Annotated in this window: 50 protein-coding genes, 1 tRNA gene, 2 other RNA genes and 6 pseudogenes (1 of these 59 running past the window's edge); 36 read left to right on the top strand and 23 right to left on the bottom strand. The window is 57.2% G+C overall.

Features of this window, described 5'->3' with window-relative positions; all coding sequences use genetic code 11:
- From CAI21_RS25640 to ribA, 5 genes are all read left to right on the top strand, one after another.
- Nucleotides 1-986 (top strand): cellulase family glycosylhydrolase (locus tag CAI21_RS25640; protein ID WP_309544957.1); only part of this gene is annotated, 986 nt, incomplete at its 5' end.
- Complete coding sequence (locus CAI21_RS25645) at nucleotides 878-1,426, top strand: glycoside hydrolase family 5 protein (RefSeq protein ID WP_309544700.1); 549 nt, start codon at nucleotides 878-880, stop codon at nucleotides 1,424-1,426. The genes CAI21_RS25640 and CAI21_RS25645, both read left to right, overlap by 109 nt.
- A gap of 277 nt (nucleotides 1,427-1,703) precedes the next feature.
- Entirely contained in the window at nucleotides 1,704-2,618 is a 915-nt protein-coding gene (locus CAI21_RS12855; protein WP_116302660.1) for a LysR family transcriptional regulator, read from the top strand.
- A gap of 328 nt (nucleotides 2,619-2,946) precedes the next feature.
- Nucleotides 2,947-4,149: a Bcr/CflA family multidrug efflux MFS transporter gene (locus CAI21_RS12860; protein WP_116302661.1), complete on the top strand. Its 1,203-nt coding sequence runs from the start codon at nucleotides 2,947-2,949 to the stop codon at nucleotides 4,147-4,149.
- A 284-nt stretch (nucleotides 4,150-4,433) separates the two neighbouring features.
- On the top strand, nucleotides 4,434-5,021 hold the full coding sequence (ribA, locus tag CAI21_RS12865; protein WP_116302662.1) for a GTP cyclohydrolase II: 588 nt from the start codon (nucleotides 4,434-4,436) through the stop codon (nucleotides 5,019-5,021).
- A gap of 44 nt (nucleotides 5,022-5,065) precedes the next feature.
- Here the strand turns inward: ribA and CAI21_RS12870 are convergent, their stop codons facing one another.
- The gene (locus CAI21_RS12870; RefSeq protein WP_116302663.1) at nucleotides 5,066-5,467 is read right to left on the bottom strand and encodes a hypothetical protein; all 402 of its coding nucleotides are present in this window, start codon (nucleotides 5,465-5,467) and stop codon (nucleotides 5,066-5,068) included.
- Between the two features lie 120 nt (nucleotides 5,468-5,587).
- Between CAI21_RS12870 and CAI21_RS12875 the strand changes: the two genes are divergently transcribed.
- The 8 genes and pseudogenes from CAI21_RS12875 (at nucleotide 5,588) to CAI21_RS12910 (ending at nucleotide 10,433) form a co-directional block, all read left to right on the top strand.
- Nucleotides 5,588-5,998, top strand: coding sequence for a secondary thiamine-phosphate synthase enzyme YjbQ (locus CAI21_RS12875; protein WP_116302664.1), 411 nt, complete (start codon nucleotides 5,588-5,590; stop codon nucleotides 5,996-5,998).
- Nucleotides 5,999-6,181: 183 nt separating this feature from the next.
- Nucleotides 6,182-6,511, top strand: a complete 330-nt coding sequence (locus CAI21_RS12880) for a DUF1820 family protein (protein WP_116302665.1) — start codon at nucleotides 6,182-6,184, stop codon at nucleotides 6,509-6,511.
- Between the two features lie 71 nt (nucleotides 6,512-6,582).
- A tRNA-Ser gene (locus CAI21_RS12885) sits at nucleotides 6,583-6,673 on the top strand.
- A gap of 187 nt (nucleotides 6,674-6,860) precedes the next feature.
- An RNA gene (gene ffs / locus CAI21_RS12890) (signal recognition particle sRNA small type) lies at nucleotides 6,861-6,957 on the top strand.
- A 180-nt stretch (nucleotides 6,958-7,137) separates the two neighbouring features.
- Nucleotides 7,138-8,804, top strand: a pseudogene (dnaX, locus tag CAI21_RS12895) (DNA polymerase III subunit gamma/tau).
- A gap of 164 nt (nucleotides 8,805-8,968) precedes the next feature.
- Nucleotides 8,969-9,291 (top strand): annotated as a pseudogene (locus tag CAI21_RS12900) (YbaB/EbfC family nucleoid-associated protein).
- Nucleotides 9,292-9,422: 131 nt separating this feature from the next.
- Nucleotides 9,423-10,022 (top strand): recombination mediator RecR, encoded by a 600-nt coding sequence (gene recR, locus CAI21_RS12905; RefSeq protein ID WP_116302666.1) that lies wholly within the window; start codon nucleotides 9,423-9,425, stop codon nucleotides 10,020-10,022.
- Between the two features lie 66 nt (nucleotides 10,023-10,088).
- Complete coding sequence (locus CAI21_RS12910) at nucleotides 10,089-10,433, top strand: histidine triad nucleotide-binding protein (RefSeq protein ID WP_116302667.1); 345 nt, start codon at nucleotides 10,089-10,091, stop codon at nucleotides 10,431-10,433.
- Between the two features lie 37 nt (nucleotides 10,434-10,470).
- Here CAI21_RS12910 and rsgA read toward each other — a convergent pair whose 3' ends face one another.
- A complete protein-coding gene (rsgA, locus tag CAI21_RS12915; RefSeq protein ID WP_181919413.1) occupies nucleotides 10,471-11,367 on the bottom strand; it encodes a small ribosomal subunit biogenesis GTPase RsgA in 897 nt (298 codons plus the stop codon).
- Nucleotides 11,368-11,533: 166 nt separating this feature from the next.
- Here rsgA and orn point away from each other — a divergent pair, with 166 nt between their 5' ends.
- Nucleotides 11,534-12,106: an oligoribonuclease gene (gene orn / locus CAI21_RS12920; protein ID WP_116302669.1), complete on the top strand. Its 573-nt coding sequence runs from the start codon at nucleotides 11,534-11,536 to the stop codon at nucleotides 12,104-12,106.
- A 140-nt stretch (nucleotides 12,107-12,246) separates the two neighbouring features.
- Here orn and CAI21_RS12925 read toward each other — a convergent pair whose 3' ends face one another.
- Both CAI21_RS12925 and ppsA read right to left on the bottom strand, forming a co-directional pair.
- Nucleotides 12,247-13,068, bottom strand: coding sequence for a sulfurtransferase (locus CAI21_RS12925; RefSeq protein ID WP_116302670.1), 822 nt, complete (start codon nucleotides 13,066-13,068; stop codon nucleotides 12,247-12,249).
- A 175-nt stretch (nucleotides 13,069-13,243) separates the two neighbouring features.
- A pseudogene (ppsA, locus tag CAI21_RS12930) lies at nucleotides 13,244-15,622 on the bottom strand (phosphoenolpyruvate synthase).
- Nucleotides 15,623-15,898: 276 nt separating this feature from the next.
- On the opposite strand from ppsA, the gene ppsR reads away from it, so the two are divergent.
- From ppsR to iscR, 3 genes are all read left to right on the top strand, one after another.
- Nucleotides 15,899-16,720 (top strand): posphoenolpyruvate synthetase regulatory kinase/phosphorylase PpsR, encoded by an 822-nt coding sequence (gene ppsR / locus CAI21_RS12935; protein WP_116302671.1) that lies wholly within the window; start codon nucleotides 15,899-15,901, stop codon nucleotides 16,718-16,720.
- Nucleotides 16,721-16,800: 80 nt separating this feature from the next.
- Nucleotides 16,801-17,268, top strand: a complete 468-nt coding sequence (locus CAI21_RS12940) for a DUF1249 domain-containing protein (RefSeq protein WP_116302672.1) — start codon at nucleotides 16,801-16,803, stop codon at nucleotides 17,266-17,268.
- 173 nt (nucleotides 17,269-17,441) lie between these two features.
- A complete protein-coding gene (gene iscR, locus CAI21_RS12945; RefSeq protein WP_116302673.1) occupies nucleotides 17,442-17,915 on the top strand; it encodes a Fe-S cluster assembly transcriptional regulator IscR in 474 nt (157 codons plus the stop codon).
- Between the two features lie 46 nt (nucleotides 17,916-17,961).
- Here the strand turns inward: iscR and CAI21_RS12950 are convergent, their stop codons facing one another.
- From CAI21_RS12950 to CAI21_RS12980, 7 genes are all read right to left on the bottom strand, one after another.
- A complete protein-coding gene (locus CAI21_RS12950; RefSeq protein ID WP_116302674.1) occupies nucleotides 17,962-18,696 on the bottom strand; it encodes a glycerophosphodiester phosphodiesterase family protein in 735 nt (244 codons plus the stop codon).
- 226 nt (nucleotides 18,697-18,922) lie between these two features.
- Entirely contained in the window at nucleotides 18,923-20,893 is a 1,971-nt protein-coding gene (locus tag CAI21_RS12955; protein WP_181919414.1) for a transglutaminase TgpA family protein, read from the bottom strand.
- A complete protein-coding gene (locus CAI21_RS12960) occupies nucleotides 20,881-21,837 on the bottom strand; it encodes a DUF58 domain-containing protein (protein WP_116302676.1) in 957 nt (318 codons plus the stop codon). Before CAI21_RS12960 ends, CAI21_RS12955 begins: the two co-directional genes overlap by 13 nt.
- Complete coding sequence (locus CAI21_RS12965) at nucleotides 21,837-22,754, bottom strand: AAA family ATPase (RefSeq protein WP_116302677.1); 918 nt, start codon at nucleotides 22,752-22,754, stop codon at nucleotides 21,837-21,839. Before CAI21_RS12965 ends, CAI21_RS12960 begins: the two co-directional genes overlap by 1 nt.
- A gap of 293 nt (nucleotides 22,755-23,047) precedes the next feature.
- The gene (hmpA, locus tag CAI21_RS12970; protein WP_220348190.1) at nucleotides 23,048-24,103 is read right to left on the bottom strand and encodes an NO-inducible flavohemoprotein; all 1,056 of its coding nucleotides are present in this window, start codon (nucleotides 24,101-24,103) and stop codon (nucleotides 23,048-23,050) included.
- A gap of 124 nt (nucleotides 24,104-24,227) precedes the next feature.
- A complete protein-coding gene (locus CAI21_RS12975) occupies nucleotides 24,228-24,899 on the bottom strand; it encodes an SOS response-associated peptidase (RefSeq protein ID WP_116302678.1) in 672 nt (223 codons plus the stop codon).
- Nucleotides 24,900-25,024: 125 nt separating this feature from the next.
- Nucleotides 25,025-25,768: an NUDIX hydrolase gene (locus tag CAI21_RS12980; RefSeq protein WP_181919415.1), complete on the bottom strand. Its 744-nt coding sequence runs from the start codon at nucleotides 25,766-25,768 to the stop codon at nucleotides 25,025-25,027.
- Between the two features lie 102 nt (nucleotides 25,769-25,870).
- On the opposite strand from CAI21_RS12980, the gene CAI21_RS12985 reads away from it, so the two are divergent.
- Both CAI21_RS12985 and pncB read left to right on the top strand, forming a co-directional pair.
- Nucleotides 25,871-26,527 carry an isochorismatase family protein gene (locus CAI21_RS12985; RefSeq protein ID WP_116302680.1) on the top strand — a complete coding sequence of 219 codons (657 nt, stop codon included), beginning with the start codon at nucleotides 25,871-25,873 and terminating at the stop codon, nucleotides 26,525-26,527.
- Nucleotides 26,528-26,531: 4 nt separating this feature from the next.
- The gene (gene pncB / locus CAI21_RS12990; RefSeq protein ID WP_116302681.1) at nucleotides 26,532-27,695 is read left to right on the top strand and encodes a nicotinate phosphoribosyltransferase; all 1,164 of its coding nucleotides are present in this window, start codon (nucleotides 26,532-26,534) and stop codon (nucleotides 27,693-27,695) included.
- Between the two features lie 79 nt (nucleotides 27,696-27,774).
- On the opposite strand, the gene ssrA is transcribed toward pncB, so the two are convergent.
- The 3 genes and pseudogenes from ssrA to CAI21_RS13005 all read right to left on the bottom strand — a co-directional run bounded on the left by ssrA (nucleotide 27,775) and on the right by CAI21_RS13005 (nucleotide 29,829).
- Nucleotides 27,775-28,138: a transfer-messenger RNA gene (gene ssrA, locus CAI21_RS12995) on the bottom strand.
- 64 nt (nucleotides 28,139-28,202) lie between these two features.
- Nucleotides 28,203-28,689 (bottom strand): annotated as a pseudogene (gene smpB / locus CAI21_RS13000) (SsrA-binding protein SmpB).
- A 465-nt stretch (nucleotides 28,690-29,154) separates the two neighbouring features.
- Complete coding sequence (locus CAI21_RS13005) at nucleotides 29,155-29,829, bottom strand: hypothetical protein (protein ID WP_116348079.1); 675 nt, start codon at nucleotides 29,827-29,829, stop codon at nucleotides 29,155-29,157.
- A 299-nt stretch (nucleotides 29,830-30,128) separates the two neighbouring features.
- Between CAI21_RS13005 and CAI21_RS13010 the strand changes: the two genes are divergently transcribed.
- The 3 genes from CAI21_RS13010 (at nucleotide 30,129) to CAI21_RS13020 (ending at nucleotide 32,446) form a co-directional block, all read left to right on the top strand.
- Nucleotides 30,129-31,505, top strand: coding sequence for a sodium-dependent transporter (locus tag CAI21_RS13010; protein ID WP_116302683.1), 1,377 nt, complete (start codon nucleotides 30,129-30,131; stop codon nucleotides 31,503-31,505).
- Nucleotides 31,506-31,707: 202 nt separating this feature from the next.
- Nucleotides 31,708-32,142, top strand: a complete 435-nt coding sequence (locus tag CAI21_RS13015; protein ID WP_116302766.1) for a type II toxin-antitoxin system RatA family toxin — start codon at nucleotides 31,708-31,710, stop codon at nucleotides 32,140-32,142.
- Nucleotides 32,132-32,446, top strand: coding sequence for an RnfH family protein (locus CAI21_RS13020; RefSeq protein WP_309544701.1), 315 nt, complete (start codon nucleotides 32,132-32,134; stop codon nucleotides 32,444-32,446). Before CAI21_RS13015 ends, CAI21_RS13020 begins: the two co-directional genes overlap by 11 nt.
- A gap of 20 nt (nucleotides 32,447-32,466) precedes the next feature.
- On the opposite strand, the gene CAI21_RS13025 is transcribed toward CAI21_RS13020, so the two are convergent.
- Nucleotides 32,467-32,850 (bottom strand): outer membrane protein assembly factor BamE, encoded by a 384-nt coding sequence (locus CAI21_RS13025; protein ID WP_147305109.1) that lies wholly within the window; start codon nucleotides 32,848-32,850, stop codon nucleotides 32,467-32,469.
- Nucleotides 32,851-32,876: 26 nt separating this feature from the next.
- Between CAI21_RS13025 and fur the strand changes: the two genes are divergently transcribed.
- Nucleotides 32,877-33,308: a ferric iron uptake transcriptional regulator gene (gene fur, locus CAI21_RS13030; protein WP_181919416.1), complete on the top strand. Its 432-nt coding sequence runs from the start codon at nucleotides 32,877-32,879 to the stop codon at nucleotides 33,306-33,308.
- Between the two features lie 55 nt (nucleotides 33,309-33,363).
- Here fur and recN read toward each other — a convergent pair whose 3' ends face one another.
- Together recN and CAI21_RS13040 are read right to left on the bottom strand one after the other, a co-directional pair.
- On the bottom strand, nucleotides 33,364-35,058 hold the full coding sequence (gene recN, locus CAI21_RS13035; RefSeq protein WP_116302687.1) for a DNA repair protein RecN: 1,695 nt from the start codon (nucleotides 35,056-35,058) through the stop codon (nucleotides 33,364-33,366).
- Nucleotides 35,059-35,097: 39 nt separating this feature from the next.
- Nucleotides 35,098-35,976 carry an NAD(+) kinase gene (locus CAI21_RS13040; protein ID WP_116302688.1) on the bottom strand — a complete coding sequence of 293 codons (879 nt, stop codon included), beginning with the start codon at nucleotides 35,974-35,976 and terminating at the stop codon, nucleotides 35,098-35,100.
- A gap of 225 nt (nucleotides 35,977-36,201) precedes the next feature.
- On the opposite strand from CAI21_RS13040, the gene hrcA reads away from it, so the two are divergent.
- The 5 genes from hrcA to dapB all read left to right on the top strand — a co-directional run bounded on the left by hrcA (nucleotide 36,202) and on the right by dapB (nucleotide 42,192).
- On the top strand, nucleotides 36,202-37,269 hold the full coding sequence (gene hrcA, locus CAI21_RS13045) for a heat-inducible transcriptional repressor HrcA (RefSeq protein WP_116302689.1): 1,068 nt from the start codon (nucleotides 36,202-36,204) through the stop codon (nucleotides 37,267-37,269).
- A gap of 70 nt (nucleotides 37,270-37,339) precedes the next feature.
- Nucleotides 37,340-37,936 (top strand): nucleotide exchange factor GrpE, encoded by a 597-nt coding sequence (gene grpE / locus CAI21_RS13050; RefSeq protein ID WP_116302690.1) that lies wholly within the window; start codon nucleotides 37,340-37,342, stop codon nucleotides 37,934-37,936.
- 88 nt (nucleotides 37,937-38,024) lie between these two features.
- Complete coding sequence (dnaK, locus tag CAI21_RS13055) at nucleotides 38,025-39,956, top strand: molecular chaperone DnaK (RefSeq protein ID WP_116302691.1); 1,932 nt, start codon at nucleotides 38,025-38,027, stop codon at nucleotides 39,954-39,956.
- Nucleotides 39,957-40,189: 233 nt separating this feature from the next.
- On the top strand, nucleotides 40,190-41,326 hold the full coding sequence (gene dnaJ / locus CAI21_RS13060; RefSeq protein ID WP_116302692.1) for a molecular chaperone DnaJ: 1,137 nt from the start codon (nucleotides 40,190-40,192) through the stop codon (nucleotides 41,324-41,326).
- Between the two features lie 41 nt (nucleotides 41,327-41,367).
- On the top strand, nucleotides 41,368-42,192 hold the full coding sequence (dapB, locus tag CAI21_RS13065) for a 4-hydroxy-tetrahydrodipicolinate reductase (RefSeq protein WP_116302767.1): 825 nt from the start codon (nucleotides 41,368-41,370) through the stop codon (nucleotides 42,190-42,192).
- Between the two features lie 104 nt (nucleotides 42,193-42,296).
- On the opposite strand, the gene dapE is transcribed toward dapB, so the two are convergent.
- The 6 genes from dapE to map all read right to left on the bottom strand — a co-directional run bounded on the left by dapE (nucleotide 42,297) and on the right by map (nucleotide 49,437).
- A complete protein-coding gene (dapE, locus tag CAI21_RS13070) occupies nucleotides 42,297-43,433 on the bottom strand; it encodes a succinyl-diaminopimelate desuccinylase (protein ID WP_116302693.1) in 1,137 nt (378 codons plus the stop codon).
- 60 nt (nucleotides 43,434-43,493) lie between these two features.
- On the bottom strand, nucleotides 43,494-43,838 hold the full coding sequence (locus tag CAI21_RS13075; RefSeq protein ID WP_116302694.1) for an ArsC family reductase: 345 nt from the start codon (nucleotides 43,836-43,838) through the stop codon (nucleotides 43,494-43,496).
- A gap of 17 nt (nucleotides 43,839-43,855) precedes the next feature.
- On the bottom strand, nucleotides 43,856-44,674 hold the full coding sequence (gene dapD, locus CAI21_RS13080; protein WP_116302695.1) for a 2,3,4,5-tetrahydropyridine-2,6-dicarboxylate N-succinyltransferase: 819 nt from the start codon (nucleotides 44,672-44,674) through the stop codon (nucleotides 43,856-43,858).
- A 10-nt stretch (nucleotides 44,675-44,684) separates the two neighbouring features.
- A complete protein-coding gene (gene dapC / locus CAI21_RS13085; RefSeq protein ID WP_116302696.1) occupies nucleotides 44,685-45,896 on the bottom strand; it encodes a succinyldiaminopimelate transaminase in 1,212 nt (403 codons plus the stop codon).
- 72 nt (nucleotides 45,897-45,968) lie between these two features.
- The gene (gene glnD / locus CAI21_RS13090; protein WP_116302697.1) at nucleotides 45,969-48,665 is read right to left on the bottom strand and encodes a [protein-PII] uridylyltransferase; all 2,697 of its coding nucleotides are present in this window, start codon (nucleotides 48,663-48,665) and stop codon (nucleotides 45,969-45,971) included.
- 4 nt (nucleotides 48,666-48,669) lie between these two features.
- On the bottom strand, nucleotides 48,670-49,437 hold the full coding sequence (gene map / locus CAI21_RS13095) for a type I methionyl aminopeptidase (protein WP_116302698.1): 768 nt from the start codon (nucleotides 49,435-49,437) through the stop codon (nucleotides 48,670-48,672).
- Nucleotides 49,438-49,721: 284 nt separating this feature from the next.
- Between map and rpsB the strand changes: the two genes are divergently transcribed.
- From rpsB to rseP, 8 genes and pseudogenes are all read left to right on the top strand, one after another.
- Entirely contained in the window at nucleotides 49,722-50,504 is a 783-nt protein-coding gene (gene rpsB, locus CAI21_RS13100; RefSeq protein ID WP_116302699.1) for a 30S ribosomal protein S2, read from the top strand.
- A gap of 62 nt (nucleotides 50,505-50,566) precedes the next feature.
- The gene (tsf, locus tag CAI21_RS13105) at nucleotides 50,567-51,454 is read left to right on the top strand and encodes a translation elongation factor Ts (RefSeq protein ID WP_116302700.1); all 888 of its coding nucleotides are present in this window, start codon (nucleotides 50,567-50,569) and stop codon (nucleotides 51,452-51,454) included.
- 43 nt (nucleotides 51,455-51,497) lie between these two features.
- A complete protein-coding gene (pyrH, locus tag CAI21_RS13110; protein ID WP_116302701.1) occupies nucleotides 51,498-52,217 on the top strand; it encodes a UMP kinase in 720 nt (239 codons plus the stop codon).
- 3 nt (nucleotides 52,218-52,220) lie between these two features.
- Entirely contained in the window at nucleotides 52,221-52,778 is a 558-nt protein-coding gene (gene frr, locus CAI21_RS13115) for a ribosome recycling factor (protein WP_116302702.1), read from the top strand.
- A gap of 299 nt (nucleotides 52,779-53,077) precedes the next feature.
- Nucleotides 53,078-53,824: an isoprenyl transferase gene (locus CAI21_RS13120; protein ID WP_116302703.1), complete on the top strand. Its 747-nt coding sequence runs from the start codon at nucleotides 53,078-53,080 to the stop codon at nucleotides 53,822-53,824.
- A gap of 4 nt (nucleotides 53,825-53,828) precedes the next feature.
- Nucleotides 53,829-54,649: pseudogene (locus CAI21_RS24930) on the top strand (phosphatidate cytidylyltransferase).
- A pseudogene (gene ispC, locus CAI21_RS13130) lies at nucleotides 54,631-55,835 on the top strand (1-deoxy-D-xylulose-5-phosphate reductoisomerase). The pseudogenes CAI21_RS24930 and ispC overlap by 19 nt, the downstream one beginning before the upstream one ends.
- Nucleotides 55,836-55,841: 6 nt before the next feature.
- A protein-coding gene (gene rseP / locus CAI21_RS13135; protein ID WP_309544702.1) for an RIP metalloprotease RseP crosses the window boundary here: on the top strand, nucleotides 55,842-56,372 show its 5' portion. The gene runs 492 nt beyond the window's last position; 531 of the gene's 1,023 nt are visible here — the first part of the coding sequence; the start codon lies at nucleotides 55,842-55,844; its stop codon lies off the right edge, out of view.

The following is a 56,372-nucleotide window of genomic DNA, read 5'->3' on the forward strand; positions in this document are numbered from 1 at the left end:
ATAACGGTAACGGCGGCGATAACGGTAACGGCGGCGATAACGGCAACGGCGGCGATAACGGCAACGGCGGCGATACCGGCAACGGCGGCGATACCGGCAACGGCGGCGATACCGCCGTTACCTCCGTTTACGCTAGTGACTTTTCCGTAAAGACGACCGGAGGGCCTGCTGCCGATAACGGTTGGAATATCTGGACCGATGGTTATATCGAAGAGACGTTCAGCTTCAATGGCCAAAGCACGCTCGAAATTGTAGCTTCTGGAGATTATGCCGCAGGCGCTTGGCCGAATATGCGGGTCTATGTCGGCGGCGAGTTAGTCGTCGACCAGAGTGTCGACGGGGCTACTTGGCAGTCGTTTGAGTTCGATCTGGGCGAGCGCAGCGGCGATAAGCCGGTGCGGATCGAGTTTACGAACGATTATTTCGCTGATGGCGAAGATCGTAACCTGCTCGTTCGTGCGGTAACAGTCACCAGTGGCTTACCTTTGGGCGGAGGGGGCGTGCGCCCTCCTGCTAGCGGTAACACGCCGGTTGGGCGTTGGGGGCAGCTCAGCGTTAACGGCCCCGACTTGGTCAACGAGCGGGGCGAGGTGGTGCAACTGCGTGGAATGAGTTCCCACGGCTTGCAGTGGTACGGCCATTATATGAATGAAGACAGCATTCGCTGGCTTCGCGACGATTGGGAAATCGATGTTATTCGGGCGGCGATGTATACCGTCCACGGCGGTTATATCGACGACCCCTCGGTAAAGCAGAAAGTCATCGAAACCATAGAAGCGGCGATCGATCTTGGCCTCTATGTGATTATCGATTGGCATATTCTCAACGATGGCGATCCAAATCAGCACAAAGATGCAGCCATTGATTTTTCGACGATATGGCGCGCCGGTATGGGGATTATCCCAATATCATTTATGAGATTGCGAACGAGCCGAATGGCCCGGTCAATTGGAATCAGCATATCCGCCCATACGCGGTTGACGTGATCGATACCATTCGCGCTCACGATCCGAATAACCTTATCATTGTCGGTACCGCCACCTGGAGTCAGGATATTCACGATGCCGCCGATAATCCGCTGAGCGATCCTAACGTCGCTTATGCCTTGCATTTCTACGCCGGTACCCACGGCGAGGAATTGCGTAGTCGGATTGATTACGCGCGGTCTCGGAATGCGGCAATTTTCGTTTCCGAATGGGGTGTTTCTCAGGCGACCGGAGACGGTGGCGTTTTTGAGCAGGAAACACGGGTTTGGATCGATTTTCTGAATGATCGCCGCATCAGTTGGGTGAACTGGAACCTGTCGGATAAGGTTGAATCTTCCGCCGCCTTGGCACCGGGTGCGAGTGCCCGCGGCGGTTGGACGCAGGCTCAGTTGAGCGAATCGGGCCGATTAGTTCGCGAGTTGATAAAAGAGCGACCGTAAGCTCACGCACAGCAACGTGCGGAGCGGAAAGAAGGGGCCGCTTGTCGGTCCCTTCGCGTTTTGCGCAGAATCGTTCTACTCGATGCCGACCCGTTAACGGGCTTCAGCGATGGCGTCTTTTTTGTGTTTTAATTCCTTTCGGCTGCCGAGAGTATTAGCATTAAGAATGCTGACTGCTGCTGCGGATTCGTCATGCCTCGATTGATTTTTGGCGCCGATACGAATAGGCAGACCGAGCCTCCGTACGCGCTTCGGGTAGGGTGGGCATTTAAAGTAGATGAACAAGTACGATTACTTGGGGTTGGATGGTAAGTCGCTGAAAATACTTGTGACTGTGCTTGAGGAAAGCTCGGTTTCGGCGGCGGCGAAACGGCTTGATATGAGCCAGCCGGCTGTTAGTCATGCCTTAGATCGGCTCCGGGACGTGTTGGGCGATCCCTTGTTCGTCAAATCCGGGCGCGGTATTCGCCCAACGGTTCACGCCCGAGCGTTAGGAGAGCAGGCAAGGCGTATACTCGCCGAGATGAAAGCGCTCACCACACCGGCCGAGTTTAAGCCAGGCGATAAGCCGGTTAGCTTTACCATCGCCGCTAACGACTATCAGCGGGATTTACTCTTGCCGTGTTTGCTGGAGCGGTTGCGGCGCCAGGCATCGAATGTGCACGTGGCTGTGGTACCTTCCGGCATTCCTTCCGCCGAACAATTGCGGGACGACGGCTGCGATCTGGTCATCACGCCGCACCCGCCGCAGGCAAGCGACATCGTCCAGAAGCGAATATTGACCGACGACTTTATGTGTTTCTATGACCCGGCGGTGCGCACAGCCCCTAAGACCTTGAGCGAATACCTCGCTGCCGATCATGTCTCGGTTCGTTTCGGCAACGGAGAGCGAGTGATCCTTGACGACGAACTGGAGCAATCCGGCATTCGTCGAAGAGTAACGCTTACCGTTCCTAACTTTTCCGGCGCGCCTCCCTTTATCCGGGGGAGCGATTTGATCGCAACCATGCCCAGTTTGTTACGCCTCGGTTCGATGCAGGGTTTAGGAGCCCACCGGCCACCCTTTACCTTGCCGGAGATGCCGCTGTATATGCTTTGGCATCAACGCCATCATGCCGATCCGGTCCAGCGTTGGCTGCGAGGGGCGTTGGAAGCGAGTGTGGCCGAGGTTATGGCTTCGATTCCAGACTGATTCAAAGTCTGCATAAGTGCTATGCCATGTATCTGCTTTATCGAATGGAAGTAATCGATAAACTCTTCTTCGGACCACTCCTCAGTTGTCTTGCCTCTTATCGTTCAGGGGTTAGCGGAAGCCGCGCTGGGCGGTAAGCAGATGTCTTTAATGGTATTGGGACAATACCGAACCCTTTCTTCGGCTGGATGAAGTGCGCAAGCGAGGGCATATCGCCGTTGCCGATTTGGTGGCTTGTGCGTGTGCGCCCTTGGCTTCCTAACGCTGCATTTCCCGGCAGGTTGCCGCTCGGCGTACTAATTCACGCCCTCGTTATCGACGAGGTTTCATGCGAAAACCGAACACACTGTCTACGACCCTCCTACTAACCTCTGTGGTCGCGCTCGGGCCGCTGGCTGTCGATATGTATCTGCCAGCCTTGCCCGCCATTGGCGAGGCGTTAACGGCGACACCTGACGAAGTGCAGCTGACGTTAAGTTTGTACATGGCCGGGTTCGCTATAGCTCAGCTATTCGTCGGACCGTTATCCGACCGCTTCGGTCGCAAGCCCATCTTAGTCGGCGGTTTGATGCTTTTTGCCGTGGCCAGCCTGCTTTGTATTACGGCAACTACGGTTGAGGCATTGTGGTTAGGGCGTTTTCTGCAAGCTTTTGGAGGGTCGGCCGGCCCCGTGTTAGGGCGAGCGGCCGTGCGAGACCTGTACCCGCCGCGCGATGCGGCACGAACTATGTCGTATATGGGGTCGGTGACGGCATTAGCGCCTGCTGTGGCGCCCTTGCTGGGCGGCGCTTTACTCTTGTTTTACGGTTGGCAATCTTCGTTTGTGGCGGTGGCCATCTATGCGGTCGGGGTTATGTGCTTGCTCGCGTTGAAGTTGCCGGAAACGCTACCGCTTGAGCGGAGGCAATCCATACGGCCTAGCAATATCTTACGAAATTTTGCCGTCCTTGCCCGGCACCGCCAGTTTGTCGGCTATACGCTGACCAACAGCATGTCTTTCGGAGGCATGTTTGCCTTTATCTCGGGTTCTTCCTTTGTATTGATTGGGACGCTGGGGGTGGCTGAGCAGGCTTACGGCCTTTACTTTGCCGTAACGGTGCTGGGAATGGTGGCGGGTGCCTTCTTCGGCGGGCGTTTTAGCCGTCGTCTTGGCATGAGTCGATTAACCTTATTGGGCGCGTTCCTCGTTGCCGGCGGCGGCAGCAGCATGGGCGCGTTGGCGTTGCTGGATGTGCATACGGTTGCGGCGGTGATCGGGCCGCATACGGTGTATATGGCGGGAGCCGGTATAATGATCGGGCAGACGATGGCCGGTGCCACCGCGCCGTTTCCGCATATGGCGGGTTCCGCTTCGTCGCTTTTCGGTTTCATTCAGATGACATTAGCGGCATTGATTGGCGCTGCCGTTGGTCAATTCCACGATGGGACGCCCACCCCAATGGCGATAATAATCGCTACAACCGGTGCGCTAAGCCTAGCCAGTTATTGGTTTATTGTGCGCCGGCCGGGTCCGAGAGCGGTACGGATTTGAGAAAGGCCAAAGCTGTTCGTTAGCCGAACGACTTGGCGAGTGGCGCACAGGCGGAGGTGCACTTTTTAGCGTGTTTTGTGTCGCATAGGCCGCCTTTGGGATTTGTTCCCCGGCGCCTTTAGTCGTAGGATTGGCCGCCTGAGCTTTGGAAATATCGCCAAGTTCTGTTCTTTGCCGACGCTGCGCGTGTCGTAAGATGTCGATTGCGGCACTCTATGCGGAGTCGCTAAAGGCTTGAGGATTGGTATTTCCCTTAGTCGTGGATTCAAAGGTTTCCTGCCCGAATGAATATAACGCTTGCTGCTAAAACCCGCCTGCCCACGCCGTATGGGCTATTTCACCTGTATGGCTTCGTCGAGGAAGGCGGGCAGGAGCATTTAGCCATGGTGATGGGGGATATCGCTGGCGACGCGCCTGTTTTAGCCAGAGTGCACTCCGAGTGTTTGACCGGCGATGCTTTATTTAGCATGCGTTGCGATTGCGGTCCGCAGCTTGAGGCAGCGATGCATAAAATTGGCGAAGCGGGGCAGGGGGTTATCGTATATTTACGACAGGAAGGGCGTGGCATCGGCCTTATCAATAAATTGCGCGCCTACGCAGAGCAGGATGAAGGTGCGGATACGGTCGAGGCAAACGAAAAGCTCGGCTTTCCTGCCGATGCCCGCGATTACTCCGTGGCCGTAGCCATTCTCGCAGCGCTTGGAGTCAAGCGTGTTCGCTTGATGACCAATAATCCGCGCAAGCTACAAGCTTTGGAGGCGTGCGGTGTCGAGATTAGCGAGCGCGTAGCGCATCGCGTCGGCGCCTCGGCCGAGAATGAAAAATATCTCGCTACCAAGGCGAGTCGGCTTGGGCATCTTATTACCGACTGATTATCGCCTTATCGCCCTTTAAACTTGAGGCGCGGAGGCTTGCATCAGGTCGCTGAAGCGTTTGCCAGTAAGTGGTCGCGGAGAAAGGCGACAAATGCCTCCTGTTGCTCTTCGTCCACGGTGTCGTTGTTGGTGAACGCAGAAACCCAATGTCGGCTCCAGTCAGAGTTGCCGGCGCATAAATCCGTAAAGCTGCCCCACCAAAGAATACCGTAAGCGGGGAGGGTGAGGGCGTTTAGGGCTTGTCGCAGCTCTTCATTCGGGCCAAATACGTCGAGTTGAGTATAAATTGGACGGCTGGATTCTTTTAAATCCGTCAGCTCGTTAAGCTTGATGCCCCAGCGCTGCGGTTCCATACGCCAAAGATAAGCCGATAATTCGACGTGATCGCGAAACCACTGCAGAACCGGCCGCGTACCTGCACCATCTTCAGTCGCGCAGCCCAAAGGATAGCGTCGGGGGTCGCGTTGCGCAAGGCCGTGCGATAGCGTCGAATGAATTGCCTTCCCAGCCGTACATGATGTTTCCTTAAGGGTTGCCGAGCTTATGAGTTGGGAGTGCGATAGATGTATCAGGCACAGTTTACTGTATCAACGCAAGGGCGTGGCACGCACGAAATCACCGATGCAGTCGGTACTCAAGTCGCTGCGTCGGGTGTGGATGTCGGGCTATGTAATGTTTTTATCCATCATACCAGTGCGTCCTTAATGATTTGCGAGAACGCCGACCCGTCGGTGCGTCGCGACCTTAATCGTTTCATGGCGCGTTTGGTACCCGACGGCGATCCTATGTTCGAACACGACGCCGAAGGGCCGGATGACATGCCCGCGCATGTAAGAAGCGTATTAACTCAGAGTGCATTAACCGTTCCAGTGACTGCGGGGCGCTTGGGTTTAGGCACTTGGCAAGGGATCTATGTATGGGAGCATCGGGCCTGCGGTGCGCGGCGAAGCATTACCGTCACCGTAGTCGGGTGACCTGGAACCGGCGAAAAAGGCGTGCGAGGATGTTATTGAGTAGGGCGGATATCTGCCATATGGTATGCTCTGCCGCCATTTAGGATACTCTGAATGTATCGTTATCGTTAGCGCCTATGTTTTCTGGCTAACGCAAAGTTGATGTTTTCTTGAGGCTCCGTCAACACGGGATGAGATGCAGCGATGGCCTTGAAGCAGATCTACAAGGTGATTTTCTTTAATCAGGGGCAGGTTTACGAAATCTACGCGCGGCAGGTATCGCAGGGTGGCCTGTTCGGCTTCATCGAAGTGGAGGAATTAACCTTCGGCGAGCGGTCGCAGGTATTAGTCGATCCTTCCGAAGAGCGGCTCAAGAGCGAATTTGCCGGGGTGAAGCGGAGTTACATTCCGATGCACTCGGTTATTCGCATCGACGAGGTGGAGAAGGAAGGCGCGAGCAAAATCAGCGAGCCCAGCGGCAACGTAACCCCTTTTCCGATGCCGATGTACAACCCGAGCAAAGGTGGCGATTGAACTGAACAGCGTTTTCGTATAATCTTGCGCACCTTGTCGCGGCAACGCCAAGAAGTAGCTGCGCAGATTCTGGAGAGGTGTCCGAGCGGTCGAAGGAGCACGCCTGGAAAGTGTGTGTACGTCACAAGCGTACCGAGGGTTCGAATCCCTCCCTCTCCGCCATACAAATTAAAAGGGGCTGTCCGACAGGGCAGCCCCTTTTAATTTGTATGGCAGCTGGGGTTGAACCCTCGGAATAGACAAGTAGGGTTCGACGACGGCGAGAATCAGAAAGGACTAGTATTCTGGCGCCGAATTCGCTACCGTAACACCTCGCTGGCGTTCAGCTAGACCGTTTCAATGGTGGCTGCGCCGGTCCCCCCGCGGCGATAAGCTGTGAACCCCGTCAGGCCCGGAAGGGAGCAGCGGCAGCAGTGGACTCGGGCGCCGGGGTGTGGCTGGCGTCGGCCGCCTCCCTAATAGAGCAGAGGTCGAACAGGTTCGCGTTGAACGTGTACCCGCGCGTTGCCCTGCGCTCGGCAAAAAATTCGGCGGCCCGCCTAGCTCCTTTCCGCATTTTCTTAAACATCGCTTTGCCGCGATGGTACAATCGCTCGATTCCCGTTAGCGTCGATCATTGAGGATTCATGAGCTACCAGGTACTAGCCCGGAAATGGCGGCCCCGCAGTTTCGCTGAGATGGCCGGTCAGGAGCATGTCTTGCGTGCCCTGGTGAACGGGCTCGATAGCGGGCGCCTGCATCATGCTTATCTGTTTACCGGTACCCGCGGCGTCGGTAAAACCACGTTGGCAAGGATTTTGGCGAAATGCCTTAATTGCGAGGAAGGCATTAGCTCGCAGCCCTGCGGACAGTGCAGCGCCTGTCGAGAGATCAGCGAGGGGCGTTTTGTCGATCTAATCGAGGTTGACGCTGCTTCCCGTACCAAAGTAGAAGATACGCGGGATTTGTTGGATAACGTCCAGTATGCGCCGACTCGGGGCCGTTATAAGGTCTATCTGATCGACGAAATACACATGTTGTCCGGGCACAGCTTTAACGCGTTGCTCAAGACGCTGGAAGAGCCGCCGCCGCATGTGAAATTCCTCTTAGCGACTACCGACCCGCAAAAATCCCAGTTACGATTTTATCGCGCTGCTTGCAATTTAATCTTAAGCGCTTGCCGGCTGTTTTGATTGCCGAACACTTGCAGCACGTCCTTGACCAGGAAGGGCTGAGTTACGAGCAGCCGGCTTTGGCGACGGTAGCTCAGGCTGCTGACGGCAGTATGCGCGATGCCTTGAGTCTGCTTGACCAGGCCATTGCGTTTGGTAGCGGCGAAGTGCGAGAGCAGGAAACGCGCAGCATGCTTGGCAGCATCGGGCGCGACTTTCTGTTTGATTTGCTCGACTGCCTGGCGGCCGAGGATGGCGAAGCCATGCTCAAGGTGGTTGGAGAAATGGGCGCTCAGGCTCCGGATTATAGCGAAGCCTTGGCGGAGCTGCTGACATTGCTGCACACATTGGCTTTGGCGCAGACCATTCCCTCCAGCGTAACCGAGGATGTGCCGCAGCGGGAGCGGTTGCTTGCCTTGGCGGAGCGTTTGGCGCCGGAAGACGTGCAGCTGTTTTATCAGATTGCGTTAATCGGCCGCCGCGATTTGCCGTTAGCGCCCGACCCTCGCATCGGCTTCGAAATGGTACTGTTGCGGATGTTGGCGTTTCGCCCCCAGTCGGCGGCGCCTTCGGCACCGCGCGTTAAGGCGAGCCCACAAGCGCAGGCGCCAGAGCCGAGTAGATCGCCGGAGAAACAAGCGAAGGCGCCGATGCCCGCTGCCACACCGCCCCCAGCCGATGCTCAGCAGCCGGTAAGCGCTCGCGAGGCTCCAGCACCGGTTAGCCAGCCGGTAGCGCAGCCTGCTGCCGCTGCGAGTGCCGACGGTGCGGCTTGGTTCGATACTATCGATACCTTGGCGTTGAAAGGGCCGGCGCGTGCTTTAGCGATGCAGTGCGAATGGGTCGGGTATAGTGGCGGCAAGCTGCGCTTGCGGCTCGATCCAAATCATCAGCATTTGCGTAATCCGGCACTTGAGCAACGGTTAGCCAAGGCGTTGGGCGAGCATTATGGCGAGGACTTACAGTTAGAGATCGAAATGCGAGCACCCGAAGGGGCTATACCCGCTCAGCTGGCGGAGGAGCGAGCCGCTAACCGGCGTCAGGCGGCCGTGGAAACGATCAATCAAGACCCCAATGTCGCCGCTATGCGGGATACGTTTGGCGCCGAGGTGATTAACGGCTCGATTGAGCCTATCGATTAATAGGCGTTGTTGTCGTCGATAGGTTGTCGGTGTCAGTTGTTCCTATCGCTAAGACTATTTCGAAACCGTTTGGTTAGTTTATGGTAGCTTTCGAATAAAGGAAACTCTGAAGCTTTACCGAATTCAGAGCTTCTGCTAGTGCGCACCGTACGGAGGATCCGAAGATGAAGGGTGGTTTGGGCAATTTGATGAAACAGGCGCAGAAGCTGCAAGCGGATATGCAGCGCGCACAGGAAGAAGTCGCCAACATGGAGGTGACCGGCGAGGCTGGCGGTGGCATGGTGAGCGTCGTCATGACCGGGCGGCATGAGCTGCGGCGGGTGAGCATCGATCCGACCTTGTTCGAAGACGACAAGGAAATGGTGGAAGACTTGGTCGCCGCTGCGGTGAACGACGCGGTCCGTAAGGTCGAAGAGCAGGCAAAAGAGCGGATGTCGGATATGACGTCGGCCTAGGGTTGCCGCCCGGCATGAAATTGCCGTTCTAAGAACCTTTAGTGGCCGATCAGCTTTCGATGTGCCGGCGCTCCCTTTGGACGCGTAAGTCCGCTGGGTCGGCGCATCTATGCGTGAAGGCGTACTAGTATTCCGGCAGCACCGTGTAAGGCATAGAGACAGCATGGCTTTTTCACCGTTAATACAGAATCTGATCGATGCTTTACGGTGCTTGCCCGGCGTTGGGCCAAAATCGGCGCAGCGGATGGCGTTTCATCTGCTGCAGCGCGATCGTCCGGGGGCGGCTCGTCTCGCCGATGCCTTGGTGAAAGCCGTGGATAACGTGGGCGAGTGTGCGGAGTGCAGGTTGTTAACCGAGCAGCCGATCTGCGACATTTGTGCCAGCCCGAGACGCGATCGCAGCTTGATGTGCATTGTGGAAAGCCCGGCGGACGTGTTTGCCCTTGAGCAGGCGACCGATTACAGCGGCGTTTATTTTGTGCTTATGGGGCGCCTTTCTCCGCTTGACGGTATCGGCCCCAAAGAGCTCGGGCTGGAGCGGCTAGAAGCTCGTTTTGCGGCAGGCGAGGTGAAGGAGATTATTCTCGCGACCAACCCTACCGTGGAAGGGGAGGCGACAGCGCAATACATTGCAGAAATGGCACATGAGCATAATGTGGTCACGAGCCGGATCGCTCACGGCGTGCCGATAGGCGGCGAGTTGGAGTACGTTGACAGCGGCACCCTGTCGCACGCATTTGCCGGGCGTCGAGAGTATCGTTAAGAAGGCATAGCTAGACCCGCACTCGGCTCGGCCGGCCCAGCGTTAACAAGAAAGGATGATAGCGCTATGACGGATTGTTTATTCTGCAAGATAGTGGCCGGCGACATCGAGCCCGACACGGTATTGGAAACCGATAACGTTTTGGCGTTTCGGGACATTAATCCGCAAGCTCCCACCCATGTTTTGGTCATCCCCAAGCGGCATATCGAAAGCATCAATGCTCTGACGGCGGAAGACGCCGCGTTGGTGGGCGAGCTGTATTTAGCCGCGCGTGCCGTTGCGGAGAAAGAAGGTATCGCAGAGAGCGGCTACCGTACGGTAATGAATTGCGGCGAAGGCGCAGGCCAGACTGTCTTTCATATCCATCTGCACGTGCTTGGCGGTAGGGCTTTAAGTTGGCCGCCAGGTTAGGTTGTCTCGCGGCCGACGCTCCCTAACGAGCGGCCGTTCAGTAAGCTTTTTCTTCAGCCGCTATGATAGTGCGAAAGCTCTCAAGCCTTTCGTGATTAATGGCACCTGCTTGTGCGGCAGCCGCAATTGCGCATCCAGGCTCATTGATATGTCGGCAATTGTTGAATTTGCACTGGCCGTGAAAGGCGCGAAACTCGATGAAGCCGTGTTCGATTTGCTCTGGATTGAGGTGGCCTAGGCGCAATGTACGAATCCCCGGCGAGTCAATCAAATGGCCACCGTCAGGCAGGTGGTACAAGGTGGTTTCGGTTGTCGTGTGGCGGCCTTGTCCGCTGGCGTGGGAAAGGGCGCCTACACGTACCTGCTGATCCGGTAATAGCGTGTTGACCAGCGACGACTTGCCGACTCCCGATTGCCCCACGAGCACGCTAGTAGCGTCGCGCAAGCCCTCCCGTAAAGGGTTTATGCTGGCCTCGCTAGTGGTGCTACCGAAGTCGACGGGATAGCCGAGTTCACGGTAGCTCGCTAACGAGTCTTCTAAATCTCTACGGGCCTCGACGCTAAGCAGGTCTATCTTGTTGACCCACAAGGCTGCCTTGATTTCCAGGCTTTCCGCCAATACCAGATAGCGATCGATCAGTTCGCGGGTGAACTCCGGTTCGACAGCGACCACGATGACCATGAGGTCGACATTAGCGGCTAGCGGGCGAAGTTTGGCCCGATAGTCGGGGCGGGCAACGACGTTTTGGCGCGGTTCGATACGCTCGATCACGCCGTCGGACTCGCTGCTGGCTCTCCACGCGACGTAATCGCCGCAAACCGGTCGGCCTACGCGGCGGCGAAGTTTGCAGCGCTGCAAGAGGCCGTCGGCGGTTTCGACAATCGCTTCCTGGCCATAACTGATGACGACTCGTCCCGGTTGGGTATCTTTCATGGGCTCGCGTTCGGTGACTATCGTTGGCCGCATCGGCGGCGGTCGGCAGGCAGGATAGCCTTTGTTAGAATCCCCGACAACATTAGGCTGTGTTGTCTTTCCGGTTGCGGCCTTGGCTTAAGTCGCAACCGAAAGGTTAATTTAGTACGAGGAAAAAGGCGAACCAATGGGCCCATCGGCAGATAACCTTATATGGATAGATTTAGAAATGACCGGTCTCGATACCGATAACGATCGCATTATCGAGATCGCGACAATTGTCACCGATTCGAATTTGGAGATTCTTGCGGAAGGTCCGGTGCTGGCTATCTATCAGCCGGAAGAGGTCCTAGCTGGCATGGACGAATGGAACACGAACCAACATGGGAAATCCGGGCTGACGCAACGCGTTCGGGAGAGCGAGATTAGCGAAGCCGAGGCAGAGGCTCAGACGCTGGCATTTCTCAGGCAGTATGTGCCTGCCAAGGCCTCTCCGATGTGCGGCAACAGTATCTGCCAAGATCGCCGTTTCTTACACCGCTGCATGCCTGAGTTGGAGCGTTATTTCCATTACCGCCACCTGGACGTTAGCACGATCAAAGAGTTGGCAAAACGCTGGGCGCCGGATGTGATGAAGGGGTTCAACAAAAAAGGGGCTCATTTAGCCTTGGATGACATCAAAGAGTCGATCGAAGAGCTGCGCCATTACCGCGAGCACTTCTTGAAGCTACCTGCTAGCACGTCTTCAAGCTTAGGTTAGCTCCTTTGAGAGCGCGCGGCTTGCTCGCCCTTTGGCAAGAAGCCGCTTGGTAGTCGCTCTCCGAGCGGGTTGGCGAGAGGTCCAGGGCATTGGTCCCCTGGCCGCTCGTCGATCCGCTGGCAACGTAAGTCTTTGCGGCCTTATACCTCTACCGGGGTGTTCGGATCATTTCCCCACTCCGACCATGATCCCGCGTAGCCACGTACTCGCTCAAAACCTAAATGTTTCAGCAGCACGTACGTGTGGGCTGAACGGTGATGCGTTTGGCAATGGACGACGATCTCTTTCTCAGGCGTGATGCCGCGTACTTTCAGCATCTCTCTGAGCTCCGGATCGGGTTTAAAACGTAGGTGGCGGCCCTGGTCCATGGTTTGAACCCATTCCAAATTAACAGCGCCGGGAATATGGCCCACACGTGCTGCGCGCTTATCTTCGCCTGCGAACTCAGCCGGGGAGCGGGCGTCGAGAATTTTTACGTGTGGGTCGTTTAGGTGCGTTAATACATAGCTTTTATCGGCTAGCACCTCGGGTTTTTCTATGCGCGCGCGGTAGTCGGTGGTGTAGGGCTCAATAATTCCGGCCTCCGCGTGATGGCCGTCGTTGACCCAGGCATGCAGGCCGCCGTTAAGTAACGAGATACGCTCATGCCCCAGCGCATCTAATGTCCATAGGAGTCGGCTGGCACGGCCGTTGCCTTCCTGGTCATAAGCAACCACATGCAATTCGGGCTTAAGGCCGATTTCGGAGAAAACGCGGCTTAGCTGAGCCTCGTCGGGCAAGAGACCCATCGCAGGCGGTTCTGCATGTACGATGCGGGAATACGGAAGGTTAACCGCGCCGGGGACATGGCGGTCCGCGTAAGCATTGGGGTCGCTAAGGTCGACGATCAATAACTGCTCGTTGAGCAGGTGCCTATGTAGTTGATCGGGTTCGATAACCAGTGGTAGTTCCGGGGTGGTCATAAGCGGTAACCTCCTGAGCAAAGAGGGTAACAGTAAGGTCTGCGCAAGCCCGTGAATGTAACGGCGGGCAGAGCCATATTCTCTTGTCTTTATCCTGCGTCGTCGGCTCGTTCAGGGCAAGGACCAAAAGTAAGAAGGCGCCTCAAGGGCGCCTTCTGTAGTCGGTTGCTATGTTCTAGCTATCCTGTTGCGGAATGCTTTGTCCGGCAAGGTATAGCCAGGTTTCGACAACGGTATCAGGGTTTAAGGAAACGCTCTCGATGCCTTCGTCCATCAGCCAGCGTGCCAGATCCGGATGGTCCGACGGGCCTTGGCCGCAGATACCGACATACTTGCCGGCGCGACGGGCCGCCTGTATCGCCATGTGCAGCATCGCTTTCACGGCATCGTTACGCTCGTCGAACAAGTGCGCGATAAGGCCCGAGTCGCGGTCCAGGCCCAGCGTGAGCTGCGTGAGGTCGTTCGAGCCGATCGAGAAGCCGTCGAAGTGCTCCAGGAACTGGTCGGCCAGTACCGCATTCGACGGTAGCTCGCACATCATGATGACCTTCAGGTCATTCTCGCCCTTTCTGAGGCCGTTTTCGGCCAGCAGCTCGATAACCTGCTTGCCTTCTTCAACGGTACGAACGAACGGAATCATGATCCAAACGTTGGTCAACCCCATATCGTTGCGTACACGTTTGAGCGCTTCGCACTCCATCTTGAAGCACTCGCGGAAGTCTTCGGAGATATAGCGCGATGCACCGCGGAAGCCGATCATCGGGTTCTCTTCGTGCGGTTCGTACTTCTCGCCGCCGATGAGGTTGGCGTACTCGTTCGACTTGAAGTCGGACATGCGTACGATAACCGGCTTATCGGAGAAGGCGGCAGCCAAGGTGCCGATACCTTCGGATAGCTTGTCGACGTAAAAGTCGCGTGGGCTGGCATAGCCGGCGATCTGCGTGCGGATGGTTTCCTGCAGGTCCGGCGTCTGCTGATCGAATTCAAGCAGCGCTTTCGGGTGAATGCCGATCATGCGGTTGATGATGAATTCGAGTCGTGCCAGACCGACACCTGCATTGGGCAGGCTGGCGAAATCGAAGGCGCGGTCCGGGTTGCCGACGTTCATCATGATCTTGAACGGTAGCTCCGGCATGTTCTCCAGCGATAGTTCGCGAACTTCGAACTCCTGCTGGCCGGCGTAGATGTAGCCGGTGTCGCCCTCGGCGCAGGAGACGGTGACGTCCTGACCATCCTTAATGCGGTCGGTCGCGTCGCCGCGCGACGACGGCAGGAATGCCCAGCTCGCGGGCGATGATCGCCGCGTGACAGGTACGACCGCCGCGGTTGGTGACAATCGCCGCCGCACGCTTCATGATCGGCTCCCAGTCGGGGTCGGTCATGTCGGTGACGAGTACATCGCCCGGTTCGACTTTGTTCATTTCCTTTAGGTCGGAAATAACGCGTGCTTTACCGGCGCCGATCCGCTGACCGATGGAGCGACCGGTCGCAACGACTTCGCCTCGGTTCTTCAGGTGATAACGCTGTAGCACCTGGCCGCCGTCGCGGCTTTTACCGTTTCCGGGCGAGCTTGCAGGATGTATAGCTTGCCGTCGTTGCCGTCTCTGCCCCACTCGATGTCCATCGGGCGACCGTAGTGCTTTTCGATGATCAGCGCCTGTCGGGCGAGATCTTCCACTTCAGCGTCGGTCAGCGAGAACTGGTTGCGCTCGGCCAGGTCGACGTCGACGGTTTTGACCGTTTTGCCGTGGCCGCGCTCGCCGCTGTAGACCATCTTGATGGCTTTGCTACCGAGGTTGCGACGTAGCACCGCCGGCCGACCGGCTTCCAGCGTGGATTTGTGGACGTAGAATTCGTCGGGATTCACCGCGCCTTGTACCACGGTTTCGCCCAGCCCGTAGGAGGCGGTGATAAACACCACATCGCGGAACCCGGATTCGGTGTCCATGGTGAACATAACGCCAGCGGCGCCGATATCGGAGCGCACCATCTTCTGGATGCCGGCGGATAGGGCGACCTGGCCGTGGTCGAAGCCGTGGTGTACCCGGTAAGCGATTGCCCGATCGTTGTACAGGGAGGCGAACACGTCTTTAATCGCGATCAGAACGTGATCGAGGCCCTGGACATTAAGGAATGTCTCTTGCTGACCGGCAAAGGAGGCGTCGGGTAAGTCTTCGGCCGTGGCCGAGGAGCGTACCGCGAAGGAGCCGTTGCCGTCGGCATCGAGCTTGTTGAACGCGTCGACGATGGCCTGTTCCAGCGTGGGCGGGAAAGGCGTGTCGACGATCATCTTACGAATTTTCGCGCCGACTTCGACCAGCCGGTCGACATCGTCGACGTCCAGACCTTCCAGCGCCTCATTGATGCGCTCGCGCAGGCCGCTTTCATCTAGAAAATCCCAGTAAGCGGCGGCAGTGGTGGCGAAGCCCCCAGGCACGCTTACACCGGCAGCGGATAGATGACTGATCATCTCACCGAGCGAGGCGTTTTTGCCCCCGACTCGTTCGACGTCGTTCATCCCGAGGGACTCAAACCAAACTACATACTCTTGCAATGTCGTCTCTCCCCATGGCTTGCGCGAGAGCTGTATGTCTTCCAAGACACGTCCGACAGACGTAGAAACTTTTGCGCGGCAAAGGTTACCGTGCTGAACCCGTATGGGCCAGACCCTAAATGTACTATTTCGGTAAATTCGGTACCGACGGTGCCTGTTAATGGCCTTCTCATTCCGCTAGCATGACGTGGCGCCACCGCGGAAGGCGGGCGTATTCTATCAGCTGTAGCGAGTGGAGTGCTTGTTTTTTGTACAAGCGAGCCGCCAATCATACCGATGACTAAAAAACGTACCGTATTTTTCATCTCCGATCGTACCGGCATTACGGCCGAAACGCTCGGTCATAGCCTGCTCACGCAGTTCGACGTGGAGCTAGACTTGGTGACGTTGCCTTTTATCGATAACGCCGAGCGGGCTCATGCCGCTATTGCGCAAATCGAACAGGCGAATGTCGTCAGTGGCGAACGTTCGCTGATCTTCAGCACGGTGATCGATTCGGAAGTACGATCTATTCTACGTACCGCCGATGCCGTGCTGTTCGATTTCTTCGAAACGTTCATCGCCCCGCTCGAACGAGAACTTGAGCTAAGCTCCACTCATACCGTGGGTCGTTCCCATGGTGTGGTGGATAATAGCATGTATGACATCCGTATTGATGCAATGAACTATGCGCTGAATCACGATGACGGCGTAACCACGCATCACTATACCCAAGCGGATGTCATTTTGGTCGGCGTCTCTCGTAGCGGAAAGACTCCGGCCTGTATATATCTTGCCTTGCAGTACGGTATCTATGCCGCAAATTATCCCCTGACCGAGGAGGATCTGGACGAGGGTCGCTTCCCCGAGGCTCTGAGCCAATACCGGGATAAGCTATATGGCCTTAGCATTCGCCCCGATCGGCTGGAACAAATTCGTGGTCAACGGCGTCCTAACAGTCGCTATGCCTCGCCTCGGCAATGTCAGTACGAGGTGGCGCGCGCGGAAGCATTATTCCGCAAGCAACGGATTCCGTATATCAACACCACGACCATGTCGATCGAGGAGATCGCGACCACCATCCTCCACGAGCGGAAATTGAAGCGGCGACTTTATTAGACTTCGTACGCGTTTTCCAGTGGGCGGCTGTGGCAGTCTTGCTACTGTCGATGCAAAGGGCGCGTGGTAAGATTCGAATTATGATATTGAGTTGCGACCACATAACGAGTTTGGCACCAGCACGCAGCTTCGCGAGCTTGATGGAGTTGTACGAGAACAACTACATCTACATGCGACGGCTAGTGCCCGACGTTGTCGCCGTCGGCGACGAGCAGGTATCGCGGGGCGAAGTCGACCTCTATCTGCGGATAGAGGAGTTAAGTCCGTATACCAGTACGGTCGCGCTGACGCATTATTTCGATGACAACAGCGGCCGCCGCGCGCATCCGGATCTTTTGGTGCGGATTTATCACGATGCGCAGTTAGCCGAGGTTTTGCCGGACTCGGCACTGCATTCGTTTCGTTGGACAGGCAAGGGAGCGCCGCCCGACCGTCGCAGCCTTGCCTGGCGTTGGGAAGTCAATCGTTTTCTCAACCGCTGGTTGCGCTATTGCTTAGGGGAAGGGCACCGTTTTCCGGAGCCGGGAGAGAACGATCTGGCCGTCTAGGTTGCCCCCCGCACTGGCGGGCGAGGGCTCATCGAGCCGCAGCAATTGCGGCGTGAGAATAAACGAGCTAAAACGGTAATAACCGATCTCGCCAGCTTCTTCCTTGACCGATGTCAGTTCCGCTTGTATATCTATTTCCTACTTGTACGGTAGGGAAATAGGTTCGGCGTCTCATGAAACTCTCGACGAAAGGCCGTTATGCGGTCACTGCAATGATGGATCTTGCGTTGCACGAGCAGGACGGGCCGGTTACGTTGGCGGATATATCGCGTTGCCAACGGATTTCGCTTTCCTACCTTGAACAACTGTTTGCTCGTCTGCGGAAGAATAAATTAGTGAAAGGCGTGCGTGGTCCAGGCGGCGGCTATCGACTAGCAAAACCGGCGGGAGAGATCACCATTGCCGATGTCATCGTGGCGGTGGATGAGAATGTCGATGCAACCCGTTGCGGCGGGCAACGCAACTGTCAGAGCGGTGAGCCATGCCTCACGCACGATCTTTGGACCGACCTTAGCCAGCAAATCTACAGCTTCCTCGACGGTATTACCTTAGCGCAACTTGCCGAGCGTCCGTCTGTGCAGGAAATCGCCCGCAAACACGACATTCGCGGCGAGCGGGCGAGCGCCCGAGATAATTCTGTCGCTTAATGCCGCATACCGATCGCGCGATCGCCTACGGTGCGGGAAGCGGTCTTCATTGGAGTTGCTCCACTAGCAGGCGCGCTTCTTTAGTTTCGATATAGTTAACGCCGCGCGCGACAAGATCTTTCGCCGTGGCGATATCGTTGACTTCGTAAACAGCCCATTGCCAGGAGCCAGCCCACAGCGCGGACGGTGTCGGCGGCAGCAGCACTTCGTCGCAGAATAGGTAGTCTGGTTCTAGCGTGTGGGCGCGTTCCGCCTCCGCTGTACTCCACTCCGATAATACCCAGCCGACAGGGCCGCGTCGCAGCGACCTAGCTTCCTGAATGACCGCAGGGTCCATGCTGATAATAACCGCCCGCTCCCCGAGCGGTTCGCATGCACGGGCAACATCTTGTACCGCCGCCGGTATACGATGAGTAGGTAGGCTATCGCGCTTGATTTCAACGAAAACCGTCAGCTCGCCGGTGTTTTTCAAAAGCTCTATAGCGTCGACTAAGCGCGGGATACGAATGTCGCGGTGCCGCGTGCCGAACCGTTCCGGGTCGCAGGCGCTTAATTGCGCCAGTCGAGCATAGTCGAATTCGGCGATGGCGCCTCGTTCTCCGGTAAGGCGCCAGAGGTCGGCATCGTGAAAGACAACCGGAATGTGATCACGGCTAAACTGAACGTCGAACTCGACGGCGGCCACACCGACGTCGACGGCCGCTTGTAGCGCCGGCAGCGTATTCTCCGGGTAATCGGCCGTGTAACCACGGTGGGCAATAATAAGCGGCTTTTTGCTCATAGAAGACCTCGTCCCGTTGCCCGACTGGCAGGTAACGGGGAAACGGCAACAATAAAGATGCGCTGATTTAGGCCCCGGATATTGCTGTGGCTTGCACGGTGCGTTCTAGCCACGAACGCGCCGTGCGGCAGAGGCCGTAGAGGATAAATCAGCGTCTCCTTAGCAATAGAGCCTTACGGTATTTCTTGCAAGCAGTTTTTGTTTGCGGGCGGCCTGCCAACTCGCCTTAACGTGGCGGAACGGTGGCAACGGCTTCTCGGAGCCTTTGCAGCCATTGCTCGCGGGGTGTCGGTTCGTAGCGTAGGCGAGTGTAGAGTGTGGCGATGAGCTCGGCTTTAGCGGCAAGCTCGGGGCATTCGTCGGCAACTCGTCGGGCGAAGCCGGTGGCCGTCTCGTGCGGTTGGCGGACGATGCCTTGGCGAGCGAGTTTGCGACAGAAGCGCTGAAATAAGGCACTTGCTTCGTCCGGAGGTGCCCGTCTGGTTTCCCAGAGCAAGAACAAGCTTAGCAGGCAAAGTAGGGTGGCGACGGCGACGATTAGGGCGGTTGCCATCCGTTTGCTATCGACCAAGCCTAAACGTGCAAGCACTTGTTGCTGTAGTTCTGGGCCGTAGCCGAGGACCCAATAATCCCAGCGTTGGTTTACGGCATCCCAATATAAGCGGAGCTGACGCCCCCAGCTGTTGTCGCCGCGTGCCATGCGGGGGACGGGCTCAGTGTCGGCGACGGCGCCGCCAAGACCGAGCTCAATCCGTTGCGGAGCGACAAGACCCGTTGGGTCGGCGCGTAGCCAACCCCGCTCGGGGAGCCAGACCTCGGCCCAAGCATGAGCATCCGATTGGCGAACGATCATATAGTCGCCCACGTTGTTGAATTCGCCGCCCATGTAGCCGGTAACGACGCGAGCAGGTACGCCGGCAGCGCGAAGCAGCACCACAAAAGCGCTGGCATAGTGCTCGCAGAAGCCTCTTTGGGTCTCGAACAGGAACTCGTCGACAGCATCGCGTTGCATACGCGGTGGATTCATGGTGTAGGTGAAGGGGCGAGTAGAGAAAAAGCGTACCGCCGCTTCCAGAATCTCTTCCTCGGACTTATCCGCTGCAACCCATTCCTGTGCCTGCGCTTGGGCTTTAGGGTGACGATCTGGCGGTAGTTGCAAATAGCGTTGGCGCTGGTCGGGAGGCAGAGCCGCCGGGAGCGTATTGGAGGCGCGCGAGCTAAGGCTGTAACGGCGGCTATCGTATACGGGGCTGGCGGTAACCAGCTCCAACTCCCGATTCAGTCGGCTTCGGCTTGGCGCCGTGATCGGCCGATCTAAGCTGATAAGCCAGTTATGCGTATGTGGTTGCAATACGATTGTGTAGTCGATCGCGGTGTCGGTGCCGATGTCGTAGATCGGCAGCGGTGTCTCGGCCGCCGAGTCCCGGCGCCAGGTGTAGCCATCGTAGGCAGTCAGCACCGGCCCGCGCCAATAAAGTTGGTCGCGACGAGGTAGCGCACCGTCGAACTCGACTCGGAAAGCAACCGCGTCCGACCGGGTCAACTCGCTGATAGCGCCGGGCGTCATCGTTTCGCTCAAACCGGTAATGCCGCTATGAGCATCGTCGGGAAGCGCCCATAGCGGCCCGGGTAATCGCGGAAACAAAATAAAGAGTACCACCATAATGGGAAGCGCCTGCGCTAATAAACCGGCTGCCAGACGAAATTGCGGTTGCGCCGTCGCGGTCGCCGGGGCTTGTTGAACGGCTATCAAAATGGCCGTCATCGCCCAAACGGCGGCTAGCAAGTACAGTGCGCTGGGAATCGACTGAGAGTGGAAGAACTGCGTCAGGATTAGGAAGTAACCGAGGTAGAGAACGACCAGCAAGTCGCGCCGGCGGCGCAGCTCCAGCAGCTTTAGCGCAGTCATGACCACCAACAGCGCGGTGCCGGCTTGAAGCCCGATAAAGGTGCCGTGGTGGATAACGATGCCGGTGCCGATGCCGACGGTGAGCGCCCCGCGAAGCCATCCAGCCGGTAAGCGGCGCCCGGATCGATTAAGGTAGTAGCCCCAGAGGCCCAGACCTAGCGCAGCTGCGGTAATCCAAGCGGGAAGGCGCAGCGCATGGGGGAGCAGGATAGCCGCTAAGGTTAGCAAAAGAGCTAGCAGCAACGGTTGCGGTAGCGCCATTGCCTGATTGCGAGTCATGCGGGGCATAAGGCAAGCGTTCTCAGACATTGATGGCAGTGGGGGGCGCCTTGACCGGGCGCGACTTCCGTATGAGGCAAGCGCAGGCCATAGCGCAACCCCTGTTCCTCGGCGTCGAGTATCCAGCGACACAGCTGCGATAAGCGTTGTTCGTTATCCATGCCTTCGAGACGGTGCCAATCGAACCAAAGCCCGTTTTGGGCTGCGCTTTGGTAGAGCTTGGTTTGCGGCGGCAGCCCACGGGCGATGGAGTGCCAGTTGACTCTGTTCAGAGGGTCCCCAGCCTGATAGCGGCGAACGCCATGGAAGTCGTCCTGATCCTCCCCGGCGGTTTTGTGCAGACTATCGCTGGTGCCGCTAAAGCGTAGCGGCAGGCCGGTGTCGGCAGGGCGAGGGTAAACAAGACATTCGCTGTCCACGTCGATCCAAGACCATGCAAACACCAAACCGCCAGGAAAGCGAGAGATAATACGGCTGCGGCCAGCGGCAACGACGCCGCGGGCGGTCGTCTTTCGTTGCAATGTCAGTACCGTGCTGTCATAGGGTGCGATATCGCTCGCCTCTTGTAAGCTTCCCTCGCGATGCAGTTCAATTCCCAGCCGAGGGCGACGGCTGCGGTTGTTTAGCTGGAGCGGGAAGGCGGCGTTAGCACCGGCAAAAACCGGCTCCGGAGGCTGACAGCGCAACTCCAGCCCCAGTAAATTGCGGAAACAATGCAGGGTAAACACCAGTGCGAGCCCAGCGAGAAGAAACGCCAAGGCGAAAGCCATGCTGTTGCCGTAGTTCATCGCGGCGAGCCACATGACAATGAGCATACCGGTATAACCCAGGCCCGCCCGGGTCGGCAGTATAAAGATGCGGCGGTAGCGCAAGCCGATCGGTTGTTGGCCGACCGTATCGCCGCGGACAAGCCAGGCTTGCAAGCCTTCGGGTAAACGTTCGACAAGCCGCATCAGGGAATGGAAACCTGCTGCAGTATAGCGACGGGGCCGACTTGGCGATTGGCGGCAAGGCTTGCTTCGTTCGGGTGGAGCCGATGGTTGGCGACGCTTGGAAACACAGCCTGTACGTCTTCCGGATAAACCGCATCGCGATTATTCAGTAGTGCCCACGCTTGTGCCGCTCGCAGCAGCGCCAAGCCCGCCCGCGGCGACAGCCCCACCCGGTAGTGGCCGCAGGTGCGGGTATGCGCCAACAAGGCTTGTACATAGTCGATGAGGGCAGCCGACGCATGAATGCGAGGAACCTGTTGTTGCAGCGCTAGTAGATCCGGGGCGTTGAGCGCGGGTTGCAGGCGCTGCAAAAGGCTGCGTCGACTCTCGCCTTGGAGCAACATCCGTTCCGCCGCTGCGCTGGGATAGCCCATTTCGATACGCATCAGGAAGCGGTCGAGCTGGGACTCCGGTAATGGAAAGGTGCCGATTTGCGTGTCCGGATTCTGAGTAGCAATCACGAAAAAGGGGCGGGGGAGGGGGCGGGTTTCGCCTTCTACCGTGACCTGCCGCTCTTCCATTGCTTCTAGTAAGGCGCTTTGGGCTTTAGGCGTTGCGCGGTTGATCTCGTCAGCGAGTACAAATTGCGCAAAGATCGGGCCGGGCCGAAAGTTGAGTGTGCCGCTGTTGTGCTCGTAGATCGAGCAGCCGACAATATCCGCTGGCAGCAAGTCGGCGGTGAACTGGATGCGTTGCAGCTGTAAACCCAGTAGGCGCGCCAGCAGGTGCGCCAGCGTGGTTTTCCCAACGCCTGGTAAGTCTTCGATCAATAAGTCGCCATCGGCGAGTAGGCAGGCGAAGGCCAGCCGAAGTTGCGTCTGTTTGTCGAGAATGATTTCGTCGGCGGCCTGAAGAGCTTGCGCTAAGGCTTGGGGCATGAATGACTTCCTGAAATTAGCACAGGCTGCCCAGAACCCGTGCAGAGTTTCGGGCAGCCTGTGAGAGAGCGCTTTTCCTTTTTCGCCCTAATTTATACCACGTCATTCAAAACGGCTCGACTTAGGAGGCGCTCACGCCGGCTCCAGGACATCGGAGCCGAATACTTCGTAGTGAATCCGCGCCGGGTCGATGTCGTTACGATGTAAGGCGTCTCGATGAAGGCGGATGAATGGAAGCGGTCCGCAGAGGTAATAGTGTGCCCCAGGTAGCTCGAAACACTCTGGGACGGCTGTTAGATCGACTTGACCTTGCTGGTCGTAGTCGTCCCCGAGGCGGGCATGAGGTTCTGGGTTTTCGAGAAAAAAACGCTTTTCAACCCTGGGTGTTCGCTTTCGAGCGCCCGTACTTCCTCTCGCATCGCCTGTACCGCACGGTTACGAGCACCGTGAATGAACAGCGCCACTGCGTCCGGAGCTTGCGCAAGGTGCTGTTTAAGCATTCCGATCATGGGTGTGATGCCGACGCCGCCGCTAATAAAGACTTGCGGCGAATGCGTTGTAGCCGTGAGCAGGAAGTCCCCAAAAGGCGGGCTAAGCTCAAGTTCATCGCCTTCGTGGAATTCGTCGTGCAATAGATTGGACACCATGCCGGCTGGATTGTCAGCGGGGTTTTCGCGTTTGACGGAGATACGCAGATACTCGCCATTGGGAACGTCCGACAAGCTATACTGCCGCGGCTGAGTCAGGCCCAGAGCCGGCACGTCGACGCGTACGCTCACGTACTGCCCGGGGGTGTATCGAGGCACGGCGTCGCCATCGCTGGGATAAAGATAGAAAGAGCATATTTCCGCACTTTCCCGGACTTTCCGGCGGATAGTGAAACGCCGCCAACCCCGCCAGCCGCCCGGTTTGCTGCTGGCTTCTCGGTAAAGTTCGGCTTCCGCTTCGATAAAGATATTGGCAAGTTGGCCGTAAGCGGCGCGCCAGGCGTCGATGATCTCATCGTTTACCGCGTCGCCGAGCACTTCTTGGATGGAAGCAAGCAGGTGTTCGCCCACGATATCGTATTGGCTCGGCTCGATATCGAGGCTGGCGTGCTTATGCGCGACCCGGGAGACGGTGTTCGCAAGTACTTCCGGTCGATCGATATTGGCCGCGTAGGCATAGACCGCATTAGCCAACGCCTTGGGTTGATCCCCAATGGCTTGATGGGCCTGATTGAAGATGCTTTTTAGTTCGGGGTGGTGACGGAACATGCGCCGATAGAAATGCTCTGTGATTGCCAAACCGTGCTCGGCAAGCACAGGAGCGGTTGACTTTACGATGGCCTTGTCTTGTTCCCTGAGCATAGAACGCCTCCATAAGATGTAAATGTAATACATCTTAAAGCTATCAGAATTGGAGTGCATGATCCAGTCGGGGGGCTGCGAGCTTGGATACACCGGCAAAGGGAAGGCAAGCTCTAAATAAGCGCTAACCCTGTTTTGAGGCGGGAGCGATCAGATCGGGAGCGTTGTTGCTGGGTCGGTTGACCGCCGTGCTGACAGGGTAGATTTCCAACGAATCGGGCGGCACGCGCTTGACCGCTTCGCGGACGGTTTTGCGATCAACCAGGCTGGGGTCCAGCCAATCGCTCCAACACGCCTGCGCTAACACCACCGGCATGCGCGAATGCACCTCAAGCAGCGGTCCGAAGGCCGGTTCAGTGAGTATCGCGCAGCTAGTTTCAGTGCCATGTCCGGTCGGTTCCCATATCGCCGCCAGCATGAGAATCTCGCCGTTCTTGGACTGAATGTAATACGGTTGTTTGTGCCCATCTTCCTGGCGCCATTCATAGTAACCGTCGGCCGGAACTAGGCCGCGCCGATGAGCGAAGGCATGGCGGAAGTATCGGCTTTTAGCGACATTCTCGGCCCTTGCGTTAATAGGGCGGGGCGCGTTGCGGCCTTCCGTCCAGGTCGGATGGAATCCCCACCAACTAAAGCCAAGTTGCAAAGCACTTAGAGTTTGCGGTGCCAGTGCCAGGCTAATTTGCGTGCCGGGCGCCACGTTGTAGCGGGCGATTTGGTCTCCCACAGGGTGGTTTATACCCAATAACCGGGCAACGCGGCCTCTGGATGAATACAAAGCAAAGCGTCCACACATGCCGGGCAACCTCGCTGAGGGTTGTCTCCGACATGTGGGCAGAGCGTTCGGTTTTCTGCCTGCGGGGATAACTCGCGCGAACCCATGCATGGCATGGCAGCGGAGAGCGTTCCCCCGCTAACGGATCACTTCCGTCGAGCCCCTTTCAACGGTTGCTCGAAGATCAGCGAGCCGGAATCGGGGCGCAAGCGATACACTTGTGCGGGGCGGTGGCTGGCCGTTTCGAAGCAGTCTGCAATCGGTTCGACTAACGGTTCGATGCGCCGGCGAAAGGCGCCGGCGGTCAAGCGCCGTTGCAGCACTAATTCGAAGACTCGCTGCATCTTGCTGAGGGTAAAGCGTTGCGGCAGGAGGTGTGCTGGCAGTGCCGTGTATTCGGCCTTCGCGCGGATGCGCCGAATAGCGCAATCAATCAGAGCCCGGTGATCGAATGCCATGGCGTCCGGTAGAGCGCTAAGCGGAAACCATTTTGCCAGGCGCTTATCGATAGGCGGTACGTCGTCTTCGGCGATCAGCGCGAAGAAGAGCACCGTCAGCGACCAGCCGCGCGGGTCGCGTTCGCGACCGCCAACCGTTTTGACCTGTTCCAAGTAGGGGGAGACGAAGGCGGCTTTTTCCTTTAGTTTGCGTACTGCGCAGGCTTCCGGGTCAGCGTCGTTTCGGATATCGATAAAGCCACCAGGCAAACCCCAGCTACCTAAGAAGGGGTGCTCTTCTCGTTTTACTAGCAAGACCGCTAACTGCTCGTCACGCAGCGTAACGATGACAGGATCTACCGTGACCAATGGCGTAGCATAGGCCGACGCATCGTACTCGGCCAGGAAACGGGCCTCGGCGGCTGAAGCCGGGCGATAAGTCGAGCTAGTCATAACCGAGGCGACTCCTCTGCGAGTAGAATGGCTTGACATCGTACCAACTTATTCGTAACCTGCAACTAAGTAATTCGCAACAAGAGAAAAAGGGCAAGAATAATGACTAAACTGCCGCCGAAAGATGTTGTTGCTTCACTCGACGTCGATGCGCAGAAATGCTTTACTCCGGTTTGTCCGGATGAGCTGCCGGTACCGGAAGGGGACGAGATCGTCGACGAGCTAAATGCCCAGGCCGGTCTTGCGCGACTTCGGTTGTTTTCCAAGGATGCGCATCCGGCGACCCCGGTTTGGTTGGCGGATGCCGAGCACCCTCCCTTATCGCCCGTCGAGGGCGAGGCCAATGCCGATCTGTATTGGCCGTTGCATGCCGTTCCGGGCACCCGCGGTTTCGAACTGCTGGACGGTTTACCGGCGGAGACGGCCTACGATCACCCAATCTACAAAGGCGTGGCGCCCGATATGCACCCCTACGGGGCGGCATACCACGACCTTGCCGAACGGATTTCGACGGGGCTGATTGAGTATTTAACAGTCAACCGGATTAGCCATGTTATTGTCGGCGGCTTAGCGTTGGAATTCTGCGTGGCTACCACAGTACGACAATTGCAAGAAGCAGGTTTTCAGGTGATTCTGAATCTTGCGGCAACTCGGCCTCTGGATCGAGAAGCGGGCGAGCGAGCGGTCCAGTCGATGCGCGAACAGGGTGTGTGGGTTGTTCGGAACGCGGCGGAGTTGCAAGCAGAGGTAGAGGCGTAAGGCGATGGAACCGATTATCACCAGTTTGTTGGATACGGACCTCTATAAGTTAACGATGATGCAGGCGGTGCTGCATCGTTACCCCCAGGCGCACGTACGTTATGAGTTTCGGTGCCGTAGCGCGCATAAGTTAGGAGCGCTCGCCGAGCGTGTCGAAGCGCAAGTCGGCATGCTGCGAGGCGTCGCGCTTACTAAGGACGAAGCCGAGTACCTGCGCTCTTTAAGGTTTATGAAAGACGATTTCGTCGACTTTCTCAGCTTGTTTCGCTTTAACCCGGACTACGTTCAAGTAAGCCGCGATGGGGACGAGTTGCGCATAGCGATCGAAGGGCCGTGGTTGCATACGATTTTGTTTGAGGTTCCGCTGCTCGCCATTGTTGCCGAGTTGGAGTTCGAAACCCATCCCGATCAGGCGCGATTGCTGGCCAAGGGGCGAGAACGGCTGGAGGAGAAACTGGCGCTGTTACGTTCAGCCGACGTGGTGCCTGCCTTTGCCGAATTCGGTACCCGCCGCCGGGCCGCCCGCCGCTGGCAGACGGAAGTGGTGAATCGGTTGCTGGAGGCGAAAGGGTTTTCCGGTACCAGTAATGTCGACCTTGCCCGTCGCTTTGGCTTGCTGCCAATTGGGACTATGGCACATGAATGGTTGCAAGCCCATCAGGCGTTAGGGGCGCGTTTGGTCGACTCTCAGAAGGCGGCGTTGGAAGCGTGGGTGCAAGAGTATCGAGGAGACCTAGGCATTGCGCTGACGGATGTTATCGGCATGGACGCATTCACCCGCGATTTCGACCTCTACTTTGCAAAGCTATTCGACGGCCTGCGCCATGATTCAGGCGATCCGGTGGTGTGGGCCGAGACAATGATCGCGCATTATCGAGCGCTGAGGATCGACCCGCGTAGTAAGCAATTGGTGTTCAGCGACGGGCTCGATGTCGAGCAAATGATCGCTCTGGAGAAAGCGTTCGGGCAGCAGGCAAAAATTGCTTTCGGCGTCGGCACCAACCTAACCCATGACCTGGGTATCGAACCGCCTTCCGTGGTCATTAAAATGACCGAATGCCAAGGACAGCCGGTGGCAAAACTTTCCGACAGCGCGGGTAAAACGATGTGTCGGGATGCGTCTTACTTGAATTATCTGTGCAGCGTATTCGGCAAAGAGGCGGCGTAATTCGGCAGGTTGAGAGGGGCTTCAAGAAGCATTGGTAGGTGTTAAAGCCAAAAACGGCCACTGGCCGGTTTTTTTGTGTTGGTGGAGGCGGCGGGAATCGAACCCGCGTCCGCAAGAGCTCTACCGTCGGCTCTACATGCTTAGCCCGTCTATTACATTCGCCGAACGCTGCCCAACGAGCTAGGGATCACATTCGACTAGCCTGATTGATTTAACAGTGACGAGTGCAGGCGGTACCCGTCAGCTGCGATCCTGTGAGCTACGACCGTTGATTCGGAGGCACAGGCACCATCCGGTCAACGGCTAGCGGGATTTAGGCCGCTAGAGCGTAGTTTTCGTCGTTGGCAACTATATTTAAGTTGGCAGCTTTTTTTACGAGGGAAAGCTACATCCTCGGCATGCACCTAAGGCTTTGCGACTTGCGTCGAAACCATGTCGCCCCCTTAGCATTGAGTAAGACAGTCTATACCAATGCAAAGTTCCCTGCGAGTATTTCCTCGCTCGTACTTATTGCGTACGGTGTTTCAGTAAGCGCTCTTTTTGTCGCTTCCAATCCTGATCTTTCTTGTCGGCCGCTTGTCGTACTGCTTTTGCCTTTGGCTAAGCCGACATTAAGCTTGGCGCGGCCGCGTTTCCAATGTAGGTCCAACGGTACCAGCGTGTAACCGGCTCGTTCCGTGGAGCCGACCAGGCGGCTGAGTTCCCGTTTATGCAGTAGAAGTTTACGCGATCGCGTCGGGTCGGGTTTGATATGGGTCGATGCCGTTGCAAGCGGCGTGACATTCGAACCCACAAGCCATGCCTCGCCCCGCCGGACGACGACGTAAGCTTCCTGTAGACTGACACGCCCGGCACGGAGGCTTTTCACCTCCCAACCTTCGAGTGCCAAACCGGCCTCAATCCGCTCCTCGATAAAATAATCGTGCTTAGCGCGACGATTCAGAGCGATCGTGGCACTGCTATTGGTCGATTTGTTGTTGGCTTTCTTACTCACGCGGCTATTGTACTCACAGCAACGCCTGCGGGCTAGTGGCCGATCATCTTTCAGGTCGCGTTTTCAGAAGGTTTTGCTGCCTGCGGCTACAGGTGCGTAGCTCCTTTCGCTAAATTAGCGTGTGGCCGTTAGTGCGAGGCACACTTTACCGCAGTGTGTCTTCAAATCGTGGGCGCATACCAAGCCCGGCCGCCCGGCGGCAGTGGAGGTTCAAGCGATTCGTCTCTTTGGCCATAGCTTGTGTTATGCGCATAAGTTCTCGTCGGATGTAGCGCCGAGCTTCTAAGCCTGGGGGCATGTACCGGGGGATGTAATCCATGGCAGGGCATATGCCTTGTGCGCGAACCACGAAATCCGCAAACACATCAACCGTTTCAGGTGTCATTCGCCAAGATGAGACTTGTGCCCCGTAGATAGGGCGTAGACCCTCTCGGATAGCCTCTTTTTCTCTGTGCGACAGTTCCATTATCGCGCTTCTCTTGTTGATAACCCCGAAACATGTTGTTGGAACTCTGCTTTAGATAATCCTGACCCGCGAATTTCTAAGAAGGCGTTTGGCGCAGCATCGTTGGAGACAAATGCTATGTGTAATTCCTGGCCGCTGCGGGACTCTGGTTGGAAGTAATACACATTTATAGGAGCCTTCGATAAATGAGTGATCGTAGTGTCTTCGGACATGTCCTGCATGGCTTTTAGAAGCTGCGAATACCGAAACAAGCTTTTTTCTATCGCCGTCTCCTTCGGTTCTTCCTCGGGGGTTTTCTCGAACGCATTGCGAAGGAAATCTACGAAATTGATAGCAAAGGGATCAAAGCCGTAGTCCGAGGTAAAGCCATAGGCTTCCGCATCGTAGGTATGGAAGATAAGCCGAGAGCCGTCGAGGTCAAAAGTGAGTATAGCGTTTCGGTGAACCACGCGTTGCGGAGGCTTGGGGAGGCTGAGAACCAGTTCAGGTCCAACTTCTAGCTCGATAGTTCGGGCGGCGTGTGAGTGTTGTGGCCAGTCGCCAGAAACTGCTGTCAGTGAGCACTGAGGCAGTTTGCAGAGGTCCGGCATTGGAATCTGCTGGCTATAAACGGAGGTGGTTGCCAATAAAGAAAGGCCTAGTATTGTAAGTGCCCTTAAAGTTCCTGTTGCCATTATAATTCTTTGCTCTTAATAAGACTCTAATTTATCTCGAAAAGTTAAGGTTAAGGTGCGCTTGTAAAGCAAAGCTTTTATTTCTTTTATCGTCAGCTTGTTTTAAAAGCAAGTCGTTTTCTTAAATGAGAAACGATAGCGGTCTTGGTGGGCGGGTGGTGCTGGCCAGGTGGGTGGCAGAGGGAGGTGCTGTGGCGGCTGTATAGAGAGAGGAGGGGCAGGTCGAACAACTTGTGCTTGCGGTTGAGGGGGAAGTCTATGACAATATTAGCGAGAGGCGAGCCAGGAGAACGATAACAGTGAGCTCTCAGCGGCGCTCAATTCACGGCCAGTGGTCGTCGCGCCTAATCTTTATCTTGGCGGTAACGGGATCGGCGGTAGGTCTCGGCAACATCTGGAAGTTTCCGTATCTGGTCGGCGAGCATGGCGGCGGTGCATTCGTGCTGGTTTATCTGGCCTGCATGTTAATCGTCGGTCTGCCCTTGCTGGTTGCCGAGATCGTTATCGGGCGTCGGGGACGATGCGCTCCGGCAGGAACTATGGAGCGCGTGGCTACCGAAGAGGGGGGCGCTCGGCATTGGAAATATGTCGGGTGGTTGTCCTTGCTGGCTGCTTTTCTGGTGTTATCCGTCTATAGCGTCATTGGCGGTTGGTCTTTGGCCTATGTCTTTCGCACTGCGGGCGGTGTTTTCTCCGGAGCGGACTCTTTCCAGGCCGTACTCGTTTTCCAAGAGCTGATCGGTGATCCCGAGAAGGTTCTAGCGTGGCATACGCTTTTTATGGCGGTCACCATGACATTGGTCGGGCGCGGCGTGCGGGAGGGGCTTGAGGAGGCTATTCGCTGGTTCATGCCGTTGCTGCTTCTGTTACTGATATTCCTAGCCGTATATGCCGCGGGTACGGGGCAAACCCGGGAAGCGTTAGCTTTTCTGTTCTACCCCGATTTTAGCCGTATTAGCGGCGGCGTTGTTTTGGTGGCGATGGGGCATGCCTTCTTCACGCTCAGTTTGGGCGTCGGTGCCGTAATGGTCTATGGTGCTTATCTCCATCGGCGGGTGTCGGTTTTGCCCGTTGCCGGCGTTATTGTCGGCTTGGATGTGGTGATCGCGCTGCTAGCCGGGTTGGTAATCTTCCCGTTGGTTTTTGCGCACGGTACGCCCGCCGACTCCGGGCTTGGTCTGGTTTTTGAGACGATGCCGTTGACCTTTGCCCAAATGGACAGTGGCGTCTGGTTTGGAACCCTGTTTTTCTTGTTGGTTTTATTCGCGGCTTGGACGTCGGCCATTTCCTTGCTGGAGCCGCTCGTGGCGCATGTGGTCGAGCACACAAAGCTGGACCGCTCTTTGGCGACCAGCTATGTCGGGGCCGCTATATGGGCTTTGGGCGTCGTGTCGATCTTGTCGTTTAATCTGTGGGAGCACGTGCGACCGCTGGGTAATGTCTCCGGCTTCGAGCAGAGTACTTTGTTCGATCTGTTCAGCTTCCTCGCGATCAATGTGTTATTGCCTATTAGCGGGTTGTTGATCGCGTTTTTTGCGGGTTGGCGGCTGTCAAAGGCATCCGTTCGGGTGGAGTTGGGCGGCGAGTACGGTTGGCGGGTTTGGCATTTTACCATTCGTTTCATTACTCCTTTGGCCGTTCTGCTTGTTCTGTTGCATTCGATTCGATTGATCTGATTTATGGACTCGACGTCGGTCAGTGTCGTTAGGGCAAAAGCTGTGTCACGCGCTTAACTCGGCGTTGCTCGTCGTGCGTCGACCTCATGTACACTATGGTCGCCCCTGTAATTGATGTCGGACTAAGCCCATGTCCATAGGGAAACGAGATGGGTTTGCCGTCGGTTTCATGTTTCTTCGTTTAAAAAGGTTAGTTGCGCGTATGACGACGATTTCCCGCAGCGCGTTGGTTTCTCACTCTGCGGAGCAGATGTACAACCTGGTGTGCGATGTCGACAGTTATCAGTCGTTCTTGCCCTGGTGTCGAGATAGTCAGGTACACAGCCGGGATGCCGATGAAATGAAAGCGACGATCGTCATCGCAAAAGGCGGTTTGGAGCGTTCGTTTACCACTTTAAACCGCCTCCAGCGTGGCAAGATGATGGAAATGCGGTTGGTGGAAGGGCCGTTCCGGCATCTGGAGGGGTTCTGGCGCTTTCAGGCTTTGCGGGAAGACGCATGCAAGGTATCGTTGGATCTCGATTTCGAGTTCTCCAACCGTTTGATGACGATGGCTTTCGGTAAGATTTTTACCCAAATAGCCAATACCTTGGTCGACGCCTTTGTGAAACGGGCGAATGAGGTCTATGGCCGCTAGCTCGGGGCGTGCGACGTGCGTGATAGAAGTGGCGTATGCGAGGCCCGACGAGCAGCTTGTCCTCCAGCTCAGCGTGGAGGAGGGGGTTAGCGTTGCCGAGGCCATTGACCGGTCGGGGATTTTGGCGCGCTTTCCCGAAATCGATTTGGTACACAATAAAGTCGGAATATTCGGCCGTTTGGTGGCGCTCGATGAGCCGCTGCGGGATAGAGACCGAGTTGAAATCTATCGCCCGCTGCTGGCCGATCCTAAAGAGGTGCGAAAGCAGCGGGCGAAGCGGATGGCTGAGCAAAAGAATCGTTAACCAAAGGCCGGGGAGAAGCTTCAGCCCTCGGCGGCTTGGCGTTTGATCTCGGTAACGCGGTCGGATTCGTCGAAGAGGACGGTGACCCGTTTGTAATCGACTCGGCGGCCATCCTGTTGCAACGTGTAGATATACTCCCAGCGTCGCTCGTTGTGTACTGGGGTAAGGGTTGGGGAACCGAGCAGGTGCTCGACTTGGCGTCGAGTCATGCCGGGTTCCAACCGTTCTAGCGCTTCTTCCTCAATGATATTGCCCTGCTGGACCTCAACCGCATACGTGAAGGGTATGCGTCCGTTCGAGCAGGCCGCCAATCCGATAACGCTGATGTATAATAGGGTGCAAGCGAGAGTACGCATCATTCTCAACATGGTCAGGTGAATGGCTTGATCATACCGCACACTCACTGAAGATACATCAGGCAGGGGGTATTTTGGAGTCAAAAGATCTGCGAAAAGCGGGGTTGAAGGTTACCTTGCCAAGGATGAAGATCCTTGAAATGCTCGAACAAAGCGAGAACCGTCACCTTTCCGCTGAGGATGTCTACAAGGCCCTGCTAGAAGCAGGCGAAGACATTGGCCTGGCGACCGTGTATCGAGTGCTGACTCAGTTTGAGGCGGCCGGACTCGTTGAGCGGCATAACTTTGAGGGTAATCAATCGGTTTTTGAGCTTGCCGAAGAGGATCATCACGATCATATCGTTTGCGTCGATTGCGGCGCTATCGAAGAGTTCTTTGATGAAGTGATTGAAGAGCGGCAAGAAGCGATCGCGAAGCAATATGGTTTCGAGATTACCGATCACGCGCTGATCCTATACGGTAAGTGTAAGAAATGCCGGCGATCAGAAGGTAAAGGTAAGAGTTGACGGTGTGAGCCAATGGTAGGGCAGGCATTCTGCTCGCCCTACCATTGGCCGTGGTTTATGCGCTAGTGGCTTCCTGTGCAGCTTCGCGGGCTTTCTCCAGCATCTCGCGCGCGTGATTGAGCGTGTTCTCTGTGATTTCTACGCCGCCGAGCATGCGGGCAATTTCCTCGACGCGTTCATTATTATCCAGCCGAATAACGGTCGTGCGCGTAGTCTCGCCGTCGCTTTCTTTCTTGACCCGGTAGTGGTGTTCGGCCTGTGCCGCGACTTGAGGTAAATGGGTAATGCATAGAACTTGGTGCGTCCGTCCGAGTTGCTGAAGCTTGCGGCCGACGACTTCTGCGACTGCACCGCCCATGCCGGTATCCGCTTCGTCGAAGACTAAGGTCGGAATTTTTGCTGTATTAACCGTGGCGACTTGTATAGCTAGCCCAATCCGCGACAATTCGCCCCCAGACGCTACCCGGTGTACCGGTCCGAAGGATTGGCCAGGGTTGGTGCGGACCGTGAATAGGACGTGGTCGGCTCCAAACCGACTGGGTGCGTTCGTGTCTTGCGGCTCAACCTCGATACGTAGCTCGCCGCCGGGCATGCCGAGTTCTTTGATGAAGCCGGTGACGCTTTGGTCGAGCAAGGTCGCTGCCTGGCGACGGGCTTCGGTCAGTTGCGATGCAACTTGGCGATACTCGCTCATGATGTTCGCCTGCCGCTGTCTTAGCGCGGTTAAACGCTCTTCGGCGCCCTCTAGGTGGGCTAATTCTTCTCGGAGCGCTTCGAGTCGTGCCGGGAGTTCTTCGGGACGCAATCGATGTTTGCGCGCCAAATCATTAAGCGAGCCCAGGCGTTCCTCTATCCATTCCAAGCGGCCGGGGTCGAGGTCGACCGAGTCGGCATAGCGCCGGAGATTGTCGCAACCTTCCTCAAGTTGGATGAGTGCGTTATTGAACATTTCGTGCGCATCGCCTAACGCCGGATCGATGCTCCGCATGCGCTCCAGTTCGCCGGCTGCATGACTAAGTGCGCTTTGTGCCGAGCCGTCGTCGTCGTATAGAGTGGTGAGCAGTGCCTGGCAAGTGGTGAGGAGGTCGCCGGCAGAGGATAATTTGCGGTGCTCTGCATCGAGTGCTTCGATGTCCTCGGCTTCTAAGCCGAGGGCTTCCAGCTCGTTGACCTGATAGCGCAACAGTTCGAGCCGCGATTCGTAGTCTTGTTGACCGCCTTCCAGCTGTTCGATTTCCCGCTGTAGGTCGCGATACTCCGAGTAGAGGGCGGCAGCTTGACGCAGCAATTCTTGATGTCCGCCGAAATCGTCTAGCAGTTGGCGTTGCATTTCTTTTCGCAGCAACGATTGGTGGGCATGCTGACCGTGGATGTCTACTAACTGTTCGCCGAGCTCTCGCAGGGCCTGAAGCGGTGCAGGGCGACCGTTGATATACGACTTCGAGCGCCCGCCGGCTTGAATGATTCGGCGGAGGATGCAGTCGTTGTCCTCGCGCAGTTCGTGCTCGTCGAGCCAGGCGAGTGCTGGGTTGCTCTCGTCGAGTTCGAAGCTGACAGTTAGCTCCGCCCGGTCAGCGCCAGGGCGAATGGTATCGCTATCCGCGCGATCGCCTAAACATAGCCCCAGCGCGTCGAGAAGAATCGACTTCCCGGCCCCGGTTTCCCCGGTCAGGGCGCTGAGTTTGTCGTCGAACTCTAGGTCGAGTTGATCGACGATAGCGAAATCGCGTATGTGGATATGGCTCAACACCGGCCTTGTCCTCCAGCAATCGCGGTCAGTGGCGGATTGTTATCGAACGTAAATGTCGCCCCAGCGTAGTTTTGCTCGGAGCAGGTCAAAATAACGATACTGCGGCGGATGAATGATGCGAACGGAGCGAGGGTGGCGGCGGATGATTAAATGACCGCCTTGGATCAAACCCAGGTCCGCTTGGCCGTCGCAGCTTATTCCGGCGCGATCGATCGAGTCTTGGTGTACAACGATTTCGACCTCGCTGGAAGAGTCTATCACCAGCGGGCGGTTGCTCAGGGTGTGTGGGCATACCGGCACTAACACCATGCATTTGGCATCCGGATGGACGATGGGGCCGCCGCCGGCCATAGCATAGGCGGTGGAGCCGGTCGGGGTCGAGACGATCAAACCGTCGGACCGGTTATGGCTAACCAGTTCGCCGTTAACGTAGGTAACGAACTCGATCATACGGGCGCTGTTCCACTTATAAAGCACCACGTCGTTAAGAGCGATACCGCTGGCGACCACTCTGTCGTCCTGCCGAATCTCCGCCGTGAGTAAGATTCTTTCATCGGCCGTGTATTGACCGGCTAAAACGTTATCGAGTTCGCTGAGGTTGCCTGGCGAGACATCGACCAGAAACCCTAGGCGTCCTCGATTAACCCCTAGGATCGGTACGTCGTGGTCGACTAGCAGTCGTGCGGCGCTAAGCAGCGTGCCGTCGCCGCCAACCGAAATCATAAGGTCGCACCGCGATGCCAGCGCTTGGCGTGGCAAGGTCTGCGCGCCCTCAACGACAGTGCCGTTTAACAACTCTTCGTCGATCAACACCTCGCGCCCGCTTTCATGCAGATGCTCGGCGATTCGCTTTATGGTGTCGATGACACTAGTGTCGTGAGGCTTGCCGCTGATCGCAATGGTCTGGAAACGTTTCATGAGCCGTCCGTGCGAAAAGTGTGTTTCGTATTCTGCCAGAAGGAGCGGCTCTTTGAATCAACTTTTGGCGAATTCGTCTCTCGGTAGTCGACAAACGGGCGTTTCCTTTGCGAAGGAATGCCCCTACGCCTTGACAGGGAAATGGCATATTGTTAGCGTTCTTAGCACTCAAATACGGAGAGTGCTAATAGCATCGCCGGTAAGTGATAGCGCTTTGGTGAGACTATGGCGAGAAAACCCGTCGATCACGGTTCATTAGGCGAGCGTGCGCAGCACCTATTAAAGGTGTTGGTGCAGCGCCATATCCGGGACGGCCAGCCGGTAGGGTCGCGGATTTTAACGCGCGATTCCGGCTTGTCGTTGAGTCCGGCAACGATTCGTAATGTGATGGCGGACCTTGAGGAGCTGGGCTATGTGCAGGCGCCTCATACTTCTGCCGGTCGGGTGCCGACGGACAAGGGGTATCGCTTCTTTGTCGATAGCTTACTGACCGTCCGTACACCCGATCTGCAAGATGCGGAAAAGCTGAATATCCGGCTCGACGAAGGTGGCGGTGCTAATGCGCTGGTCGATTCGGCGTCGAACCTGCTTTCGGGGCTTACGCGGTTGGCTGGCGTAGTGACGTTGCCGCGGCGTGAGTATGCGGCCTTGCGTCGAGTCGAGTTTCTACCGCTGTCGGATAATCGGGTGTTGGCGATCTTGATTGTCAACGACGAGGAAATCCAGAACCGTGTCATCGAGACCGAGCGCCATTTCACTGCGGATGAGTTGCGCGAGGTTTCGAATTATCTGAACGTGGAGTTCGCCGGTAAAGATGTTGCCAGTGTGCGGACCACGTTGCTGAACGATATGGAAGCGGACCAAGAGAGTATGAACCGCTCGATGAGTTCGGTACGGGCTGTGGCTGAGAAGTTGTTCGCTGAGGATAAGTCCGAGCAGGATTACGTACTCGCCGGGCAGACTAACCTGATGGAATTTGCCGAACTGTCGAACGTTGAAAAACTGCGCGAGCTATTTAATGCGTTTACCCGAAAGCGGGACGTTCTCCACCTGCTCGATCAGAGTCTGCGGGCGGACGGTATACAGATTTTTATCGGCCAAGAGTCCGGTTACGAAGTGTTCGACGGTTGTAGTTTGGTGACTTCCAGCTATACCGCGCATGGTCAAGTACTCGGCGTGTTAGGCGTCATCGGGCCAACCAGAATGGCTTACGACCGCGTTATTCCGATTGTGGATATGACGGCGAAGCTGCTTGGCAACGCCTTGAATCAGCGCGACGGGGACCGAAGTTAGTAACTATTTTTCATTCAGCCGGCTGCCGCTAGGCGCGCCGGACTTGTGAACAACGGAGTAAAGAATCGCGATGGCGGATAACGACCCACGTTCCAAAAACGCGGCAGGCGAACAGGAACCGCCTGCGGCCGCAGGCGCACCTTCGGAAGGTGCGGGCAATGCTGACGAGCTGGCCAAGCAGTTGGCCGAGGCGGAGCAGAAGGCAGAGGAGAATTGGAACAATTTCCTGCGCGCGCGAGCTGAGCTGGAGAACGTCCGTCGCCGATCGGAGCGGGAGCTAGAGCAAGCCCATAAATATGGCGTGGAGAAGATCGCCGCGGATTTGCTGCCGGTGAAAGACAGCCTAGAGATGGGAATTGCCGCCGCGCTGGATGAACACGCGGATGTCGAGAAGCTGCGCGAAGGTCAAGAGCTGACCTTAAAGATGCTGGAACAAGTTTTTGAGCGATTTTCGGTAGAAGAAGTCAACCCGCAGGGTGAGCGCTTCGATCCGGAAAAGCACGAAGCCATGGCGGCGCAAGAGTCCCCGGATCACGAGCCGAACACCGTGATGCATGTTGTGCAGAAGGGGTATCTACTTAACGACCGGGTGTTACGCCCGGCGATGGTGGTGGTTTCCAAAGCCGCGTCTCAGGGCCCGGGCGGGCAGATCGACGACAAGGCTTGAATACACGGTACGCGACCAGAGTAACGCAGTAATTCTGAGGACTGTCCGGCTCTGAATGGGCAGCCTGACAACTTAGGAGCAAGTATTAATGGCTAGAATCATAGGGATCGACCTGGGTACGACGAATTCCTGTGTCGCGATCATGGAGGGGGGCAAGCCCAAGGTGATCGAGAACAGCGAAGGTGATCGCACGACGCCGTCAGTGGTTGCTTTCGCGGCCGATGGCGAGGTGTTGACCGGGGCGCCGGCGAAGCGGCAGTCGGTGACTAATCCGAGTAACACGGTTTTCGCTGTCAAGCGCCTGATCGGGCGGCGTTTTGAAGAAGACGTCGTGCAGCGCGATGTGCGGGAGATGCCGTATAGCATCGTGAAAGCCGATAACGGCGATGCCTGGGTTGAAGTTCAGGGTAATAAAATGGCGCCGCCGGAGATCTCCGCGCGCACCCTGATGAAGATGAAAAAGACGGCCGAAGATTATCTTGGCGAAGAGGTGAAGGAAGCCGTCATTACGGTACCGGCGTACTTCAACGATTCTCAGCGCCAGGCGACCAAAGATGCCGGTCGAATCGCCGGTTTGGAAGTCAAGCGCATTATCAACGAGCCGACCGCCGCAGCGCTGGCTTATGGCCTGGATAAGAAGCGCGGCGATATGAAGGTGGCCGTTTACGATCTAGGCGGCGGTACGTTCGATATTTCGATCATCGAAATTGCCGAGGTCGATGGCGAGCACCAGTTCGAAGTTCTCTCCACTAACGGCGATACCTTCCTCGGCGGCGAGGACTTCGACCGCAAGATCATCGATTACATCGCCGCGGAGTTTAAGAAGGACCAAGGCATCGATTTGACCGGCGATCCGCTCGCTATGCAGCGCTTGAAAGAAGCGGCTGAGAAGGCGAAGATCGAACTGTCTTCCGGGCAACAGACAGAGATTAACCTGCCGTATATTACGGCTGATGCCAGCGGTCCCAAGCACCTTAATATGAAGCTGACTCGGGCTAAGCTGGAGTCGTTGGTCGAGGATTTGGTCAAACGTACCATTGAGCCGTGTAAGGTCGCATTGAAAGACGCTGGGCTTTCCGCGAGCGAGATCGACGAGGTCATCCTCGTCGGCGGCCAAACGCGGATGCCGAAGGTGCAGGAAGCAGTTAAAACGTTCTTTGGCAAAGAACCGCGTCGCGACGTTAACCCGGACGAGGCGGTGGCTGTGGGTGCGGCGATTCAGGGCGGGGTACTCGGCGGCGAGGTGAAGGACGTTCTGCTGCTGGATGTGACCCCTCTGAGCCTGGGTATCGAAACCCTAGGCGGCGTGATGACCAAGATCATCGAGAAGAACACCACGATTCCGACCAAAGCGCATCAGGTGTTCTCGACGGCCGACGATAACCAAACGGCAGTGACGGTACACGTGCTCCAAGGCGAGCGCGAAATGAGCAGCGCTAATAAGTCGCTCGGTCGCTTCGACTTGTCGGACATCCCGCCGGCACCGCGCGGCGTGCCGCAGATCGAAGTAACGTTCGATATCGATGCTAATGGTATTTTGCACGTTTCCGCCAAGGACAAGGCTACCGGTAAGGAGCAGTCTATCGTCATCAAGGCTTCCAGCGGTCTGACGGACGACGAGATCGAGCGGATGGTTAAGGACGCCGAGGCTCATGCCGAGGAGGATCGGAAAGCTCGCGAATTGGTCGAAGCGCGCAACCAGGCCGATAACCTGATTCACGCCACGCGCAAGTCGCTCGAAGAAATGAGCGATAAGGTCGAGGAAGACGAGAAGAAGGATATTGAAGCGGCCATCGCGGAGCTTGAAGAGGCGATGAAAGGCTCCGATAAGGAAGCTATCGAAGCCAAAACCCGCACCGTCGCCGAGCGCTCCGGTAAGCTGGCCGAACGCATGTACGCCGCCCAGGGCGGCGGCGAGCAAGGCGGACCGGAAGCCGCCGGAGGCGCTCAGGAAGGCGGGGCTGGGCAGGAAGACGTTGTCGACGCAGAGTTCGAAGAAGTGCGCGATAACAAGAAATAAGCCGGTAGCGGCCTGTGTCGCTCAGGCTCGGAAGGCGCAGGCTTCGGCTCTGCGCCTTCTTTATTTGGGAAGCGAACGGGCATTTGCCGCTATAATCGCTTTCTTTCGGGTACTCATCGGTATCCGGCCCAGGTGGTTTTCTGTGCATTAAGTCGCAAGCGGTAATGAACCGTAAGCGGCATAGAGAGTCACATGGACCGAGTACTACAACTAGTGAAGATCAGTGACGCGCAATGGCGAAACGTGACTTATACGAAATTTTAGGCGTGGCAAAGAACGCTTCCGAGGCCGACCTTAAAAAGGCCTACCGCCGCTTAGCGATGAAGTATCACCCGGACCGTAACCCGGGTGACGAGGAGGCGGAGGCGCACTTTAAGGAAGCGAAGGAAGCTTACGAAGTGCTGTCCGATGCGCAAAAGCGGGCGGCTTACGACCAGTTCGGCCACGCCGGTATCGACCCCAGTATGGGCGGGGGGCGAGGTGCCGGACCGGGCAATTTCTCGGATATTTTCTCCGATGTGTTCGGCGATATCTTCGGCGGCGGCGGCGCGCGCCGCGGCGGCGGTCGGCAAGTATTCAGGGGCGCGGACCTTCGCTATACCTTGCAGCTAAGCTTAGAGGAAGCCGTGCAGGGTACGGAGGCGAAGATCAAGGTTCCCTCCTTGGTCGTGTGCGAAGTCTGTACCGGTACCGGCGTCAAAGACGGCGGCCAGCCAGAGACATGCCCGACCTGCCATGGGCATGGCGATGTCCGGGTTCAGCAAGGCTTTTTCTCTATCCAACAGACTTGCCCGCGCTGTCACGGTACAGGAACGATTATTACCAACCCCTGCACCAACTGTCATGGCCGTGGGCGCGTCGAAGAGACCAAGACCTTGGCCGTCAAAGTCCCGCCAGGGGTGGATACCGGGGATCGAATTCGCTTAACCGGCGAGGGCGAGCCGGGCGAAAACGGCGGGCCGCCAGGCGATTTGTATGTGCAAATCGCGGTGAAACCGCACCCCATCTTCACCCGTGTCGGTAACGATTTGCGCTGCGATGTTCCCATTAGCATGGTCGTAGCGGCGCTCGGCGGCGAGCAGGAAGTGCCGACCCTAAGCGGGCGTGTCTCGCTCCGTATTCCGGCAGGTACGCAAACCGGCAAGGTGTTCCGCGTCCGAGGGAAGGGGGTCACGCCGGTGCGTGGCGGTGCGCCCGGCGATCTGCTGTGCCGAGTTGGGGTGGAAACGCCGGTTAATCTGACCAAGAAACAGCGCGAGTTACTAGAGGAGTTCGGTAACACGCTCGAAGAAGGCGGCGATAAACACGCGCCGCAGCGGAGTTCGTGGTTGGATGGCGTGAAGCGCTTCTTCGAAGATCTGAAATTTTGACTGCCGCGCAAGCGGCGGTCGAGGAGCAAAAGGAACGACTGATGACGCGAATCGCCATCACGGGCGCGGCCGGACGTATGGGGCGCGCACTTATCGAAGCGACTATTGCCGACGAGCAGGCCACGCTGGCGGCCATCGTCGAACGGCCCGGACACGAACTGACCGGTATCGATGCCGGCGAACTGGTCGGACAAGGTAATCTGGGTGTTGCCTTGCTTGACGACTTGGAGGTCGCATTGGCCGGTGCCGAGGTCGACGTCGTTATCGACTTTACCAGCCCGGATGCCACCTTACGGCATGTCGACGCCTGTCGTCGCGCCGGCGTGCGGATGGTCATCGGGACGACGGGGTTTACCGCGGACCAGCGTGGGCAGATTGAGCAGGTGGCAAACGAATTACCGATCGTTATGGCGGCCAATTATAGCGTTGGCGTGACCTTGTCGCTGAAGCTAATCGAGCTCGCGGCGCGGGTTTTGGGCGATGACGTCGATATCGAGATCATAGAAGCGCACCATCGGCACAAAGTGGATGCACCTTCCGGCACCGCGTTGCGGATGGGGGAGGCGGTCGCCAAGGTGCTGGACAGAGACTTGGAGACCCATGCGGTATACGGCCGCGAGGGCCAGACGGGCGCTCGGGATAGAAAAACCATCGGGTTTGCAACGGTGCGTGCCGGCGATATCGTCGGCGAGCATACAGTCATGTTCGGCGGTGTGGGCGAGCGCCTGGAAGTTACGCATAAAGCCTCCAGCCGGATGACATTCGCCACAGGCGCCGTGCGCTCGGCGAATTGGACGATGGAGCGCGAGCAAGGACTGTTCGATATGGAAGATGTGTTAGGCCTGCGCGAGTTGGGCGGCGCTTAGGCCGGAGCGTTAAATAGGCAACGCGAAGCGTGCAGGGTACCTGCACGCTTCTTCGTAAGCGGGTACGGCGAGCCTTTGCGAAGCGAGATGACGTACTCGATCTTTCAAGCCTTGCCGAGAAGCTCTTCCAACAGCTTTTCATACATGGCCGAGAGCATATCCAGATCCTCTGCGGCAACGTGTTCGTTAACTTTATGGATCGTTGCGTTGACCGGGCCGAGTTCCACGACTTCCGCTCCGGTGGGAGCGATAAAGCGACCGTCGGATGTGCCGCCAGTGGTCGTCATTTCCGGCGCCCGACCGCAGACGGCTTCGACGGCGATGGCGGTGGCGTTACGCAAGCGGCCTTCGCCGGTCAGAAAGGGCTGAGCCGATAGGGTCCACTCGATCTCGAAACGGAGATCGTGCCGCTGTAGCAATGCTTCCACCTCCGCTTTAAGTTCATCGGCCGTGACTTCGGTCGAGAAGCGGAAATTAAGCAGTAACTCGATCTCGCCGGGGATAACGTTGGTTGCGCCGGTGCCGCCTTTGATATTCGAGATTTGAAAGGTGGTCGGCGGAAAATCGTCGTTGCCGGCGTCCCACTGCTGCTGCGTTAGCTCCAGCAGAGCGGGTGCGAACGCGTGCAGTGGATTCAGTGCCAGGTGCGGATAAGCGACATGCCCTTGTTCGCCCATGACGCGCAGGCGGCCATTCAGCGAGCCGCGCCGGCCGACTTTGACGATGTCGCCCACCCGTGTCGAGCTTGAGGGCTCGCCTACCACGCACAGATCGATGGTTTCGCCGCGCGCGCTGAGCGCTTCGACGACTTTAACCGTACCGTCTACGGCAGGCCCTTCTTCGTCGCTGGTGATGAGCAGTGCGATAGAACCGTTCGGCTCCGGGCAGTGGGCTAGAAAACGTTCGCAGGCTGTAATGAAAGCGGCGACGCTGCCTTTCATATCGGCGGCGCCGCGACCGTATAGCATACCTTCGTGAACCGTCGGCTCGAACGGCGGAAAGCGCCATTCCGATACCGGCCCCGTTGGAACAACATCCGTATGCCCGGCAAAGACGAAGAGCGGGGCTTTCTCGCCGCGTCGCGTCCAGAGATTAGTGACGTCGCCGAACTGCATAATTTCGTTGCGAAAGCCAAGGGCTTGCAGTCGCTCGCCAATGAGGTCCTGACAGCCTGCGTCGATGGGTGTTATCGACGCTCGGCGGATGAGTTCTTTGGCAAGTCTTAAGGTGGGAGAGTCCATAAAAGTCCTGAACAATCGGGCCGCTGCCGACGGCAGCGGCCGAGAGCCTAGCATTAGGGGTTAGTCGGCGAAACGTTCGCTATAAGCGGTATCGTCGAAACCGACGACTACCTCGCCGTCCCGTTCCACAACCGGGCGCTTGATGACGGTAGGTTCGCTTATCATGAGGTCGATGGCGCGGGTTTCGTTCAGATCCTGTTTGCGCTCATCGGGCAGTAGCCGATAGGTGCGACCGCGACGGTTAAGCAAACATTCCCAGTCGCATGCCTGACACCAGCGCTCCACGGTGGAGCGCTCCAGCCCATCTTGACGCAGATCGTGGAAGCTATAGTCGACCCCGCGCTGGTCGAGCCAGCGCCGGGCCTTGCGGACGGTATCGCAGTTTTTGATGCCGTAAACAATCATGGCCGCGATGTCCTATCTTACGGGCGAAGCAGCTCGTTGAGCCCGACTTTGCTGCGGGTTTTGGCATCGACCTGTTTGATAATGACGGCGCAGGAAAGGCTGTGGCTGCCGTCCTCCGCAGGTAGGCTGCCGGGAACGACAACGGCGCCGGCCGGCACCCGGCCGTAGCTGATTTCGCCAGTTTCGCGGTTGTAAATCTTGGTGCTTTGGCCGATGAAAACGCCCATGGAGATGACGGCGCCTTCCTCGACGATAACGCCTTCGACGACTTCCGAGCGAGCGCCGATAAAGCAATTGTCCTCAATAATGGTGGGGCTGGCCTGCAAGGGTTCGAGCACGCCGCCGATACCCGCACCACCGGAGAGGTGCACGTTTTTGCCGATTTGGGCGCAGGAGCCGACGGTTGCCCAGGTATCGACCATGGTGCCGGAATCCACGTAAGCGCCGATATTGACATAGGAGGGCATCAGAACAGCACCTGGAGCGATATAAGCGCCGCGACGGGCCATGGCCGGGGGAACAACGCGTACGCCGCCGTCGCGGAACTGTTGCGAGTTCATATCGGTGAACTTGAGGGGCACTTTGTCGTAGAAGTTGGTGGCGCCGCCCCGAATGACCTCGTTATCGCTCAAGCGGAAGGAAAGCAGGACGGCTTTCTTCAGCCATTGATTGACCTGCCAGTCGCCGTCGCGTTTTTCTGCGACCCGCGCTTTGCCGCTATCCAAAAGTGCGAGCGCTTCCTGGACCGCTTCGCGTACTTCGGGGCTTACCGTATCGGGGCCTAGCTCGGCACGTTTTTCGAACGCGGTCTCGATGACGGATTGCAAGTCGCCCATTTCCTTCTCCTTAGTTTAATGATGATGATAGATTTTCGATGAAACGGCGGATACGTCGCGCCGCTTCGATGCAGTCTTCTTCGCTAGCAACCAATGCGAGCCGGACGTGTTCGGTGCCGGGATTATGCCCGTTGACGGTACGAGAGAGAAAGCTTCCGGGTAATACGGTCACATTTTCCGTTGCGTACAGGCGTTGCGCAAACTCGGTGTCCGGTAGCGGCGTGCGCGGCCAGAGATAAAAGCCTGCCGGCGGCTGCTCGAAGGTCAGGACCGGCGCGAGTATTTCGCCCACAGCGGCAAATTTCTGCCGGTACAGCATCCGATTCTCTGCCACGTGTCGCTCGTCGGCCCAGGCCGTACGGCTTGTCGTTTGTACGTGCAGAGGCATGGCGCTGCCGTGATAGGTACGATAAAGCAAAAAGCGTTCTAAGACAGCCGCATCGCCGGCGACGAAGCCGGAGCGTAGCCCCGGTACGTTGGAGCGCTTCGACAGGCTGTGGAAGACTACGCAGTTGCGATAATCGTCCCGGCCCAGTTGCGCGCATACTTGTAGAAGGCCCACGGGCGGGGCGTCTTCGTTCTGATACAGCTCGGAATAGCATTCGTCGGCGGCTATAACGAAATCGTGCCGGTCAGACAGCGCGATGAGTTCCGCCAGTTGCTCGGTGGGCATGAGTGCGCCGGTCGGATTGCCCGGATTGCAGATATAAATTAGCTGACAACGTTGCCAGACGTGTTCGGGTACCGCACCGAAATCGGGTAAATAGGCGCCGTCTGCCGTTAGCGGCATATAGTGCGGGCTTGCTCCCGCCAGTAAGCAGGCCCCTTCGTAAATCTGATATCCCGGATTAGGCATGAGCACCATGGCATCCGCCTTTTCCTCGACCACGGCCTGTGCGAAAGCGAACAAGGCTTCCCGCGTACCGTTGACCGGCAGGACCTGTCGTTCCGGGTCGAGCTGTGAACGGCGGATCTGGAATCGTTGCGCAAGCCAAGCACAGATTGCGGTGCGTAATTCCTCGCCGCCTTTTGTCGAGGGGTAGTGCGATAGCCCATGAGCATGGGCGATGAAGGTTTCGGTCAGCCAATGCGGCGGCGCGTGCTGCGGCTCTCCGATGGCCAGACTGATATGAGGTTTGTCCGTTGGCGGCGTAACCGCCCCTTTAAGCGCATTGAGGCGCTCGAAGGGGTAGGGTAGCAGACGGTCCAGTTTCGGGTTCATCGACGGATCCCTTCGGTTGTCCGAGCCCCGCCGCACTTATGCGTGTAGGTGCGGCGGGGCTCGGCTCGGAGCTCAACTGAGTGTGACGGAGGTGGGATTATCGCTATCTAGGAGCGTTTCCTCCAGCGCCTTTTGCAGACACTCATAGACCGCCGTGTCTTTCAACGGCTCGTTATCGGTGTCGGTAATGAAGAACACGTCCTCGGCCCGCTCGCCGATGGTGGCAATTTTGGCGTTCTTCAGGCGCACTTTGCAGAGGCTGAATATATAGCCGACACGTGCCAGCAAGCCCGGCCGGTCGCCGGTGATAAGCTCCAACACTGTGCGGTTGTTATGCACATCGCTGCTGAAGTTTATCTGAGTCGGCGTAGTGAAGTGCCGTAGCTGGCGAGGCAAGGTCTTATTCGGCGGCGGCGGTAATAGATCCGTATTCTGCAGGGTGCTCCGCAGGTGATTGATAATCTCCTGCTCGCGGTAAGGCTCCGTCACCGGCTCGCCGTCGCTCTCAAGCACAAGGTAGCTATCCAGCGTATGCCCGCTTTCGGTGGTGATGATGCGGGCATCTTGAATGTTCAAACCCAGCTGGTCTAAGGCGGCGACGGTTAGCGCGAAGACATGATCTTTGTCTTCAGTGTAGATGAATACTTCGGTTCCGCCGCGGGTGCTGCGCGGGTTAACCAGCACCAACGGCATATCCTCCGGCCCGATGCGGGCGATCGCAGCGGTATGCCAGGCGATTTCCTCGGCCGAATAGCGCAGAAAGTAGTCGTCGCTAAAGCGGCGCCAGATGGCGCGGACCGTCATGTGATGCAGCCCGGAGGACTTAAGGCGACGACGCGCCTGGGCCTGCGTTTCTTGAATCAACTCGTCTTCGTCGATCGGGTTGCCCAATCCGCGCCGCAGCGCCCGCTTAGTAACGGTATAGAGTTCGGCCATTAGCGAATCGCGCCAGGAGTTCCACAGGGTCGGATTGGTGGCCCTGATGTCAGCTACCGTCAGCAAATAGAGGTAGTCGAGATGCTTAAGATCGCCGACTTGTTTAGCAAACTCGTTGATTACCAGCGGATCGCTGATGTCCTTGCGCTGAGCGGTCATCGACATGAGTAAGTGGTGCCGTACCAGCCATGCAACTAAGCGCGCATCGTAGTGACTCAGGCCGTGACGCAAGCAAAACGCGTACGCATCTTCCGCGCCAAGCTCCGAGTGATCGCCGCCGCGCCCTTTGGCGATGTCGTGGAACAGCCCGGCCAGATACAATAGTTCCGGTTTCGGCAACCGCGACATGATGGTGCTGCAGAGCGGGAATTCGTGCGCGTGCTCCGCCAAGGCGAAACGGCGTAAGTTCCGGACGACGAAAAGCGTATGCGAGTCGACCGTATAGGCATGGAACAGGTCGTACTGCATGCGCCCGGTAATGTGGCCGAACGCAGGAAGGTAGCGTCCGAGCACGCCGTAGCGATGCATCCGGCGCATCTCGTGAGTAATTCCGCGAGGTTGGCGGAGAATTTCCATAAACAGGCTGCGTGCGCGTAAGTCGTTACGAAACCGATCGTCGATCAAATTGCGATGGCGGCGAATGAGCCGGATAGTCGAAGCGCGTACCCCTTTAAGCTCGGGGTGTTGTTGCAGCAGCAAGAAGACTTCCAGCAAGGCGATCGGATAGCGGGTGAAAATGTTGGGGTGGGTAACCTCCAAAAAGCCCCGCCGCGCTTGAAAGCGTTTGTTGATCAATACGGGTGGCTCATCGATATTGGCGTAAAGAATTGCCTCCTGAAATAGCTGAAGCAGCATTTCGTTGAGCCGGCTGAGCTCCATGACCGTCCGATAATAACGCTGCATAAATTGTTCGACCGCAAGCGAGTGGTCGGCATCCTCGAAGCCGAACTGTTTGGCCAAGGTCGTCTGATGGTCGAATAGCAGGCGGTCTTCTCGGCGACCGACTAAGGTATGGAGCGCGAAACGAAGATCCCACAGAAAATTCTGGCCGCGTAGCAGGGCCTGGTATTCCGCTTCGGTCAGGAAATCGTGAGCGACCAAGTCGTGTAGCGTGTTGGCGCCAAAGTGGCGTTTAGCGACCCAGCCGATCATATGAATATCGCGAAGTCCGCCCGGACTCTCTTTAACGTTCGGCTCCAGGTTGTAGGCGGTATCGTGATATTTCTCGTGGCGGGCCAGCTGCTCTTGCCATTTGGCTTCGAAAAACTTTCGGCTTGGCCAAACTTGAGAGGGGCCGGTAACAGTGCGCATCCGCTCGTAAAGCGGCGCAGAACCGCTTAATAGACGAGCCTCCATCAGGTTGGTTGCCGTCGTGATATCGCGCTGCGCTTCTTCGATGCAGTCGCTGATAGAGCGTACGCTATGCCCAACTTCCAGGCCGAAGTCCCAGAGAAACATGAGGAATTGCTCAAGTGCGGGTGTTAACGCAGCTTGCGCTTCGTCGCCGAGCAGCACCATAAGGTCGACGTCGGAGCCGGGATGTAGTTCGCCGCGCCCGAAGCCGCCAACAGCGACCAAGGCTTTTTCGCCGGGGATGGGGGCGACGATCCGCTCCCATGCGCGAACAAGCAATTGATCGACTAACCAGGCGCGCGCCGGCACCAGATCCGCCGCCGAAATACCCTCCTGAAACCGGCTGCGTAGTACTTCGTCGCCCTTCTTTAGTGCTTCGCGGAACAGCGATAGGGGAGTCTCGGTCGTAGTCGCCGCCTCGTCAAAGGCGGCGCTGTCGAAAAGTTCGGGATCGTGTCTAAGTGTATTAGATGAGGGCATAGTCTTAGATCGGGTCGCCTTCCAGGCGCGTCAGCACCTCGAAGCTGTCCGCCGTGACGAGAATGGTATGTTCCCACTGCGCGGAAAGCCCATGGTCCTTGGTAACAACCGTCCAGCCATCCTTGAGCAGTCGAGTTTCCGCGCGGCCGCTGTTAATCATGGGTTCTATCGTGAAGGTCATGCCTTGTTCCAAGGCCATGCCCGTGCCCGGTTTGCCGTAGTGAAGGACTTGCGGGTCTTCGTGAAATTCTCGCCCGATCCCGTGTCCGCAGTATTCGCGTACTACCGAGAAATTTTGTTTCTCCGCGTAGGTCTGTATGGCGTGACCAATATCGCCGAGGCGAATTCCGGGTTTGACCATCTCAATGCCCAGCTTCATGCACTCGTGGGCGACTTCGGATAAACGACGGCCGAGGATCGGCGGCTCGCCGACATAGAACATTTTGCTGGTATCGCCGTGGTAACCGTCCTTGATGACAGTGATGTCGATATTAATAATATCGCCGCGCTTGAGGCGTTTGCTGCCGGGGATGCCGTGGCAAACAACGTGGTTTACCGAAGTGCAGATGGATTTCGGGAAACCGCGGTAGTTCAAGGGTGCGGGAATTGCCTCCAAGTCATTAACGATATACTCGTGGCAAATTCGATCAAGCTCTTCCGTGGTGACGCCGGGCTGCACGTGAGGCGCGATCATCTTCAAGACCTGGGCGGCCAGCCGGCCCGCCACACGCATTTTCTCGATTTCTTCCGGCGTCTTGATGGTTACTGGCATTTCAATCCTGTATAGAGGTGGCGGGAACGGCCCGATCAACCCATTTTTTCGGGGTCGAGCGGGGCGGTGTAAATTGTCGACGCAACCCGGATATGGTATAAAGCGCGCGCTCGTTAGGCAAATGGCAGCGCTCAGGCGCCGAGGGGCAAATATGTTAGCGGCCGCTTAAGCGGCTAATTCACACATGCACCGACACATATAACGGGGTGCCTGATAGCAGATTGTTATACAGGTTGTTATATGAGGGTGTATGGAGGTTTAACCCTTATACTAAGGAGTCAGTCATGGCTAAAGTTTCCATGCGTCAAATGCTGGAGGCTGGTGTTCACTTCGGTCACCAGACCCGCTACTGGAACCCGCAAATGGCCCCCTATATCTTCGGGGACCGCAACAAGATTCATATCGTCAACCTCGAAAAAACCCTGCCGATGTACAACGATGCGTTGAACTTCGTCGGCAGCTTGGTGGCGAACGGCGGCAAGATTCTGGTCGTCGGCACGAAGCGTGCTGCACGCGAAACCGTTCGCGAGCAGGCGACTCGCTGCGGCATGCCGTATGTAGACCACCGTTGGTTAGGCGGTATGCTGACCAACTTCCGCACCGTTAAGCAATCCATCCGCCGTTTGAAAGACCTGGAAGCCCAAGAGGCTGACGGAACGTTCAACCGCCTCGGTAAGAAAGAAGTCCTTATGTTGCGGCGCGACATGGATAAGCTGAACCGAAGCTTGGCCGGCATTAAGAACATGGAGCGCCTCCCGGACGCGATGTTCGTTATCGATGTGGGTTACGAGAAGATTGCGCTGCAGGAAGCCAAAAAATTAGGTATTCCGGTGGTAGCGGTAGTCGATACCAACAACTCTCCGCGTGGCGTCGACTACGTCATCCCGGGCAACGACGATGCGATTCGCGCTATTCAGCTATATCTGGAAGGCTTGGCGGACGCCGTGCTCGACGCTCGGCAGACGAGCGTGCAAGGTGGCGTGGCTAGCGACGACTTCGTTGAGGTCAGCGAAGGCGAAAAAGCCAAAGCCGAAGCCTCCGAAGCGGCGCAAGGTTCCGGGGAATAACCCCGGAACCTTTTGCTTCTGGCGCGAGACAGTCACACGATTACGTAAAGAGGGAAGAGCTCATGGCAATTACTGCAGCTCTGGTAAAAGAACTCCGGGAGCGTACCGGCTCCGGTATGATGGAGTGCAAGAACGCATTGGTCGAGACTAACGGCGATATCGAGCAGGCCGTTGAGTTGATGCGTAAACGCGGCTTGGCGAAAGCCGATAAGAAGGCTGATCGGGTCGCTGCCGAAGGCGCGATCACTGCCGTCGTGTCCGACGACAAGCAGCGCGGCGCGATGGTTGAGGTGAATAGCGAAACCGATTTCGTCTCCACCGGCGAGCCGTTCAAAGAGTTTTCCGGAGCGGTCGCTGCGCGCGTTCTCGAAAACAACCCGGCCGATGTCGACGCCTTGAGCGAACTGGCTATCGACGGCGCGCAAGGGTCGTCTATCAATCATGCTCGGCAGGAGCTGGTTGCAAAAATCGGCGAGAACATTCAGGTTCGTCGTTTTGTCCGCTTTGAGAACGCTAACGGCATCGTTGCTACCTACTTGCACGGTACGCGCATCGGTGTGATGGTTGAGCTCGAAGGCGGCTCCGAAGAGCTGGCACGTGACGTCGCGATGCATATTGCGGCCAGTAAGCCGGTTTGTGTGGACGAAGACGGCGTGCCGGCGGACGTGCTTGAGAAAGAACGCGAAATCCTGATTGCTCAGGCCAAGGACAGCGGCAAGCCGGCGGATATCATTGAGAAAATGATTCAAGGCCGTCTGAAGAAGTTTCTTGCCGAGATCACCTTGGTCGGACAGCCGTTCGTTAAAGATCCGGACCAAACCGTTGGCAAGCTGCTGAAGGATGCCGGTGCTAAAGTAACCCGCTTTACCCGTTTCGAAGTGGGCGAAGGCATCGAGAAGAAGCAGGAAAACTTCGCTGACGAAGTTATGGCGCAGGTGCGGGGCTCTTAAGGAGCCTCGCCTGGAAGGCAAGCTTTGCACAAGGCGCACCGCAATGACTGAACCCAAATATAAGCGCATTCTCCTCAAGCTGAGCGGCGAGGCGCTGATGGGTGACGGCGACTATGGAATATCTCCCGCCGTTATCCGCCGCCTAGCGTCCGAGATTCGCGAGATCGTGGAGCTCGGTGTACAGGTTGCTCTCGTGGTAGGCGGCGGGAATATCTTCCGTGGTGCAGGGCTTGCCGCCGAGGGAATGGACCGGGTAACCGGCGACCATATGGGCATGTTGGCCACCGTCATTAACGGCCTGGCGCTGCAAGACTCTCTTGAGCGCGAGGGGGTTTATACCCGCGTTATGTCGGCGATCAAGATCAACGAAGTCTGCGAAGACTACATTCGGCGGCGAGCTATTCGGCATCTGGAGAAAGGTCGTGTCGTCGTCCTCGCGGCAGGCACCGGTAACCCGTTCTTTACTACCGACTCCGCCGCCAGTCTTCGTGCGATCGAAGTCGATGCCGATATCATGCTAAAGGCAACGAAGGTCGACGGCGTGTATTCGGCCGACCCGATGCTCGATTCGAGCGCCGTCCGTTACGATCGCCTGACGTATGACGAAGTGCTTGAGCGCAGGCTGATGGTGATGGACGCAACCGCCATCGTACTGTGTCGCGACCAGAATATGCCTATTATGGTGTTCGATGTTACCCAGCCCGGTTGCCTGATGAATGCCGTTACCGGCAAGGCGATCGGAACGGTTGTTGAGAGGGGATAGACCGTGATCGAGGATATCAAGAAGGACGCGAGTAGCCGCATGGCAAAAAGCGTCGAGGCTCTCAAGCAGGATCTCGTAAAGGTTCGCACCGGGCGGGCGCATACCAGTCTTTTGGATCACATAACGGTGGATTATTACGGCAGCCAGACGCCGTTGAGTCAGGTTGCTTCCGTGGCCGTTGGCGATGCGCGCACGCTTACGGTTACGCCCTGGGAAAAGACCATGGTTGCCCCGATTGAAAAGGCGATTATGGAATCGGATCTTGGGTTGACGCCGAATAGTGCCGGTACAACGATCCGCATCCCGTTGCCTCCGCTTACGGAAGAACGGCGGCGCGATCTCATTAAGGTTGTGCGGGCCGAAGCGGAGCAGGGGCGGGTAGCGATTCGCAATATCCGTCGCGATGCCAACTCTACGATTAAGGACTTGGTCAAGGAGAAGGAAATTTCCGAAGATGACCAACGTCGTGCCGAAGACGATATCCAGAAATTGACCGACAAGTACATCAAAGAGCTGGATAGCGTGCTGGAAGCGAAGGAAAAGGAATTGTTGGAGATCTAAGCGGATCTTCGGCATAGAGGCGATTCCCCGCCTGTCGTCGAGAGCGACAGCTTCGGGAATAGATTGCCCGAACGCTTGAGCAGTCGTCTTAAGCGTTCGGCGTCTGGCTACGGCGTAGCGGGTCCTGCGCCGCATTAGCCGTTGTCGGGGCAATCCTGCCTCACGGAAAGGTTACTGTTGGCGTTTGACGACTCTAAGAGCGTCGGGAGCTAACAGAGTGCTTCAGCAGCATTTCTACGAACTATCTGCCGGCGGCCCGGCCGCATTCTATTTGCTGCAATCCAAGCTGGGAGGCACAGATGAGCACGGCTGGGACCGCGTCCAAATATGAGCCGTTGCCGAGGCACGTCGCCATCATTATGGATGGCAACGGGCGCTGGGCAACGGCTCGTTCGTTGCCACGTCATGCAGGACACCGGGAAGGTGTGCATTCGGTACGCGCGGTAGTAGAAGCCTGCGCCCGCGAAGGCGTAAAAACGTTGAGCTTGTTCGCGTTCAGCAGCGAGAACTGGCAACGGCCAAAGACCGAAGTGTCCGTTCTTATGGGATTGTTCTTGCGGACGCTGGAAAAGGAAGCGACACGTCTGGCCGAGAACAACATCCGCTTGCGCCTGATCGGTGACTTGACGCGTTTTCCAAACAGGTTACAGAAGCAGATCGCGAAAGCGGAGAGAATTACCGCGCAAGCAAACGGTATGACCTTGGTTATTGCCGCCAGTTATGGCGGGCGCTGGGATATTGCGAACGCGGCGCGGCGTTTGGCGGAGGATGTTGCCGCCGGTCGGCGCGACCCTGCCAGTATCGATGCCGATAGCTTCGGCAATTATGTTTCTCTCAATGATTTACCGGAACCCGACTTGTTTATCCGAACGGGCGGGGAGCGGCGAATCAGCAATTTTCTGCTGTGGCAACTGGCTTATACCGAGCTTTATTTCTCCGATGTGCTGTGGCCCGACTTTCGGGAAGACGACTTGCGAGCAGCATTAGCCGATTTCGCAACTCGGCAGCGTCGGTTTGGTAAGGTCAGCGAGCAGCTGGAGCAATAGAATAATGCTTAGATGGCGAATTCTTACCGCCGCCGTTCTGGCGCCGCTATTTCTTGCCGTAGTATGGCTGACGCCTTCGCCATTCGTGGCGGTGGTATTTGCGCTTATTGTGGCGCTAGGGGCTTGGGAGTGGGCGCGGATTATCGGGCTTAGCGTAACAGCCAGCGTTGGCTATGTTGCGGTGTTGTTGATTTTGATCGGTTTCGGCGCGATCTATCTGACTTATGCCCAAGCCCCTTGGTTAGCCTTGGCCGTAGGAAGTCTGTGGTGGGTCGCGGCGTTTGCCCGCGTGTTCCGCTTTGGCGCCGGTAACGATGCCCGTTTGTCCAACGGTGAAGCCATTGGGATGGGGTATGCCGTCTTATGGTTTGCTTGGCTCAGTCTGAGCTACTTGCATGGAGCAAGCGTTGACGGTGCGTTTTGGATTACCTACTTGTTCGTGCTGGTTTGGGGCGCGGATGTGGGGCGTACTTCGCTGGGCGGGCCTTCGGCAAGCATAAGTTGGCGCCTAAGGTGAGCCCGAACAAAACCTGGGAGGGCGTTATCGGCGGCGTGGTCCTCGCGGTAGGTGCCGGGTGTCTCTTTTATCTGCTTATTCGACCGGCTGGCCCTGCGCTGGCGCTGCTGATGTTGCTGTCCCTGGTGACGGTTGCGTTTTCGGTACTCGGCGACCTATACGAAAGCATGATTAAACGACGCTACGACGTGAAGGATAGCGGTACCATATTGCCCGGGCACGGCGGGATCTTGGACAGAGTCGATAGCTTGACTGCCGCCGGCCCGATATTCGCATTGGGGTATTCCTTGTGGCAGCTGAGCGTGTAACCCGCCTTGCCGTTCTCGGCTCGACCGGCTCGATCGGCGTTAATACGCTTGACGTCGTGGGTCGTAACCCGGGGCGTTACGAGATCGTCGCGCTAACCGGTCATCGTAATGTCAAACGATTGGCAGAACAGTGCGAGCGCTTTCGGCCGCAGTATGTAGGGTTGGCCGACCCGGCGGCGGAGCCTGCGCTGCGCGCAGAGCTTAAGGCGCGAGGCCGCGTTGAGGTCGAGGTTGTGGTCGGCCAGGCGGGGCTTGCGGAGTTGGCGGCTTTGACGGAAGTCGACTGCGTCGTGGCGGGCATTGTCGGTGCGGCCGGGCTGCTGCCTACTTTGGCAGCAGCCGAAGCGGGCAAACGGATCTTGCTGGCTAATAAAGAAGTTCTTGTGATGGCCGGCGATTTGTTCATGCGAGCGGTGAAGGCAAGCGGAGCCGTGCTGTTGCCGGTCGATAGCGAGCATAATGCGATTTTCCAGTGCCTGCCGTCCCATTACGCGGCGGCAGGCCTGCAAGGCTCGGGCATTCGGCGCTTGTTGTTGACGGCGTCCGGCGGGCCTTTTCGTACCCGCTCGGCGCAGGAGTTGATCGGCGTTACGCCGGAGGAAGCCTGTGCTCATCCTAACTGGGTGATGGGACGAAAAATTTCGGTCGATTCGGCCAGCATGATGAATAAAGGATTGGAGCTGATTGAGGCTTGCTTCCTGTTCGCGACGGAACCTGCGCGCGTAGATGTTGTCATTCATCCACAGAGCATCATTCATTCCATGGTGGAGTACGCGGACGGTTCGGTGCTGGCGCAGCTGGGGAATCCCGATATGCGCACGCCTATCGCGCACGCTTTGGCTTGGCCGGAGCGTATTGAATCGGGAGTCGAGTCATTGGACTTGTGTAAAGTGATCGGAGGGCTGCATTTCGAGGCGCCCGATCAACAGCGTTTTCCTTGCCTACGGTTGGCTTATGCAGCCGCGGAGCAAGGAGGAAGCGCCTGCGCGGTCTTGAATGCGGCTAATGAGATCGCAGTGGCTGCTTTTTAGATCGGCAGCTGTCGTTTGTGGCGATACCGGAAGTGGTAGAGCGCACGCTGGCGCGGCTACCGGAGGCAAAGGTGGATTCCTTGGAAGCTGTGCTTGGCATCGATCAAACGGCGCGCGAAGTCGCTAGCGAGATCGTGCGGGTACGTGGCGGCTAGCGCGGTATGGATATTCTGGTCAGCATACTTGGGTTCATTCTTGCGGTCGGCATCCTGGTTGCTTTCCACGAGTACGGCCATTTTTGGGTGGCCCGTAAGTTAGGCGTAAAAGTCCTGCGCTACTCGATCGGGTTCGGAAAGCCGCTGTTTTCCTGGCGTGGGAAAAATGGCGAAACCGAATATGTGCTAGCCAGTATCCCGCTCGGCGGTTACGTCAAAATGCTGGATGAGCGAGAGGGCGAGGTTGATCCCGAAGAAGCGCATCGAGCGTTCAATCGCCAGCCGTTGAAGAGCCGATTCGCTATTGTCGCGGCGGGACCGTTAGCTAACTTCTTGTTTGCGGCGGTGGCCTATTGGGCCATCTTTATCGTCGGTAGCAGCGAGCTGCGGCCGATAGTCGGCGACGTGCGAGACTCTTCTCCGGCAGCCGAGGCGGGTTTTCAAGTCGGCGATGAATTGCTAACGATCGGCAACCGAGAGGTGCAGACTTGGCAACAAGCCTTGATGGGATTGCTCGCGGGCGGATTGGAGCGCGGG

Origin of the sequence: Alkalilimnicola ehrlichii, from assembly GCF_003399765.1 — a bacterium.
GTDB lineage: Bacteria > Pseudomonadota > Gammaproteobacteria > Nitrococcales > AK92 > AK92.

Bases quoted from the DNA above. Each gene is read 5' to 3' on its own strand.
- orn (WP_116302669.1), top strand. From the start codon at position 11,534: ATGGGCCCATCGGCAGATAACCTTATATGGATAGATTTAGAAATGACC.
- CAI21_RS12965 (WP_116302677.1), bottom strand. From the start codon at position 22,754: ATGCCCCAAGCCTTAGCGCAAGCTCTTCAGGCCGCCGACGAAATCATT.
- CAI21_RS13020 (WP_309544701.1), top strand. From the start codon at position 32,132: ATGGCCGCTAGCTCGGGGCGTGCGACGTGCGTGATAGAAGTGGCGTAT.
- CAI21_RS12860 (WP_116302661.1), top strand. From the start codon at position 2,947: ATGCGAAAACCGAACACACTGTCTACGACCCTCCTACTAACCTCTGTG.
- CAI21_RS12855 (WP_116302660.1), top strand. From the start codon at position 1,704: ATGAACAAGTACGATTACTTGGGGTTGGATGGTAAGTCGCTGAAAATA.
- CAI21_RS13075 (WP_116302694.1), bottom strand. From the start codon at position 43,838: ATGATTGTTTACGGCATCAAAAACTGCGATACCGTCCGCAAGGCCCGG.
- grpE (WP_116302690.1), top strand. From the start codon at position 37,340: ATGGCGGATAACGACCCACGTTCCAAAAACGCGGCAGGCGAACAGGAA.
- CAI21_RS12960 (WP_116302676.1), bottom strand. From the start codon at position 21,837: ATGCGGCTTGTCGAACGTTTACCCGAAGGCTTGCAAGCCTGGCTTGTC.
- recR (WP_116302666.1), top strand. From the start codon at position 9,423: ATGGCTTTTTCACCGTTAATACAGAATCTGATCGATGCTTTACGGTGC.
- dapC (WP_116302696.1), bottom strand. From the start codon at position 45,896: ATGAACCCGAAACTGGACCGTCTGCTACCCTACCCCTTCGAGCGCCTC.
- glnD (WP_116302697.1), bottom strand. From the start codon at position 48,665: ATGCCCTCATCTAATACACTTAGACACGATCCCGAACTTTTCGACAGC.
- pncB (WP_116302681.1), top strand. From the start codon at position 26,532: ATGGAACCGATTATCACCAGTTTGTTGGATACGGACCTCTATAAGTTA.
- CAI21_RS12910 (WP_116302667.1), top strand. From the start codon at position 10,089: ATGACGGATTGTTTATTCTGCAAGATAGTGGCCGGCGACATCGAGCCC.
- dnaJ (WP_116302692.1), top strand. From the start codon at position 40,190: ATGGCGAAACGTGACTTATACGAAATTTTAGGCGTGGCAAAGAACGCT.
- hmpA (WP_220348190.1), bottom strand. From the start codon at position 24,103: ATGCTCAGGGAACAAGACAAGGCCATCGTAAAGTCAACCGCTCCTGTG.
- dapD (WP_116302695.1), bottom strand. From the start codon at position 44,674: ATGGGCGACTTGCAATCCGTCATCGAGACCGCGTTCGAAAAACGTGCC.
- map (WP_116302698.1), bottom strand. From the start codon at position 49,437: ATGCCAGTAACCATCAAGACGCCGGAAGAAATCGAGAAAATGCGTGTG.
- CAI21_RS13120 (WP_116302703.1), top strand. From the start codon at position 53,078: ATGAGCACGGCTGGGACCGCGTCCAAATATGAGCCGTTGCCGAGGCAC.
- CAI21_RS12940 (WP_116302672.1), top strand. From the start codon at position 16,801: ATGATATTGAGTTGCGACCACATAACGAGTTTGGCACCAGCACGCAGC.
- CAI21_RS12985 (WP_116302680.1), top strand. From the start codon at position 25,871: ATGACTAAACTGCCGCCGAAAGATGTTGTTGCTTCACTCGACGTCGAT.
- CAI21_RS12955 (WP_181919414.1), bottom strand. From the start codon at position 20,893: ATGCCCCGCATGACTCGCAATCAGGCAATGGCGCTACCGCAACCGTTG.
- iscR (WP_116302673.1), top strand. From the start codon at position 17,442: ATGAAACTCTCGACGAAAGGCCGTTATGCGGTCACTGCAATGATGGAT.
- dapE (WP_116302693.1), bottom strand. From the start codon at position 43,433: ATGGACTCTCCCACCTTAAGACTTGCCAAAGAACTCATCCGCCGAGCG.
- dapB (WP_116302767.1), top strand. From the start codon at position 41,368: ATGACGCGAATCGCCATCACGGGCGCGGCCGGACGTATGGGGCGCGCA.
- CAI21_RS13015 (WP_116302766.1), top strand. From the start codon at position 31,708: ATGACGACGATTTCCCGCAGCGCGTTGGTTTCTCACTCTGCGGAGCAG.
- pyrH (WP_116302701.1), top strand. From the start codon at position 51,498: ATGACTGAACCCAAATATAAGCGCATTCTCCTCAAGCTGAGCGGCGAG.
- CAI21_RS13005 (WP_116348079.1), bottom strand. From the start codon at position 29,829: ATGGCAACAGGAACTTTAAGGGCACTTACAATACTAGGCCTTTCTTTA.
- ppsR (WP_116302671.1), top strand. From the start codon at position 15,899: ATGACTAAAAAACGTACCGTATTTTTCATCTCCGATCGTACCGGCATT.
- rsgA (WP_181919413.1), bottom strand. From the start codon at position 11,367: ATGAAAGATACCCAACCGGGACGAGTCGTCATCAGTTATGGCCAGGAA.
- hrcA (WP_116302689.1), top strand. From the start codon at position 36,202: ATGGCGAGAAAACCCGTCGATCACGGTTCATTAGGCGAGCGTGCGCAG.
- CAI21_RS25645 (WP_309544700.1), top strand. From the start codon at position 878: ATGGCGCGCCGGTATGGGGATTATCCCAATATCATTTATGAGATTGCG.
- CAI21_RS12950 (WP_116302674.1), bottom strand. From the start codon at position 18,696: ATGAGCAAAAAGCCGCTTATTATTGCCCACCGTGGTTACACGGCCGAT.
- ribA (WP_116302662.1), top strand. From the start codon at position 4,434: ATGAATATAACGCTTGCTGCTAAAACCCGCCTGCCCACGCCGTATGGG.
- CAI21_RS12980 (WP_181919415.1), bottom strand. From the start codon at position 25,768: ATGACTAGCTCGACTTATCGCCCGGCTTCAGCCGCCGAGGCCCGTTTC.
- CAI21_RS12880 (WP_116302665.1), top strand. From the start codon at position 6,182: ATGGCCTTGAAGCAGATCTACAAGGTGATTTTCTTTAATCAGGGGCAG.
- dnaK (WP_116302691.1), top strand. From the start codon at position 38,025: ATGGCTAGAATCATAGGGATCGACCTGGGTACGACGAATTCCTGTGTC.
- rpsB (WP_116302699.1), top strand. From the start codon at position 49,722: ATGGCTAAAGTTTCCATGCGTCAAATGCTGGAGGCTGGTGTTCACTTC.
- tsf (WP_116302700.1), top strand. From the start codon at position 50,567: ATGGCAATTACTGCAGCTCTGGTAAAAGAACTCCGGGAGCGTACCGGC.
- CAI21_RS12925 (WP_116302670.1), bottom strand. From the start codon at position 13,068: ATGACCACCCCGGAACTACCACTGGTTATCGAACCCGATCAACTACAT.
- CAI21_RS12875 (WP_116302664.1), top strand. From the start codon at position 5,588: ATGTATCAGGCACAGTTTACTGTATCAACGCAAGGGCGTGGCACGCAC.
- CAI21_RS13040 (WP_116302688.1), bottom strand. From the start codon at position 35,976: ATGAAACGTTTCCAGACCATTGCGATCAGCGGCAAGCCTCACGACACT.
- CAI21_RS12975 (WP_116302678.1), bottom strand. From the start codon at position 24,899: ATGTGTGGACGCTTTGCTTTGTATTCATCCAGAGGCCGCGTTGCCCGG.